The sequence below is a fragment of the Acinetobacter sp. AOR34_HL genome (genome assembly GCF_027854795.1).
GTDB classification, from domain to species: Bacteria; Pseudomonadota; Gammaproteobacteria; order Pseudomonadales; family Moraxellaceae; genus Acinetobacter; species Acinetobacter junii.
Genome location: NZ_JAKTID010000059.1, coordinates 1 through 57671, shown reverse-complemented (window position 1 = coordinate 57671; position 57671 = coordinate 1). Strand labels below are relative to the sequence as shown.

Below are 57671 nucleotides of genomic sequence, written 5' to 3'. Positions count from 1 at the left end.
TCCCGATCAGCTATTCTGCATTAATCAATTTATAAAGTATCTCTGCTATTCTGCCTATCAGGATAGCAGTCTTATTTTCATTAATGATGATTTACGTTAAAGTACCTGCCAATCATTAATTTAGATTTTGGAAAAAAGTCATGGCAATAAAATCTGATCGTTGGATTCGTGAAATGAGCGAAAAACACGGCATGATTGAACCTTATGCAGAGAATCAAGTTCGTTATGGTGAAAATGGCGAAAAGTTGATTTCTTATGGGGTGTCGAGCTATGGCTATGATGTTCGATGCGCACGTGAATTCAAAGTATTTACCAACGTTCATTCAGCGATTGTTGATCCTAAAAACTTTGACGATAAAAGCTTTATTGATATCGAATCAGACGTTTGTATCATCCCACCAAACTCATTTGCCTTAGCGCGTACCATCGAATATTTCCGTATTCCTCGAAATGTACTTACTGTTTGTTTGGGTAAGTCGACTTATGCGCGTTGCGGTATTATTGTAAATGTGACGCCGTTAGAGCCTGAGTGGGAAGGTCACGTTACTTTAGAATTTTCCAATACTACAAACTTACCTGCGCGTATCTATGCGGGTGAGGGTGTCGCACAAATGCTTTTCTTTGAAAGCGATGAAGTATGTGAAACATCATATAAAGATCGTGGTGGTAAATATCAAGGTCAGACAGGTGTGACTTTACCTAAGACCTAATAAAAAGCCCATCTATAACATGATGGGCTTTTTTCTACATATCATTTCTTACAAAATACTTTATCGTTAAAAATAGTTCAGATGAATGAAGCTAGTATTTTGATAAAAATAAGATAGAATGAATATAATTTGGTTTGTTTTTGTACAAAATCACTTTAAGCTCATCTAAAGCGTGAGTTGTGGTTTGGCATAACACCTATAAAAAAAATATGGATGTTTAGAACATGGAGGTCGGTTTCATGCGACGGTTTAAGTCTCTTCATTTGGCATTGTTGGCTTTGGGCGGATTGTGCTTGAATACTGCTAATGCTACTTCTACTTTAACAAGCTTAACTGATACTGAAATGTCCGCTACAACTGGTCAAGCATTAATGAGTTTGTCATATATTGCTCCTACTGATGCTGCGAACTTGGAAAGAGCTAGATCTGGTGGTGATCAAACGGTCGGGTTTTATAAGTTAGGCATGGAAGCTGAGCTAGAACTTAATGTGAATATTAAGAAATTACAATTAGGTTGTGGTGGTCGTAATGGGCCTGGTTGTGATATTGATTTAGATAATGTGAGTTTGAGTGGTAACCCTGGCATTACAGGTAATCCAGCAACAGATGCTGGCAGTGATCAAAACCGTACAAATCGTGTTGGTAGTTCAGCAAAATTAACAAATCCATTCATAGAATTTGCCATTAAAAATCCAGGTTCTGCAGCTACGCGAGAAATGATCGGTTTTCGTGTTAGTTCAGAAAAAGCACAAGGATTATTAACGATTGGAACAGAAAACTCTGCTGTTCCAAATGGTGTTAATGCTTTATCTGGTTATATACCTGTCCGCTCAGATAGTTCTGGTAAAATTAAAGGTGTAGTTGAAACTGCGCCAAGTTATTTTGATGCTTCTGATCCTTATAACAGAATTTCAGGTTCATTAAATGCCCCTTTAGGTACGGTTGCTAAATTCCATTTAGATCAAGGTGGATTTTGGGTACCAGGATTTAAAAATGTTGGTTTTGAAATTCCTGGATTTACGATTAAAGGTAATCGTATGCCTACGGTTCTATCTCTCAATCCTGTGGTGCAACTACCAGATTTAGTTTTGGGACGTGATTTCAATAACAGTAACTGTGGTAGTGGAAGTAGTCAATGTAATAGTTATGGTCTGTCTTCTAATGGTAGTACTTTCCCTGTGAAACCAACATATACGATTGGAAGTACAACAATTTCTGATGGAGCTGGTGGTAATATTGTCTATTTGAATCCAAATAATATCTCTGCAGTAGGTACACAAGGGGGTGTTAATGATCCAAATCAGGCAAATAACAATACAAATGTTTTAGCTTCTATAAGAGCTAAAGTTGATGGTTGTAGTGGTATTGGTTGTATTGTTGCGGGTAGTAGTTATTACGTAAACATGTATACAAAAGTGAAAAATATTACTGCGAGTGTTACTGTTAATCAACCATTAGGCTTGATTCACTCTTTACCTCTTAATTCTGGAGCATCTCTAAGTTTACAGTCACAAAATCTTCTATGGCCAGGCCAACCTTTAGATGATATTACTTCACCAGGTTGGTGGTTGAGTGTTAAAGATGGTGTTGATTTGGGAACTATTGTTCCAACAAATCCAGTTAATTTGTGTGAAGGTACAACTGCGGTACCACAACAATGTGTTCATCCACAAATTGCTCAGCAAGTAAATGCTTACCTAGCAAACAACCGACCATCAACAAGTGATTTAGGCGGATTGATTAGTGGTAATGAGGCATTAGGTATTCAGATTGGACCTACGGGGGCAACAGGTGGCTTTGCATTATCTAATTTGGGTTTGACTGTAAACGGTCTAACTTTAGGTAATCAATATTTTACACCAAACTGTTATGGTAACTTGAAGTTCTGTTGATTTTTAATATTTTAAATTTAAGCAGCTTATGCTGCTTTTTTTATTCTTAGATTTCTGAATGATGTTAGAAAATACTTAATAAGATAGTGGCGATTTATTGTTATCAATGATGACTTTATTTGTTGTTTTGTGTCTCAATTATAAAAATTAATAATAAAATTATGATGGTTTTCCCATCTAAGAATATTAACGATTGATAGGAATGATATTGAGATATTTGTTAAGTATACGATCTAATCAATAGCAGACATGTTTTAACACGATAAGCAGCACTTTTTATGTGAGAATCTGAGACCTGTAGGGAATACTTTTAAAAATTAGTATGTTGATAAGTGAGCTGATTTTAGTTGTATTTTCATCTATCGGAAATATGTAACATTTGACAGCTTTGTTTTGCTTTTGTGTAATTATTCGGCATAATAAAACTGAGATTGCGTGGGTGAAATTTGCCCTTTATCTCGAGTGAAGCTCGAAAGTACTCTTTGTGTAGCAGTTAAATCACTCAAAAAAATTGAGAAAAATAATGATGATGCGGAGCATCGTGGAATAGGAAGGTCAAGATGACTACACTTTATACGGTATCATTCAAACGAACTGTGCTAGCAACGTTGATTGGTCTGTGTTTAAGTAAATATGCTTTTGCACTGGAGGAAATTTCTGACGATGCTTTAAGCCAAACGACTGGTGAAGGTGTTGCAATTTTACCTACAGACTTTTCTTTTGTCTTGCGTGGAGATAAAGCAGGTAATGAAACATCTCTAACTGATAGAAGTAAAGATACCGGCTATATCCATTATGTTCCAGTAGGTGGTTTAACCTCTATGGTTCAAGATACGAACAACGATGGGTCAGTGACTACAGCTGATCACTCTGTTGGTAAAGCAGATCTATACTTGTATGGTTTGGCTTTATCCAAAAATGATAATGACTCAAATAACCGATTTGGTTCCAAGATTGCAAGCTGGGGAACAGCAAATAACCCTTGGGTGCTCAAAGCTGCAACAGCAACAAATGTTCCTGATTTTTCTGGTACAAACGGAACGGTTACATATCTAAACCTTGAAGCACCATTATATGAAACTGGGACAAAAACAGGTGTAGATGCCTATAATTTAAAGCTTTCACTATGGGTTGATGCTTTTGTACGGGATCAAAGTAAACCTGAAGGTGACCCTAATCAATTTAAACTCGGAGAATTATTTAGCTCCACACAAACTGCTGCTGAGGCTTCAGCTGGCGATCGAGCGAATCGTTTACGTTTGCAAGCTATTGCAAATGGTTTTGGAGTAAATGGCAGTAATTTACAAATATTTCAAACCTTAGGTGGCTCGAGCAATAATAATGGTATGAGTGCCTTTTATAATAACACTTTAGGCGTCTCAGGTGTTTTTCGTATAAATAGTGGTGACAGTCAAAACTTCAAGGCTGTCTACAATCCCGGTACAGCATCTCGTACCTATAGTATAGATGGTGGTACAAACTACTCTACAACAGCGGGTTGGAGAACTGCAACGACAGGTTGTGGTGACGCTTCAATAAGTTTTAGTGATGCTAATTGTCAATTCAGATTCAGAGATCGCAAGGTCAATGATACTGTATCAGGTGCATCGTGGAATTTACCTACTGGATTCCAAGCTGGTGACAAAGTATTGCGTATAAGTACAAAAGAAACGACATCTGCTGCTAACCCAACAGTACAATCAAATTTATCAACACCAGCTTTAAATGGAACTGTTGCACCAACATTTGAGGCTAATGAAGGATTGTATCTCTATTATCCGAATATCAACCTTGTATTAGGAAGTCTATATCAACCTGTAATTTTGGGGTCTGATGGTCGCAATTTTAGTTTAGAAATAGCTCGTATTCCAAATAAACCTGAAATTTACAAGAAAATTTACACAGACTATTCTGGCTTAGATAATAGTTATTTAGGTTCGACTTGTAACGTGTATCAATGTGGTGATTCTACTATCTCTGGTTACCAAGGTGGTTCTGCGCGTACAAACTATAATTTGGCAAATGGTACTAAATTAGCAACACACAGTAGTATTAGTATTGGTACAGCTTATAGCCCTGATGGTGGAAAGACGTTGTTGGCTTATGATGGTGTTGAGTCAATGGGAGTATTCTTTGGTCAGCCTGTTTCAAGAACAGGGATATCAGGAACAAAGATTTACAATGAGGTGCAGTACCAACAACGTCGTCAACGTGTTGATACGAATTACCTGGTGACAGATCGTTATCTTTTGAGATCAGAGGGAGGATTGACAGGTGCTAACAGTACAATAACAGACCCTTATGATGGGCATACAATTAAAGCTAGTGGTGTTATATTTTCACCTGATGTAGTTGAATATCGTTGGTTCACAACACAAGGTTACCATGAGGACTGGATATATTTGGATAGTGTTAATGCAGATGGTACAAAAGTTTTTGGTAATACTGATGGAACATATGCAAGGTACTGTACTACAGCATTTGCTTGTTTAGGCGGCACGCCTGTAAATGGTGGCAGTGCTGTGGTTGGTCAAAAAGGTAGCGTCACAAGTGCAGAAAATTTAAATAACTTAACTCTAGGTGGATTTATTGCAGGTCTTGATGAGTGTTGGCCTGGTGAGACAGGAAATGGTATGTGTGCTGGAACAAGCCAATCAGGAGAAGGTGTTAAAGGTTTAAGTCGTTTAACAATATTGGACTCTACAGCGGCGAAAGCAGAAAATAGACAATGGGCATTTGGTACACGTAATAATGAGGCAAGATGGTTTAATGTTAATGGTGGTTTAGAGAAAATTTTATATGGCAGCGCTAATGATCCTGCTCCAGCAGTTCCAACTGGTGGTGTGAACCCTTCGGCAATGAATAACTATGGTTCAGCAGTAATTGATGGGCTTTTAATTCAACATATGAAATTAACCACGAAAGGACTATAGGAGTATTAAGATGAAAAAAATAGCGATTTTACTCCTATTATCCATAACTAATTTATCTCATGCTGAATTACAAGCTTTGGATAATCAAACACTTCAGTCTATACAAGGACAGGGTGGGGCAGATTTATCATTTAAACTCTCCTTAAACCATAATATCTTAAGTGATAGCGATTTATTGGCAGGAATTACACCAACTTTTAACTGCGATCCAGCACGCTTAGAGTATTGTCGTCTAGCAATTTCTGTAAATAAACGCTTTGTACAACAGGGTTCAGCGGATGCAAATGATCCAGTTTGGTCGATGGCAGCTAGTGATCCTAGTATAGATAATAAAGGACGTAAACTTTGGGTGGTCTTCAAAGGATTGCAGGGTACTTTGAATATCCAGAAATTAGGCTTAGATGCAGTTGATTTAGAATACCTTCCAAAAACTGGCACTGGTACGGTAATTAAGCCTGCTATGCAATTTACTTTTGATAGTAGTAAGCCAATTCAAATTCGTAATTTTGGCTTTAATGCATTATCAATTGAGCAAGATACGGGCTCTGTCCTTTCATATTATGATACTAATGGTAATCTGATAGAGGGTACAAGCACTAACCCGCAAGATTATGGATTCTTAAAAACAGGAACATTTAGTGCAGTTCCGCAAAGTACAGGTGTAATTGGGACTTCTTCACCTATTACTGTGACAACAGCAAATAATTATGACACTGGCCGAGAAAAAGGTTTTATCGGTTTACAAATGAATGGCAATCTTGCAATAGATGGTAAGGTACAAATTTTTGCATGTAGTAATCATGCTCGTTGTTAAATTTTATTGAATTCAAAGGATTGAACAATGGAAAAGAAAAATCAGAAGCTACAGACACGATATTTTGTCCTTAATACTCTAGCTGTAAGTATTTTATTAGTTAGCAACTCTACTTATGCTTTACAAGCATTAGATGATACATCTATGCGTGACGTTAACGCACAAGATGGGTTAAATGTTAATTTAGATTTTAAAGAGTTGAATGTAGGGACTTTCTTTTGGCAAGATAATGCAGGACGTGGAAGTGCAGGAAAAGCAACTGACACCACCTTACGAGCTGAAGCTGAGAATTTCAAAATTCAATCGCATAGCTCATCACCAACAGTAAGACCTAATATCAATATCCAAATGAATACTGGTAGTGAATCCAATAAGGCAGGATTAGACTTCAATTTAAAAGTTGCGCCTGTTTTAATCAGTATGAATAAGTTTAAGGTTTGTGACTCAACAGCTTGTGGCAGTCCAGTTGGGGACATCGCGATACAAACTAACTCAGATACAAGTATTAGTTTTAAAACTCGAGATGGTCTATTTAGTAAGACTGGTCAGAGTGAATTAACGTTTGCTTCGAAAAATGCAAGTATTTATCTTGGACAAACAACTGGATTATCACCAAGCCAAACACTCAATCAATTAATCCTGAAAAATTTTAATTTTAATTTTTTTGCTAAAGGCGTAATGTACATTGATGGTACAGAAGGATTTATTGTTCGAACTAATGCAGCTGGAGTACCAGATGCAGTTATTAATTACAATGCAGATGGTACTGTAAATACTTCAACAAGTACCACGCCTAATACAACATACGGTTATGTCGATTTTACTCGTGTAAATGATCCTGCAAATTCTGGAACAATTACAGGAAATACATATTCTTCTACGGCGAGTAATTCGGGTTTAAACTTAGAATTTATGCTGAATAAAAATGTAAATCCAAATAACCGTTATTCTGTAGATGGAACTAAAACCCCTTTAAATGGTCAAGCTACATCAGAAAAAGCTCAAGGACTTATACGATTAGGTGCAAGTGGTCGTATGGTCAATGGTTCTATACAGATACGTGGTACAAATGCTAATAGCAACGATGGATTTACCCGAACAGATCCTGTTTATAATGTAGCGTCTAACCAATTTGGTAATCCTGATAATACTAATATTTTAGGTAAAGCGAATAACGGGGTGAGTTCGTCAGGAACACAAAATATTATTGGTAATACCGGTATAGCTTTCCGTATGAAAGCTGACTTTACTAAAAAGAATGATCCAATGTTGCAAGGCGATAATACAAAAGCGACGACATTGGAGCTAGGGGGCGCAGGGTTTAATACCTACGGATTTGAATTCGGAGAATTAACGGGTTTGAATTTGAGAAACAGAGGTTCGTTCGATACAGGAAATGTTTATCTAAATTTAGTAGATACAAAAACTGTTTTATTACCAGCGAATAAAGTATTGCAAACAAGTCGTTATTGGAATGGTTCTAGTTCTACAACATTAACCACTGATGCTGATTACGTTCAAAATATTCATAATGGAACGACTGATCAAAATCCTTATGCGCTTCTGGCTGCTATTCGAGGTGCAGAGTTTCAGGCATTTTCACGCAGCGGACGTTTTACCAATAGTGCAAGAACGACAGGTACAACGATTCCTAAAATCAATGATACTGCAGGTAATACGTGGGGTTTAGCATTACCTTTCTATGATTTAAATGCAAATTTAGCCATGTATGGTACAACTGCTCCAGCAGATGCTTACTATTATGATTTAGGTGGAACAAGATATACTGTTGTAGCTGGTGCTGAGCGTTTAGGTTTTTCACTTGCCATGAGTACTACGGGTATGAATGGAAGTACAGATACTACTAAGCAAAAGACTACTTCAATCTTGTTATTAGATAACGCAGATACAAACTCAGTACGTTATATTGGTTTGCGTAATATCGATATGTTATTGCGCGGTACGGGAACAGTTGGGCTTGAAAATGGAAGTTTTAATGCTAGCTTAAAAGACATTTTGATTATCTTATCTGCACAAATTGCAGGAGGATATTTACCAGGAGCATTATATAAAGGGACATCTACACCGGCATCAGCTTCATCAGCGGACTTCTCAAATAATAATGATGTTTTGTTGTCTACTAAATTACGTTTAGACGGTAAGAAAATAGATCTTTCTTTAATACCAAATAGTGAATATACCAGTACTGATGGTAGTCGCTTAAGTGTTGTTGGTGAGTTAGAACTTAAGGCTGTAAAAGATGGTGGGAAAAGTGCAATTCAGTTAAGTGATCCATTAGATGGTTCTACTGTAGGTTTCGATAATATCGATGGTAAAGTTGCATTTAATAATGCAATTATTATTTCACCAGATACTCGAGAGACATGTCCTACAGCTGGTTGTGATGGTATGGTCTCCTTTAAAGCAGGTCTAACTTTCAACCCAGCTGGAACAACAGGTATTGGAGCAACTGGTGGAGCAAATAGTGCAACAAATGCTGAAAAGATTGCGGGTGTATTAAGAGTTCGAGATATAAATCTTTATCCTCCAACAGTGGGAGCACAGCCACAACGCTTAGGTGAAATGGTGTTGACGGGTGGACGTATTACTGGCCAATTAGGAATTATTCCTCGAAACTAAGGATAGAATCTGATGAATAAAAATAAGATGCTAGGATGTCTAACTCTATTTTTTAGTCCTCTAGTAATAGCAATGCAACCAATGGATGATCAAAGTCTATCAGTTGCGACTGGTCAAGATGGTTTAAATATTAATGTAACTACCCCAAGCATTGAATTTAAACAAATGGCTGTGATTGATCCTGATGGTTGGGATACAAAGACGGTTGCTGCAACAGAATATCGTGGTAGAGCTGCGTTAGTACTTGCACAAAGTCCTAATTCAACTATGTCGAGTCCAACTATAACCGCAAAAGCTGCTGGTACTTCTACTAACTTAAGTCTAAATGCTGTTATTGATACAGATAAGGGGACTGGTACTAATGGAGCTTTCGCGAATATCGGGATAACTTTTGGAAATTTAGATGAGTTAGTATTTTCTAAATTCTCTATCTATACGGCTGGTGCAAATGCTGTATCAGATATGGGTTTGACAACTCCTGGTACTTATACGCAAAGAACCATTTTTGGTGGAACTACAGCAACATTAAATACAGGTGTTAAAGAGTTACTTAGATTAAATGACGGTTTGAATATAAAGTTTTTAGCTACGAATAAACCGAAAATGAATATTCAGCTCGGAGCAGCGCCACAGGGTTACATGGTGGGTCTAGGTGGGGCGATTGATTCTATTTGTGGAGCTGGGACAGGGTGTAATATGATGCTAGTCTCTAGCTACGCTACTGAAACTGATCCAACAACAACAGCTATTGGTGCAAATTTTAAGTTTCAAATGAAAGCATCAAATCCTTTAACAGGTTTTCGTTTAGATAATTTTCATGCTGGTATTGAATCCGATGGTTTTGTTTTTGGAAATTTTGTAAACACGTGCTCTACAACACCTAGTACTTGTATCACCTCTGATGCAGTTGATTTATCATTAAATGAAATCAAATTAGGTAATGATATGACAACAATTCCTGCGGTTGGAAGTGCTAATTATCGATTTAATGGTCTACAAAATAGTTCAATTGGAAATGTTGGATTTAAAAATGCTTCAGTTACTGACTTAAAAATGAAAATTAGTGGTCTGTAATTAATCAAGAGCATTAGTAAAAAATAGGGAGTATCGCTCCCTATTTTTTATTTAAATATTCAAGAATATTCTCAAGTTGCTTTTCTCGTTTTACTAGGCTCCACAATTCTTGAGCTTCCGGATAGGCTTTAGTCATCATACCTAACCATTGCTTGTAACGACCAATCATTCCAATTTCAGTTTTGAATTGTCCGCTTAAAAAACGTTGTTGTAATACGACCAAATCTTGCCATGTTAAAATCGCTTGGTTGCTATTCTCACGGATACAGAGTGTCAAATCTGGAGTTGTAACAGCGCCACGTCCTATCATCAAATCTTGGCAATTTGATTGTTCTAAACATGCTTTGGCATCAGCATTATTCCAGATTTCACCATTGGCAATTACATTGATTTTCAATGCTTCAGTAATCGGCTGGATTTTTTCCCAATAGGCAGGAGGTGTATAGCCATCGGCTTTTGTTCGAGCATGAACTGTGAGCCAACTAGCACCGGCATCTTCAATAGCATGTGCATTATCGAGTGTATGGTTTTCATCTAAATAACCGAGTCGCATTTTTGCTGAAACTGGAATATGTTTAGGTACAGCATCACGAACAGCTTTGACTAAGAGATGTACCGTTTCAGGTTCATCTAATAAAACTGAACCGCCGCGATGGCGATTGACTGTTTTAGCTGGACATCCAAAATTTAGATCAATTGCAGGAGCACCGAGTTCAACGACTTTAGCAGCATTGGCTGCGAGCATTTCAGGATTATTTCCCAAAAATTGAACATGTACTGGTGTTCCAGCAGCTGTTTTACCATCAGTTTTTAGTTCAGGACAAAAACTGTAATAAATATGGTCAGGTAGAATGCTGTCAGTAATACGAATAAACTCAGTCACACACCAATCAAAACGACCAACATGAGTGAGGACATCACGCATAATTGGATCTGTTAGACCTTCCATAGGGGCGAGTGCGAGTTTCACAATGCATTACCTAGTTAAACAAAAACTGGTTTATACGTATTTTAAGAGAAGCTGTCTAGTTTTTATTGGGGCAGTTAAATTAACGCCCTAATATCATTTCTAAAACAAATTTACTGCCAATAAATCCGATTGCTAGTAATACGAATCCAGTAATTGTAAATCGAATCGCTTTACGACCACGCCAACCAAATTTGTAATGTCCGATTAGTAAAGCTCCATATAAAAACCAAGAAATAATACTAAATGCAGTTTTGTGAGCGAGGTGTTGAGCAAAGAAATTATCAATGGTAAAGAAACCAAAGATTAGTGCAGTGGTGAGTAAACCAAACCCAGTAATAATTAAATCAAAAAGTAAGGATTCCATCACTTGAAAAGGAGGGAGCAGGTTGACCCAAATACGTTTTTTTTGTTTTTTCTTAAGTTCTCTGTCTTGAAACCATAATAGAACTGCTTGAATGGTTGCCATTAACAGAACCGCATAAGCGGACAAAGACAAAATAATATGGGTATCTAAACCGACTCCATGATGTTCAATGGTTTGATTGGATTGGCTTAAAGAAAACCCTAGGATTAGTCCAATCGCAGCAACAGGAATGCCGATTAAATTTAGAGGTAATATTGGGCGAATGAGACTTAAAATTAAACTTAGGCTTAACATCAGTCCAGAGGTAAAGGAAATGAGATTAAATACATCATAATTTACCCCTAACGGAGTAATCATATCCTGTGACAAGACAAGACCATGAAGTATCAATCCTAATACAACAATAAGACCATAACACCAAAGATTTGGAGTACGTTTTGACATTAAATGGATAAACAGATACCAGAATGAACTGGTATATGAGACAAGTGCCAAAATTGTGTAAACCAAGGGGAGACTGATCATGTCAAACCTTTTTTAGGGGGATGAATAATATTCACCATATAAGATATAAATTCGCTTCGAACTACAGTATCCTATAGCATCTTATGCATAAATTTTCTATTTTAAGAAAGATTTTTTTGCAACTAGCCATTTTAAGCGGATTTCGCAATGTTTGATACCTTAACAGAACGACTCACACAGAGTTTAAGAAATGTTACTGGCTCAGGGCAGCTGACCGAAGACAATATTAAAGATACCTTACGTGAAGTACGTATGGCACTTCTTGAAGCCGATGTGGCGTTACCTGTAACTCGTGAATTTATCGCGAAGGTGAAGGAAGAAGCACTTGGTCAAGAAGTAATGACTCAGCTTTCTCCAGGTCAGGCATTTGTAAAAATTGTCTATGATGAACTCACCAAAATGATGGGTGAGGCAAATGAGACTCTTGATTTAAGCGCAAAACCACCGGTTGTGGTCCTTCTTGCTGGTTTGCAAGGTGCTGGTAAAACCACGACAGCTGCAAAATTAGCGCGTTTCCTCAAAGAGCGTCAAAAGAAAAAAGTAATGACTGTTTCTGCCGACGTGTATCGTCCAGCAGCAATTAAGCAGTTAGAAACAGTATCAAATGAAGTTGGTGTTGGTTTTATTCCATCACAAGCGTCAGAAAAACCAATTGATATTGTCAATCGTGCGATTGAGCAAGCAAAAATTCAATTTGCTGACGTTTTGATTGTCGATACGGCAGGTCGTCTACATGTCGATGAAGACATGATGGATGAGATCAAAGAATTACATGCTGCTGTGAAGCCGACCGAGACTTTGTTCGTCGTTGACGCGATGACAGGTCAAGATGCTGCCAATACAGCAAAAGCTTTTAATGATGCTTTGGCTTTAACTGGTGTGATTCTCACTAAAACTGATGGTGATGCACGCGGTGGTGCTGCACTTTCTGTTCGTGCCATCACGGGTAAGCCGATCAAGTTCTTGGGTATTGGTGAGAAACTAGATGCGCTTGAGCCATTCCACCCAGATCGTGTTGCACAACGTATTTTGGGCATGGGTGATGTCCTTTCTTTAGTCGAAGAAGTTGAACGTAAGATCGACAAAGAAAAAGCCGAAAAAATGGCGAAAAAATTGCAAAAAGGCGGTACCTTCAACTTTGAAGATATGCTGATGCAATTTGAGCAAATGAGTAAAATGGGCGGCATGATGGGCTTCTTGGATAAGTTGCCTGGTATGAGTAATGCGGGCATTCAGGATGCAATTGAAAAAGCTAATCCTGAAAAGCAAGTTAAGCGTATGGAAGCGATTATTCAGTCGATGACGATTAAAGAACGTCGTAATCCTGATTTAATTAATCCAAGCCGTAAAAAACGTATTGCTGCTGGTTGTGGTATGGATGTTGCTGAAGTGAATAAATTGATCAAGCAACAAGCACAAATGGCGAAGATGATGAAGAAATTTGCGAATCCATCAGGCATGAGCAAAATGTTGAAATCATTGGGCAATATGCAGAAACAATTCGGTGGTGGCGGCGGTATGGGGCCGTTATTTGGTAACAACGATACCAAAAAATAATAAATAAAAGTCCATACTTTCATTAGAAGGCGCATTAGCGCCTTTTTTATTAACTGATGGTTGGTGTATAAAAAAGTTAGTGTATAAAAATAGTACAAAATTAAACACTAAACGTTTAGTAAAAATTAGATAATAAAAATTAAATATATGATTTTATTGATAAATGTAAACTATGTCACAAGATATGAAAAATAAGGTTTTTATTTTGCATTGTGAAAATGCAAATCCAGAACAGCATTGGTATATCTGGTTAGAGCAACAACTAAAAAGCATTGGTATCTCTGCTGAAAGAGTTGTTCTGGCTGATTCAAGTCATCCTGATGCGGAGGTTTGGCAAACTTGCTTAGAGGCGCAATTAAGTACTATTAATCAACAAAGTATTTTGGTTGCACATGGATTATCTTGTCTAGCGGCAGCGAGATATTTAGCTGATAAGCTCAAAGGGACATCTATTAAGGCAGCATTATTTTTAGCAGGTTTTAACGAAACAATTCCGCAACATCCAGAATGGAGTCAATTTATTCAAGAAAATCGTTTCGATAGCAAATACCTTCGAACGAATATCCTTCGACGTATCGTGTTTTTTTCAAGCAATGATCCTGTCGTGCCTGTGCCATACACATTCAAATTTGCACATTATATTAATGCACAATTGATTGAAGTAAGCCAAGCAGGACATTTTTGTGAGGATGATGGCTATCGTGAATTTGAACATTTATTTAAGGTAATTCAAACATTAGTAGCAGCAGAATTGACCTGAACATAATGTTTTAAGCCTTTTAAAAGTAAATCCGATTCGATTTGCGGTTGATAATGCTTTAAAAATTTTTCAAACAAATTGGCATCACCACCTGTGAGTACGAGTTTTCTTGGCGATTGCTGCATGATTTGATGAATCGTGCTAATCAAGCCTAAAAGAATGCCATGATGGACAGCATCAACGGTGTTATGTCCTGGATCTAGATTATCAAAGGCAGAATCTGGAATTTTGATACCCTTAGTGTTTTGAATCAGAGAGTCACGCTGTAAGTACAGATTAGGTAAAATATATCCACCTAGATGTTGGAAACCATCAATAAGATCAATAGTTAAAGCCGTTCCACATCCAATCACACAATAGCTCTCATTCGGTTTAGCGGTTGCTAATACTTGCAACCATCGGTCTATTCCTAACTGACTTGGAACATCGTAGCCACATCGTAATCCAGCATATTCAGTATGTACTTTGGCAAAAATGACGGGTATTTCTAAAATATCTAGGATTGTTTTAATACGATGATTATTTTCACTATCAAGAACAGAAGATACCCCAACGTGAGTAATGTTCTGATAACGAAAATGTTGAATAAGTCCTAACAACAAGTCGGCAGGCGATTGGAGATGTAATTCAGCAGCATGCTCAATAATTTGATCTTGCTGTGTAATCCAATATTTTAAACGAGTATTACCAATATCAAGCCATAAACTTTTCATCGCATTGTGATCCCTTAGTTAGATGCAAGACGTAAACGACCTTGATAGAACTGTTGTGTTTGATCTGATTTGATTATAACGGCACCATCATTCGAAATGCCTTGGAACTGACCATAGGTTTTACCTAGTGCATGTTCAAACTCTACAAACTCATTGATCCAAATCGCATGATGATTAAATCGTTCAGCTAGATTATAGCTACCATGTTCGAACCATTGAGCTGCTTGTTGAATCGCAACATATAATTCAGCAATAAGCTGAAATCGTTCAAGTTGATATAATCCTAAATGATGTAGCGATGTAATTGATTGATCTGCATCTTCCACATTAGGGGTATTGATATTAATACCTACACCGACAATCGCTTGATTTACAGAAAGCGGTTCAACTAAGATCCCACCCCATTTCCCTTGTGAACTGTATAAATCATTTGGCCATTTGACGTTTAATGATAAGTTACGTAAGCATGGGATCTGTAAAATATTCAATGCAACTTCAAGTGCAAGTCGCCCATCAAGTGCTGTATTGGTTTGAATCAGTGTGCTTAAATAAACATTTCCATCAGGGGAAACCCATTCACGTTGGTGTTGACCACGTCCTTTGGTTTGTTGCGCGCTACACACAAGACCTGTTGTCATGCCTTTTTGAGCAAGCTCACGCATATCATCATTAGTAGATGTCGTTGTGGTTTTGAATAACACCACTTCTGGATATTGATTCTTTGCATTTAAGAGTTGCTGTAACTGGCGTGTTGCGAAATCATCCATCATTTTTTACAAGTAGAGTGGTCATGTATTCATGGAGTTAATCATATATTTGCTCATTGGTGCAATTGCTGGATTCACCGCAGGATTGTTTGGTGTTGGTGGTGGATTAATAATTGTTCCAATTTTATTTATTGTATTCACTCAGCTGAATTATGATCCTAATGTCATTATGCACATAGCTGTAGGTACATCACTTGCAACCATAGTTGTTACCTCAATCAGCTCAGTCATGGCGCATCATAAAAAAGGCGCAGTGCTATGGTCGGTATTTAAGAATCTAGCTCCAGGATTGATATTAGGCTCTTTTTTTGGGGCGGGAATTGCTGATCTGATGTCAGGACAACATTTACAGTTAGTGATTGGCATTTTTGCGGTGTGGATGGCTTATAAAATGTTTAGAGGAGCGCATGCACAGATTGATCCTAATAAGCATTTACCTTCAGCACCACTACAATTTGCAGCAGGGGGCGGAATTGGTATCGCATCCGCGATTTTTGGTATTGGGGGCGGGAGTTTAACGGTTCCTTATCTCAATCGACATGGTGTAGTGATGCAACAAGCTGTAGCAACATCTGCAGCCTGTGGTTTACCAATCGCTTTAGCAGGTGCGATTGGATTTATGTGGTTTGGTGCAAAAGAACAGATTAATGTTCCCAATACGATTGGCTATGTACATGTATATGCTTTTCTGGGGATCAGTGTGATGAGTTTTATTACTGCCAAAGTTGGTGCTAGGGTAGCGCATCGATTATCAGCAGCGATGCTGAAGAAGTGTTTTGCAGGATTATTGGTTTTTGTTGGAAGCTACTTTATTTACAAAGGTTTAATTTAGTTCTTAATTGCATGTAATCATTACTATTACGTTGATTTAATAGGCTGTTTTATTCTAAAAGTGCACGTCATGTTGTTGGCGTGTAACCATTGAAAAGAAAAGACTTTTTAGTCTAAAGATGGTGATCTTCGATTGGAAATTAAGTTATGAACAATAAGTTATGAACAATAAGGTTGTTTGCTTGTAACTACTTTTTTATTGGATAAACGAACTAGGATGCTAGAATTTTAAATGAGACCTATTTTGCATAAATAAAAATTTATGAGAATGATATCAATAAAAAATCAATTAGAAAAAATGTTTCAGATATTCGGTTGATGCTTAGTAGAGTATCTAAATAATTGATCTTTAAATTATAAAAATAGATTATTAAGTCAATTTTAAAGATGAAATAGTGTCTAAAAGTAGTGATTGGCTTAAAAAGCAATGAAATTGTCAGACAATGATATAGAATTTATAAGGTCAGATCAGTTAAAACAAAAAAGCGCAAACAGCATTGGAAAATGCGTATAACAAAGATAGCGAGGGGCTCATGAATCTCGAAGAGGCGGATAGTCTTTCTGAACAGATTGCAAAATATATTAGTGAACAAATAATTAGTGGTGAGCTTGTCGAGGGTGAACGCATTCAAGAATTGCGCATTGCTAAAGAATTAAATGTCAGTCGTGGCTCTGTCCGTGAAGCATTGTTATTACTAGAACGTACATATTTGATCGAAATTTTTCCACGTCGTGGGGCGATTGTTTCTGAAATGTCTGCTCAGCAAGTCAAAGCTTTGTTTGATACCAATGTGATGGTTCTTGGGCATATTGTGCAGCGTATTAGTGAAACTTGGCGAGTAAATGAAGCTGAGCAACTACAAGAGTTATTGGATCAACTTGTCGAGTTTGTTCGTGCTGGTGATATAGAGAAATTCTATGATGCTATTTTTAAATATCTAGCAGAACAACATGAGATGGTGGCTAATCCTTACATGATGCAATTTTATAAGGAATTGTTGCCATCACTACGTCGTAGCTATTTTTTAACCTTAAATACATCGCGCCGAGAACTACAAGAATCATTTACCTTGTTTAAGTTAGTGATTGATGCAATTTTGATCCGAAAATCACAACAAGCTGCTTTATTTATGGAAGATTTTTGTCGACACTTGAGCAACCTTGTGTTGGAATCTCTAACACGAATGAAACAGATTGAATTGGCTTGGGCGAGACGCTCACGCCGTTAGTTAGGGCAGTATGCGTTTAAGCAGTTTAAAACTTTCAGGCTTTAAATCTTTTGCCGATAGTACCACTTTACATTTTAAGGCGAACCGCACTGCGGTAGTTGGGCCGAACGGTTGCGGAAAATCGAATGTGATTGATGCGATCCGTTGGGTTATGGGCGAATCGAATGCACGTCAGTTGCGTGGCGGTAGTATGCAGGATGTTATTTTTACAGGGACATCTAAGCGTAAACCTGTCGGTGTTGCCAGTGTAGAGCTTCGTTTCGATAATACATATGGAAAATTAGGCGGCGCATACAATGCATATAATGAGCTTGCTGTTCGTCGTCAGGTCACACGTGAAGGAAAATCAGAATACTTCTTGAATGGCACACGATGCCGCCGTCGTGATATTACCGATATTTTTTTAGGAACTGGTCTAGGACCACGTTCTTATGCAGTCATTGAACAGGGTATGATCAATCGTTTGGTTGATGCTAAACCTGAAGAAATGCGAGTGTTTATTGAAGAAGCTGCTGGCGTATCTCGCTATCAAGCACGTCGTCGTGAGACTTTGCAGCATTTAGAACATACTGAGCAAAACTTAGCGCGTTTGGAAGATATAGCGGCTGAATTAAAATCACAGCTGAGAACGCTAAAACGCCAGTCCGAAGCCGCCATCCAATATAAAACCTTAGAAAATCAGATTCGTACTTTAAAAATCGAAATACTGTCTTTCCAAGCGAATCAAAGTCAGAAGTTACAACAAGAATATACTGTTGAAATGAACGAGCTTGGCGAACGCTTTAAATTAGTTCGGTCAGAGTCGCATACAATTGAGCATGATTTAGAAGCGACAAGTGCTTTATTTCAACGTTTGATTCAGCAATCGTCACCTTTGCAGCATGAATGGCAACAGGCAGAGAAGAAACTGGCTGAATTGAAAATGACTTTGGAGCAAAAGCAAAGCTTATTTCAACAAAATAGTAGTAGTCTGATTCAGCTTGAACAACAAAAACTTCAAACTAAAGAACGACTACAGCTTTCTGAACTTCAGGTCGAAACTTTAACTGCACAATATGATGAGCAGAGTGAAGCCTTAGTTGAATTGGAGCAGCAAACACAATCGACCGAACATCACTTTAGTGATCTTCAGGCGCAACAAAAACAAGCACAACAACAATTTGAACAAATTAAAACCCAAGTTGATCAGCAGCAACAAAAAAAGTTGCAAATGGCGGCACAAATTGAACAGCTTGCTAAAAATGTGCAACGAATCGAACAACAAAAGCAGACTTTGCAGAACCAAAGTAATCAGATTCGTGCTCAGGTTCAGGATGATGAGCAAGCACAACTAGAACAATTACAGCAGCAATTACAACAAGAAATCATTCTTTTAGAAACCGAAATTGAGCAATTTCAACAAAATGCAAAGATTTTGCAGGATCAACAACAGCAAGATAAAGCCAATTTACAGAGTTTAAAAACAGAAATTCAAGTTCTATTGGCTGAACAGAAAAATTTGAATCAATTGCTGGCGAAGCAGAGTCCAAAACAAAATCAAAATGCTGTTCGATTGATGCAAAGCTTGCGCTTAACAACTCAAGGCAAATCTCATGCTGTGATCATTGAGAAATTTTTAGCTAAATGGTTACAAGCACAGTTGATCGAAAGTGGACAAACATTCCAAGAAGATGTGGCACGTCAGTTAAAATCATCCACGCAGCAAAAGATTCAAATACAACAACTGCGTCGTTTAAATGATTTTATTGAAGCTCCACAATCTTCGCTCTGGGCAAATGTTGCCGTTGCAGATGATTTAACAACAGCATTGAGTCATCAGTCTGATCTTATTCATGCACAATCGATTTTGACGCTTGATGGTTATCATGTCGGGGCTGATTGGGTGATCGCTCTGCACTATGATGAAGATAGCCAAAGTGCACAGGGCATGCTAAGCCATCAAGTGCGTTTAGAGGAAATCGAACAACAACTTGCAGAAATGCAGCCACAATTACTTGAGTTAGAAAACCAATTTTCTATTCAACAACAAACTTTGCAGCAACAGCAACAACATTTACAGCAACAGCAACAAAGCCAAAAACAAAAGCAAAAAGAATTACAACAACTCGATGTGCAAATTGCTAAATTACAAAGTACTGCACAGGCTTATGTATTGCAGCAACAGCAATTGGCAGATCAACTAAAACAATTGGATTTGCAGCTTGAAGAAGATGCGATGCAGAGAGATGATCTAGAAATTGATCTGCATGCACTCGCAATTAAATTAGAAGCGGTATTACCGAACTATAAAACTTTGCAGTTTCAGGTTGAAAGTTTAAATGAGCAATTGGATGAACAACAACAACAGTTGACTCAACAACAACAACAACGTGAAGTATTACGCCAGCAGACTTCACAAGCCAATCAACAGATTGAGTTGTTGGAAAAAGATATTTCTTTTTTAAAGACACAATATCGACAAATTATTGAGCAAATAGAACAGGCAAAGAAATTTGTTGATCCAATTCAACTCGAGTTACCTAATCTCGAGTCACAATTTCAAGAGCAGTTCCAGCAAACTGAAAAATTGCAAAAAAATTGGAATGAATGGCAGCTTGAATTGAATCAAGTACAAGAAAAGCAGCAACAACTGACAGAGCAACGCCATCAAGCCCAACAAAAAGATGAACAGGTGCGTGAACAGTTGGAACAAAAACGCTTGGCATGGCAGGCAGCTAAGTCAGATCGTGAACATTATTTAGAACAACTCAAAGAACTTAATTCCGAACCTGTATCTGATCTGTCGATTGAAATTAAAGAGCATCAGCAAAAACTGGAAAAAGCACAACAACAGTTTGAGAAAATTGGCGCAGTCAATTTAGCAGCTTCTCAAGAATACGAAGAGGTGTCACAGCGTTTTGATGAGCTTAGCCATCAGATGCAAGATTTGCAAAATACTGTTGACCAACTAAAAGATGCAATGAAAAGCATTGATCAAGAAACACGAAAGCTATTTATGACCACCTTTGATCAGGTCAACCAAGAGCTACAAGTATTGTTCCCTAAAGTTTTTAACGGCGGTGAAGCCACTTTGAGTCTTGAGGATGACTGGCAGTCAGGTGTCAAATTAATGGCTCGACCACCAGGCAAACGTAATAGCTCGCTGGCTTTGCTGTCAGGTGGAGAAAAAGCACTCACTGCTCTAGCTTTGGTGTTTGCGATCTTTAGATTGAATCCAGCGCCTTTCTGCGTTCTAGATGAAGTAGATGCGCCGTTGGATGATGCGAATGTACAACGGTATTGTAATTTGGTAAAAGAGCTTTCTGAACAGGTACAATTCATTTACATTACACATAATAAATTGGCGATGACAATGGCAACTGATCTATTGGGAGTGACCATGCCAGAGCCAGGTACATCAAAATTAGTGACTGTCGATTTAGAACAGGCAAAAGAATACGGGTTAGTTGCGGAGTCCTAATATGGAAATGAATACAATAATAGGCATTGTTATTGCCGTTGTGATTATGCTCGTTGGTTTGATAATGATTTTAAGAAAACCAAAACCAGTTGAGCCTTCACTAGAAGCAGATTTGCACATTAATCCTGAAAGTAATCAGCCTGTGATTCCACGTCATGTGAGAGATCAGATTCTGAAGGTGGAAACTCCTGAGCTTGCTGTTGAGCGTGTTGAGCCGAGTTTTAAAACTAATCCAATCGAAGCTGCTCCCGTTATTGCTTCTCAACCAGTCACTGTAGTTGAAAAAGCATCTGAACCTGAAAAAGTTCAAGAGATTGCTGAATCAGTTGAAGTTAAAACATCTGTAGCAACTGAAGCTGAACTTTCCACTCCAACTCAGACAGAAGCGAAGGCTTTAGAGGATCAAGTAAATCCTTCCGATAAACTTGATGAAGCGAAAGTTGAGCCTGAACTCACGTTAAACTCAAGTATTGAGACTGTTGAGATTGCTGAGTTTGATGGTGAAAGTAATATTTTAGATGTCCATTTGCATGAGCAACAACGTTACGATGATGAAAGTGCGTTAGCAACTGCTGAAGAAATTATTGCCTTAAATGTCTATCCAAACCCGCGCCGTGCACTTTCTGGAGACAAAGCATTAAAAGTATTATTGAAATACGGTTTGCGTTTTGGTGAAATGTCATGTTTCCACCGCTATGAAAATACTGATGAACCAAGTGCTTTGATGTTTTCAGTATTGCGCATTACAGATAATGGTCCAGCAGGTTTTGACTTGGAGACGTTATCAGGTGAACAAGTACAGGGCTTGGCTTTCTTCCTTGCTCTACCAAACAGCAAAGCGGTTACTGGCTACGATATGATGACTAGTATTGCAGGATTAATTGCGCGTGAAATTGATGGTAAAGTTTATGATGAGAATAACCTCGAGTTTTCTCCGCAGTTGAAAGAGCATTGGCGTCATCATGTGATTGACTATCGACCAAGTCAAACAACTGTTTAAAATCAAATTTTTGTAATAAATGCAATGAAAGACATAGGGCGGTTTTCCGCCCTTTTATATGGTGAAATTTAAATGGAACAAAACTCAGTTATTGAGCAAATGCGTCAATTGATTCAATTGATCGCTAAACATAATCATGCTTACTACGTGATGGATCAACCTACGATCACCGACAGTGAATATGACCATTTATTTCATCAACTTAAAGCATTAGAACAACAGTATCCAGAGTTTATGCAAGCTGATACACCCACGAATAAAGTCGGTGGACAAGCATTATCAAAATTCGAAAGTGTGACTCATGCAGTGCCGATGCTGTCATTAGGTAATGTTTTCAATCAGGATGATTTATTTGCCTTTGCACGTCGTATTGATGAGCGCCTACCGAATCAAAAGGTTCAATACGAGGTTGAACTTAAACTCGATGGTTTAGCGATTTCACTTTGGTATGAAAATGGTGTGTTGATTCGAGGCGTAACTCGTGGTGATGGAGAAACAGGCGAGGACATTACTCAAAATGTCAAAACCATCCGTAATTTGCCTAAGATATTATCTCCTCAGCACCAAGCTATTCCACAACTCTTAGAGGTGCGTGGAGAAGTATTGATGCCAAAATCAGGTTTTGAAAAGCTCAATGCAGATCAAGAGGCTAAAGGTGAAAAGACCTTTGCTAATCCACGAAATGCTGCTGCGGGGAGTTTAAGACAGCTTGACCCCAATATCGCAGCATCGCGTCCATTGGCTTTTTATGCTTATGGTATTGCTCAATGCGAGCCTCATCATGGCTTAACGACAATGCATGACAGTTTGCACTGGTTGACCAAATTTGGCTTTGAGATCGCAGAGCGTCAATATCTTTGTGAGTCTATTGAAGAAGTTCAACAACGCTATGAGCAAATTCAGCTTGAACGTCCGAATCTCAAAGTTGAAATTGATGGGATGGTGGTCAAAGTCGATGACCTTAAACAGCAGCAACAACTGGGCTTTTTAAGTCGAGAGCCACGTTGGGCGACAGCCTATAAATTCCCAGCGCAAGCGGCTTTGACCAAGGTTGAAAATATTGACTGGCAAGTTGGGCGTACTGGCACGCTAACACCTGTTGCTCGTTTAGCTCCTGTCTTTGTTGGCGGTGTGACTGTCTCGAATGTAACTTTACATAATATTGGTGAAATTCATCGTTTGGATGTACGTGTTGGCGATACCGTCAGCGTGTATCGCACGGGTGATGTGATTCCAAAAGTTGAAAAGGTATGGGCTGAATTTAGACCTGCCGATGCTGAGCTTGTTTATTTACCAACGAATTGTCCAGTATGTGATTCTCCTGTCGTCATGCCAGAAGGTGAGGCCTTAGCTCGTTGTTCTGGTGGTTTATATTGTGCAGCACAGCGTATTGAGGCGATTCGTCACTTTGTTTCACGCAAGGCTATGGATATTGAGGGCTTAGGTGATCGTTGGGTAGAGTCATTATTACATCTAGATCTACTCAGAGATGTAGCCGATATCTATCACTTACATGAACATCGAGAAAAATTACTCAGCATTGAAAAAATGGGTGAAAAGTCAGTTCAAAACCTTATTGATGCAATTGATGCAAGTAAGAAAACCACATTGGCACGCTTCATTTATGCTTTAGGTATTCGTGGTGTAGGTGAAACTACGGCACGTATGCTCGCCAATACTTTCCAGACCTTCGATGCTTTGAAAGCTGCAGATATTGATGCTTTGAAGAAAACACCTGATGTAGGTGATATTACGGCAGAATGGATTGTGGATTTTTTCCAAGCCGAGCATAACTTAAAGGTCTTGGAGCGCTTACTTGCTGCAGGGATTCATTGGGATGCACCAACTGCACCAACTCGCCAACCTTTGAATGGTGAAAGTTGGGTGGTGACTGGCACATTGGAAAGTATGGGGCGTGATGAAGCAACCCAGCGGCTTCAAGCTTTAGGTGCGCGTGTGAGTGGTAGTGTTTCAAGTAAAACCAAATGTGTCGTTGCTGGTGAGAAAGCAGGGAGCAAACTTGATAAGGCACAAAAGTTAGACATTCGTGTAATGAACGAGCAAGAGTTTTTGGATTTCTTGGCGCAGTACGGAGGGGTTGAATGAGTATTAAAGCATTGAAAGCCCATCTTGTCACAAAACCTGAAAAACAATTGCTTCAAGAGATTGTTAAACTATATCAACAGTTTTCAGTGGTTAGAGATTTTTATGATTCACAGATAAGTGCAGAGGGGGCAAATGACGTACTCTCTAAATATAAAAAAATAATTCAGGATGAATTTTTGCCCAAACATGGATTTGGCGATGCAAGGTTATCTGTCGCACGAAAAGCAGTTATGGACTTTAAAAAACTCAATGGATTAAATATACATCTAGTTGATCTTGCAATCTATTATGTTGAAACTGGAGTAAAATTTACCAACATGTATGGTGATATCAATGAGCCATTTTATAATAGCATGGAGTCAATGTTTGCTCAGGCAATGAAATGGATGAAGCAGCTCAATGTAGAAAGTCAATTTCAACAAAGAGCAGCAAAAATTTGTCACGATACAGATAATATTGGCTGGGGGTTTCATGATGGACTATGTGAAATTTATAGTGATTATTTTGATGATTAATACTTGAAATTATAAGAAAAAAGCCTATTCAAACCGATGTGGTTGAATAGGCTTTTTATTGTTAAATATATTTTTTCACAATCCCATCATCAAGCAATTGCTGGAAATGTTCACAAACACTTTCACGAATATTGCGATATTGAATCCCTAAATCTTTCACACTACGTTGAGAATTAAAGTAGATAGGATAACCCATATTCAGTTTTACAAATTGACGGGAATGTCCAAATACTGGTGCGATCAAGGAAAAAGCTGCTTTAGGCACGGTAAAATGTGGGAAAGGGTATCTGTAGCCAAATTTTTGCGTTAATGCCTTACCCATTTCGAGTAAGCTTAAAGTTCCACCACACACGATATAGCGGCCTTTTGCTGCTGGATTGAGTGCCGCAGCAACATGTGCATCTGCAACATCACGAACATCAACAATGCCATTCCACATTTGCGGCACACCAAATAAGGTCGTACCATTCCCGAATTGTTGTAATACTTCGATACTGCCTGATTGACTAGCATCAGTGAGTGATGGTCCCATCACTAACGCTGGGTTAATACAAACTAGACTCCAGCGATTTTGTTGCTCGGCCATTTCCCAAGCTTTACGTTCAGCCGCGACTTTTGAATATGGATAGGGTTGGTGCGTTTCACTACTCGTAGTGTTCCAGTGGCTTTCATCAAACTCATTATTCGCGGTATTTTGAATCTCAATCGCATCGCCATAGGTTGAGGCAATGCTTGAAGTGAGAACCACACGTTTGACTGATTCTGTACGATTTACACTATCTAAGACATTTTCTGTGCCTTTCACTGCAGGTTCAATAATGTCTTTGACGGCATCTTTATAGTTAGTGACTACAAAAGGTGATGCAGTATGAATAACAACTTCACAACCTTGCATAGCTTCATCAAAGGAATTTGGTTCGAGTAAATCTGCTTGGTAAAACTGGATTTGTCCTGATGATTTATCTGCTAGATCATACAGGTGCTGAATTTTATTTTTCTTAGATGGATCTCGAACCGTGGCATGAACGCTATAACCCTGATTCAACAGCCGTTCGATAATCCAGCTCGCAATATAACCCGTTGCACCCGTGACCAGAATTGGCTTACTTTTATCCATTTTATTTCCGCATTGTGTTTTTGTGATTGATGTTATTTACCGAATTTTGTATAAACAAACAACAGTCGAGCAGTCATTTTTTAATCTTTTTTGATCAAAATTGCAGTGGAATAAGAAGCATTGCGAATCGTTACAAAAAATTAAATAAAGGATTTTGATTAAATTCATTGAGTTGTAAAGGTCTGCCCAATGTGCAAAGGCTTATTTTAATTAGATAAATTGGGCGAATTAAAACTGTAAATGCGTATGTTTCTCATTTTAATTTTATAAAAATCATAAACTTACACACTTTTGGTTTTGCAATTATTGTGTAAATTGACCATAATGTTGTTATTCGATAGGAGTAAGTATTATGCGTGGCAATCCAGAAGTCATCGACTATTTAAATATGCTCATTGGCGGTGAATTGGCTGCTCGTGATCAATATTTAATTCATTCAAGAATGTACGAAGATTGGGGCTTAAGTAAAATTTACGAGCGTATTGATCATGAAATGCAAGAAGAAGCTTCACATGCTGATTCAATCATTCGCCGTGTTTTATTTTTGGGTGCTCAACCGAATATGAATCGTGAAGATATTAATGTGGGTACAGATGTCGTAAGTTGTTTAAAAGCTGATTTAGCACTTGAATATCATGTGCGTGAAAAACTAGCGACAGGCATTAAGCTTTGTGAAGATAAAGGTGATTACATTAGTCGTGATATGTTGCGTCAGCAGCTTTCGGACACAGAAGAAGATCATACGTATTGGTTAGAAAAACAATTGCGTTTAATTGAATTAATTGGTTTGCAAAATTATATTCAATCGCAAATTTAAGATTTTCGAATAAGTAAAAAAACTCAGCACCTGCTGAGTTTTTTTATTTATGAATTATCTTTTAGTTTGTGCTTCTTTTAAATCTTTTAATACTTGATCAGCATGTGTCTGTGTATTCACACTCGTGTAATGATACATGACGGCACCTTGAGGATTAATTAAAAAACTCTCTCGCTTGGCAATTTTGGTAATACCTAGGTTTCGAACAATGCCAAATTTTCCAGCAAGGTCGCCTTTATCATCAGCCAAGATTGGGAAAGGAAGTCCGAGTTTTTTTGAGAATTTCTGATGTGACGCGACATCGTCTAAGCTCACACCGAGTACCACAGCATTAGATTTTAAAAACTGAGGATAGAGCGATTTAAATTGATTGGCTTCTTGGGTACAACCAGCTGTATCGTCTTTTGGATAGAAATAAAGCACAATCCATTTGCCTTTGTATTGGCTTAACGTATGCCATTTTCCACTTTGATCTTGCAGTTTGAAATCTGGTGCAGACTGTCCAACCCATTCTTTTTGAGCGGTATTTTGTTTAGAGAAAATAGAGGTTTGAGCAAAGCTTGAACTCGCTGATCCGAGCAACATAAGTGTGCTACAAACGATAAGAACTTTGGACTTTATCGTATTCATCATTTTGATCTCAAAGTGTGATAGGTCATATTTTAGCAAATCGAGTTGACCTCGCTAGGAAAAATAACCAATTTATGCGATGTTTTATACAAAATGATTATGCAATCGACAGGTATCTCATTGTCTAAAAAAATTTTACTCATCACTGGCTGGGGTGGTGGTGCCAAATTATTAAAACCTTTACATGATGCTTTAGAACAAAAGGGGTATCTCGTTGAGCGGATTAATATTTTTAATGCTCTCGATAATGAAGTTTTGCAGCAGCACGTCGAACTTGCAGTGAAATTCGATGTCATCGTGGGATGGTCACTGGGAGGTCAACTAGCAACACTATTAGTCAACCAAATTCAACAGCAATATGCTGAACAGAAGCTGTTAATCACTCTAGCATCGAATCCATGTTTTGTTGCTCAAACTAATTGGACGACAGCCATGCCAGTCGAAACTTTTATGCAGTTTAAGCAATCATTTGAACAGGATGCGATTACTACGCTAAAACGGTTTGGTTTATTGGTGTGCCAAGGTGCAAATTCAGCAAAAAAAGACTTTTTGGCTATGCAGAAATTGATTCGTCCACAAGCGATTGCATTGCTTAGGGATGGGTTGCAGTTGTTGGAGCAATTAAATTTGGTAGGTTTGTATGAAAATTATCAAGGCAGACAGTTGCATGTATTTGCTGAGCATGATGCTTTGGTTCCTTACCAAGTTGTTCAAAATATCCAGAATTTAGCTGCAAAAAATCTAACTGTTGTTTCTATTGATGATGCTTCTCATGGTTTTCCATGTTTTATGGTGGAGCAGACTGTGCAAGTAATTGAAGATTTTATTTACTCAACGTTCAATCTTGCTTGAAATGAAAGTTCTCGCAATATATTTTAGATTTTGACAAGTTTAAGATGTTTGCAAATTCTTTTATAAGAGTTTTCCCACAAATTGATACTCGATAGCGTCATCCACAACCTGCGTGGTGATAGTAAAAGTGATGAATATGGATGAGTTGATACTCTTGGATGGGCACCAGAAGTGAACAGGTTTTGTGGATGACAAATGGTTTTGCCTACTTTTCCCGAAAGAAAAGTAGGTCCAGCCGAAGGCTAATACCAGAATAAATGAGCACAAGGCAGCTCTCCCCTAAAAGCAATATTTATCTAACCAATGAGGAAGTATGGATGGCCGATTTATTTGATTTAGAACATATATGGCATCCATATACCTCGATGTTAAATCCACTGCCAACTTTTAAAGTGAAACGTGCTTATAGTGCAACCATCGAACTAGAGGATGGTCGAACTCTGGTTGATGGCATGTCGTCATGGTGGTGTGCGATTCACGGTTATAACCACCCTGAACTCAATAAAGCCATTACTGATCAATTGCAAAACATGGCGCATATCATGTTTGGTGGTTTGACGCATGAACCTGCAATTGAATTGGGTAAACTCTTATTAAAAATTACGCCTCCGAGTTTAGATAAAATTTTCTATGCTGACTCAGGTTCAGTTTCAGTTGAAGTGGCTTTAAAAATGGCAGTGCAATATTGGGCTGCGTTGAATCAACCTGAGAAAACCAATTTTATTACTACACGTTCTGGCTATCATGGTGATACTTGGAATGCGATGTCGGTGTGTGATCCTGTTACGGGAATGCATCAGATTTTTGGCTCAAGTTTACCGAATCGAATCTTTGTACCCGCGCCTCAAAGTCGCTTTGATGGTGAGTGGAATCCACGAGATATTCAAGAGCTCAAACACCAGATCGAACAGCATCATCACAGTATTGCTGCACTAATTATTGAGCCAATTGTGCAAGGTGCGGGAGGGATGCGTTTTTATCATCCTGAGTATTTGCGCCAAGCCAAAGAATTATGTCAGCAATACAATTTGTTGTTGATCTTTGATGAGATCGCAACAGGTTTTGGGCGTACAGGCAAAATGTTTGCTTGGGAGCATGCACAAGTTGAACCCGATATCATGTGTATCGGTAAAGGTTTGACTGGAGGCTATATGACATTATCTGCAACATTAACGACTAAACAAGTGGCTGAAACCATTAGTCGTGGCGAAGCGGGCGTGTTCATGCATGGTCCAACCTTTATGGCGAATCCTCTGGCTTGTGCTGTTGCTCTAAGAAGTACTCAATTATTAATTGAACAAGATTGGCAGAGCAATATTCAACGTATTGAAAAGATCCTTGTTCAGCAATTAAGTGATTTAGCAGAACTTGATCATGTTGCAGATGTACGTGTATTAGGTGCGATTGGAGTGGTTGAATTAACCTCTAGTGTTGACATGAAAAGCTTACAGCAGCAGTTTGTTGAACATGGTATTTGGGTGCGACCATTTGGAAAATTGGTCTATGTGATGCCGCCGTATGTGATCACAGATGAGGAACTCCATTATTTATTAGCACAGATGAGTGAAGTGGTAAAAAATATGCAAGGAGCACATGCTAATGTCCTTGCTTGATCATTATGCTGAGCAGCTTGACCAGCTCAAACAGCAAGGTAATTTTCGCCAATTTACTGCAAATCAACAGCAGGGAAAATGGATCACGATTCAAGATCGAACCATGTTGAATCTGGCATCCAATGATTATTTAGGCTTGGCCGCTGACTTAAATTTAAGAGAAGAATTTCTTGATACGCTGAAAATTGAACGAGCGCTCTTTAGTTCATCTTCTTCACGCTTACTGACGGGTAATTTTGCAGAATATGAACAATTTGAAAATAGCCTAAGCATAGCTTTTGGTCGAGCTGCCTTACTCTTTAATAGTGGCTACCACATGAATATCGGTATTTTGCCGGCCTTGTGTGATAGCAAAACCGTGATTCTAGCCGATAAACTGGTACATGCCAGTATGATTGATGGTATTCGTCTAACGAATGCTCAATATGTACGTTATCGTCATAATGATTTGCAGCATTTGGAACAGTTATTGCAAAAGTATCATCAAGATGAACAAGTTGAACGTATTATTGTGGTGACTGAAAGTATTTTTAGTATGGATGGTGATGAAACGGATTTAGCGGCACTGACGCAGTTAAAGCAACGTTTTGTCAAAACCATGTTGTATGTTGATGAAGCTCATGCCATAGGTGTGAGAGGTGAGCAAGGACTAGGTTGTGCTGAGCAATATGGTGTATTGCATCAGATTGATTTCTTGGTGGGAACCTTTGGCAAAGCAATTGCCTCAGTGGGCGGTTATATCATTTGTGATTCGATTATCCGTGATTATCTGATCAATAAAATGCGTCCATTGATTTTTAGTACCGCATTGCCACCGATCTCAATGGCATGGTCAGATTTTATTTTTAATAAAGTATTGAGCATGCAGCAACAGCGTCAGCACTTGGCCGAGATCAGTCATTTTTTACGGAAAGCGTTGATTGCAAAAGGTTTTTTAAGTCCATCGAGTAGCCATATTATTCCAATCATTGTCGGCGAAAGTAATGCAGCGATTGAAAAAGCACGTTATGTTCAGCAACAAGGTTTTTACGCCATGCCTGTGCGACCGCCAACAGTACCGCAAAATAGTTCACGTTTACGTATCTCATTAACGTCTATGGTTCAAAAAGCTGAATTAGAAAAATTGGTGGAATGTTTGTGAGTGTTGATAAAGCTTTAGTCGCTCAACGTTTTGCTAAAGCAGGGCAAAGTTACGTTGAGCATGCTGTAGTGCAAAAGCAGATCAGTGCACAGTTATTTGAATATCTGAAATCATATTGTCCAAAGACTTTTGATTCTGTACTTGAGATCGGTTGTGGGTCGGGTAATTTAACGCATTTATTTCGGACTCATTTTCAGTTTGATCAATTATTTTTAAATGATCTTTATGAGGATGTAGATCAGCATTTTTCAACGATTCAAAATATAGCTTGGTTGATCGGAGATATTGAGCAGCTTGAATTACCATCAGAATTGGATGCGGTAATTTCGAGTTCAGCTTTGCAATGGATGACTGATCTACCTGCATTATTACAGCGAATTCATAATGCTTTAAAACCGAAAAGCTATTTTGGTTTCTCAACATTTGGTGAAAATAATTTAATCGAAATCAAAAAGCTGACTGGGCAAGGTTTAAATTATTATTCTATTGACGTATTGAAACAGAAACTTGAAGAAAATGGCTTTGAGATTGTGTTTATACAAGAAGAACAAAAACATCTAAATTTTGATGATCCTAAATTAGTGCTGCATCATCTAAAAGCGACGGGGGTGACTGCAACAGCAAAGTCACATCGTTGGACCAAGCAATCTTTACAGCAGTTTTATTCTGATTATCAACAGTTTCATGATGAGCAAGGTTTTCGCCTAACTTATCATCCGATTTACGTGATTGCGCGGAGAAAAGCATGAGTGCAGCAATTTATTTTGTCAGTGGTATTGATACAGAAATTGGGAAAACTTATGCCACAGGTTATCTTGCCAAACTTTGGACCGAACAAGGGCAGCGTGTTATCACCCAGAAGTTGGTGCAAACTGGCAATGTCGATGTGTCTGAAGACATCGAAAAACATCGTGAAATTATGGGAAGTGGTTGGTTTCAGGAAGATCATGAAAAATTGACTATGCCTGAAATTTTTACTTATCCAGCTTCGCCACATTTAGCCACGCGTTTGGATGGGCGTGATCTAGATTTTGCCAAGATCGAAGTTGCAACTAAAGAGCTTGCTCAGCGTTTTGATGTGGTGTTATTAGAAGGTGCGGGCGGTTTAATGGTGCCTTTAACCACAGAGTTGTTGACCATTGATTATATTGCTCAACATCAATTTCCTGTGATTTTGGTGACTTCTGGACGTTTGGGAAGCATTAACCACACATTGTTGAGTTTAGAAGCTTTAAAACATCGTGGTTTGAGTTTGCATGCTTTGGTATATAACTTAAAAGATGAATCGAAAGATCCACTTATTTCTAAAGATACAGCGGATTATTTAAAGGCTTATTTGGCAAAGCATTTTCCTGATGCTCAATGGATTGATTTGGAAAAGTTTAATTAACTTAAATTTTAATGAGAATCAAAATAGTTGCTCTTAACGGAGTCTCGCCGAGTTCAATCTAAAGTTAGGGATAAACTTGCAGTTCGCCCTACTTTGGTTTCGCCCAAAGTAGGCAAAGGCATTGTCATCCACAAAACCTGTTCTCTTTCTGTTCTTGTTTTTATTATTTCGCAGAAACAATATATTGCAAAATTCACGCAGGTTGTGGATGACATTTCCGAGTATCATATTTCATGTGAGATTTTTGATTGTAAAAAGTAAGGTTTAAAATGAACAAGAAAAATAAATTAGTTCTATCCATTTTATTTGGATTTTTGATTCCAGTCTCAGCATCCTATGCTGCTGTACCAACAGATAAAACCATCATTAATTGGATTACTAATTTACAAGATTCAAATGCGAATCCTCAGCAAGCCATTCAGATTGATCACACGGAAAAAGTAAAATTAATTTCTGGCGAAGAAGCTTATTTGTCTGGTGTTAGTTTTGAAAATGCTGGGCGTAACTTTTGGGCGGGTTATGTATTGACTCGACCAAAGCTCAAACAAGCAAAAATTTTAAAAGAGTTTGGTGGTCAATCGAATACATTTAAAGTTCATCCAACGATGTATAAAGGTAAATCGATCGAACTGGTTGAAATCGAAAGTGCTGGTTCGGGACAAGGAACTGTTGAAGCTACTAAAAGTTTAGTTTATTTGAGCCAATGGAATGCCAAGTTGATTACTGAAGTGCAAGAGTCCTCTAATGCTGGTCGCTATGACGAAAAACTTGATGCAGAAGATTGTCGTACAGGATCAGATAACACGGGTTATTTAAACGTGATGCCGTATTCGCCTTATGTTATAAAAACAACGGTGACAGGAAATGCCTGCAATGACAAACCAAAAGGATATAAAGTAAATAGTTTGGTTCTCCCAATCGTCATAAGTGAAATTAAATAAAAAAAGCTAACAAGCGGACTTGTTAGCACAGGAGGAACTTAGAATTGTGAAGCTTAATAGTTAGTGTTTATTTTTCTAGTTATTACTCACGATGCCTATTTTAGTGACTTTGCTTTGCTGAGCTAATGCCATCACCATTGCAATATTTTTATATTCTGCTTGTGGATCGGGTTTAAATTTAATCTGATCCTGATCAGCTTTTTGTGCAACAGATTCAAACAAAACCTTCAATGCTTGGCGATCAGCAACAGCTTGATCGTTCCAGAAAATACGACCTTGTGCATCGACTCTTAAGTTGATGGTTTCAGGTGGTTTCTGATCGGTTAGTGGCGGTGGTGCGCCATTAGGTAAATTGATATTAATGGCATTGTTTGGGATTGGAATTGTGATGATGAACATAATCAATAACACCAGCATGACATCAATTAAAGGTGTCATGTTGACATCGAGCATCACATCATCTTCGCCACTTTTTGGTCCGACATTCATACCCATGACTAACTCCTTATCGTCTGATTAAGGTGAACTAGGCGGAGTAGTGACAAATGCGATTTTGCCAATACCCGCTTGTTGGGTGGTGCTAATTACCTGATCAATTGCAGCGTAGTGCGTCAATTGATCACCACGAATATGAACTTCAGGTTGCGGGCGCTTTTGCGCCTCAACTTGTAAACGAGCAAGTAAAGTTTCTTTATTTGCAACGTATTGTTCATTCCAAAAAATATCGCCAGTTTTGTTGACTGAAAGTTGAATATTTTGAGGGGTGGTGGCGTAAGGCGTATTCTTTTCTTCAGGTAACTTTACAGGAACTGTATGTGTGACCACTGGAACAGTGATTAAAAAGATAATCAAAAGCACCAGCATGATGTCCACAAGCGGAGTGGTGTTGATGGTGCCGATCACATCATCATCACTTTGATCTGAATTTATCATCATGCCCATAATCGTATTCCTTATTTAGAATCACGATTGACAGGATTGCTGCGCAATTCGCCACTGAGTAAAACTGCATGTAAGTCAGAGCCAAATGAACGGATATTGTCCATGACAGCTTTATTGCGACGAGTCAGCCAGTTATAACCAAGTACTGCAGGTACAGCGACAGCTAAGCCAATTGCGGTCATGATTAATGCTTCACCCACAGGCCCAGCAACTTTATCAATAGATGCTTGTCCTGAAATGCCGATCGCAGTCAATGCGTGATAAATTCCCCAAACTGTTCCAAATAAGCCAACGAAAGGTGCAGTTGAACCCACTGTTGCAAGGAATGCCAAGCCGTTACCTAAATGGCTTTGTACTTTATCAATCGCACGTTGAATCGAAATCGTTACCCATGTGTTGAAATCAATGCGTTCTAATAAGGTGCCATCATGATGTTTGGTTGAGTGAATACCTTTTTCAGCGATATAGCGGTACGTGCTGCTAGGATCTAAGCTTTCTTTTGCGCTATTTAACGTATCTGCTTCCCAAAAGTTACGTTCAGCTTCAGTACCATGGCGTTTGATTTTGCTTTGTTGAAATAGTTTTGAAAGGATGATGTACCACGTACCAATTGACATTAAAACAAGGATGAATAAGGTTGTTTTTGCAACGAGATCCCCCTCACGCCATAAAGCTTCTAAGCCATAAGGGTTATGCACTTTTTCTTCAGTCGCAGGAAGAGGTGGTGGTGTTGGTGATGATTGTGTTGTTGGATCAGTCGCGACTGTAGTAATAGCTGTGGGTTGCGTGGTTTCTTCAGCCCAAACAGAACTAATTGGAAGCAAGGTGCTGGTTGAGATAAGACCAATCGCAGCAAATCGAGAGATTGTTTTTACAGTTGTATTCATTTTAAATTCTCCAAAAAATTGTTTAATTCACTTCTATATTTATTAAGAAATCTTGAATGTGTATTCGATTTCATACCAATCTTGTTGAGGTACACCGTCTTTCATCGCTGGTGTGAAGCTACATAAGCTATAAGCTTTGGTCGCGGCTTTATCTAACTCACGTACACCACTCGATTTTTTGACTTTTGCATCGATTACTTTGCCCGAGCTATCCACAAGTAAGCGCATACGCACAGTACCTTCTTCACCAGCCATTTCCTGTTCACGTGGATAACCAGGCTCTTTACAACCAGCTTCACCTTCTGAAACGCCTCGTGAAATTCCAGCTGGTTTTGCAGGTGCTGGGGGAGCAGCAGCTGCAATTGGAGCAGCAACAGGGCTAGGACTTGGAGAAGCCGCTGTGACAGGTGCAGGTGTTGCCACTGAAGTTTTGGTTGGTTGTGTAGGTGTTGGTTTTGCAACAGGCGTTACTTTCTCCACCTGCTTAGGCGGATCAGGCATTTTTGCCACTTTCTCAACCATTTTAGGTAGTTCAGGTGGTTTTTCCTCAGGTTTGGGTGGAGGAGGTGGTGGTGGCGGTTCAATATCTTGAATAATCTGAAGTTCTACAGGCTTCTCGACTGGTTTAGTAAAATCAGTGGTTAAACTTGTTACTAAAATATAGGCGATCACAAGATGTAAAAATAAAACTAGACCAAGTCCGACGAGACGTTTGGCAGATTGATTTTCACTTTCAGCAAAGGGTATGCCCATAATTGCTCCTGAAAATGTAATTGTTCACCCATTCATAACTCTAGAGAGTTAAATGCCTTATTTATAAGCAGCCAATTGAGCGGTTTTGGATGAACTGATTACGGTAATTCACTACAGCATTTGGAAATCATGCTGTAGTGATTGGTATTTAAAATTTGAACGTGCTTCGAACAAAATAGGTACGACCAAGTACGTCTGCATAACGTGGGTCATATCCCATTTGAAAGTTATCTAATACATTTGAAGCAGGTGGTTCCTCATCAAACATATTTTTAACTCCAAGCGTTAGTTCTAGATTTTTAAACCCTTTGTATGTTCCTGAAAGGTTGTAAGTTGTGTAGTCACTGACTTTATGGTTTTGACCACCAGAATTTTGATCTTTGTACCCTTTAGAGAAGTTTTGTTGTAAGTTCAATGCCCAATTTTCATAACGCCAGTCTAAATTCGCTGTATGTTTCCAACGTAGAACAATTGCTTGATAATCTAATCCAGCATAGCTTCCAGCAACTCCAACCCAAGGTGTGCCTTTATCTTCTTGATACTTATAATCAGTGACATAAGTACCATCGATATTAAATCCAACTTGACCAGTGCTGGTCATTGGTGAGCGCCATGCCATGCCAACATCAAAGCCAGATGTTTTGATTCCACCTAAGTTTTGATTAGTTGTGTTGATATAGTTCAGTGAGCCATCCGCATTACGAACAAATTTATCGGCATATTGATTTGGATTAGCAAAAATGGCGGTTTCTGAAATAGTAGTGATTTGATTATCAACACTAATATCAAAATAATCTAAAGTGAAAACAAGATTCTTCATAGGTTGGAATACCAAACCTGCAGTGAATGAGTCAGATTTTTCAGGTTCTAAAGACTTATTCCCACCATTTTGTCGATCAAACTGCATTCCGCAATCCCTTGCTGGCAGAGCACCTGTAGCAGGTACACCATTCGGGCATAAAATAGGATCGTTGTAGGTTGCTGCTGTATTGGTCACAGACGTTGGTGAATACATTTCTTGTAAAGTTGGTGCTCTGAAGCCTTTGGTATAGCTTGATCTGAACATTAGTTGTTCGATTGGCTCCCAGCGTAACGAGAATTTAGGATTAAAAGTGTCCCCAAAATCACTGTAATCATCGTATCGAGCAGCAAGCTGTGCTTCTAGCGTCTTATGAATAGGGATATGAAATTCGGTAAAGACAGCTTTGATATTTCGAGAACCTTCATTCACAGGTTCATTAGGATCTATACCTGTACTTGGTGCAATACTAGCGATTTCTGAGATAGTTTTTGATTGCCAATCATCTTTACGATAGCTTGCACCAATAGCAAAACCAACATCTCCAGCAGGTAGTGTGTAGATTGGTCGACTAGCGGTAAAATCGACAATTGTTGAATCTAGTTTTGCGTCTAAATATTTCCCCCGAACACTTAAATTACTCCAAACGTTTCCATCATCAGCTGATTGAGTGCCAAATGGATTAAGTGTGCCATTTAATAAAGCTTCTGCAGTCTTATCGTAATTTAGATATCCACTTAAAACGTTATCGGCTGCATTGCTTCGTGCATAAGTGATGCCTGTATTGATATCCCAACCGTAAGCCTCACCTTCGATTCCAGCAAAGATACGATGTGAATCATTAACACTGTTACTTACGCGATTACCAGCTTGTGAACGAAGATATAATTCTAAAGGTCCACTGACCCCATCCATTGCAGGTGTGATTCCTTGACCTGGATAGTATTTACTATCTGGATTCATAGGTAAATCAAAGAAAACATCTGGGGCTACTGATGTTGTAACTTCGCTTCTAGCATATAAATATTCACCAATTGCATTGAAGTTATCGTTAAGTTTCGCAGTTATTCTTCCCATAACTGAAACATCTTCAGTTTTCGGAACAATACCAATCACTGCTTGACTGTTATAACGGCAAGTTTCTCCACTTGCAGTCACTAGAGGATTATCTCCACAACCTGTCGCTGCGTATGGATTACCAAATACACCTGTTTCAGTGTCATACAAGTTTGCTGGAAAAGAACCGCTACTGGTTCTATTCACACCAAGCTCGGGTAAAATACCTCCTCGTCGACTAGCTTTCCGATCTTGAGCCATGACGTCTTCGCCACGTCGGTAATCAAGGACCCCAAAAGCATTAAAGCCATTTTCATCAAGATCACCAAACCCGCCAAAAATTGAATAGTTTTGCTGTTCACCACCTTTTTGTTCAGGCTGTTGATAGCCAGCACTAAAATTTAGACCCGTGAATTGTTTTTTGGTAATAAAGTTAATTACCCCTCCAATTGCATCTGTGCCATACACTGCGGATGCACCATCACGTAAAACTTCAATGCGATCAAGCATGGCTAATGGAATCACATTTAAATTTGTTACCCCAGTATCGTAAGCATTAGCAGCCAAGCGTCTGCCATTTAACAAAATTAAAGTTTTATTAGCCCCCAAACCTCGTAAGTTTGCTGCTGACCCTGCTGTACGACTTGTACCGACATTTGAAGCAGTAACAAAGTTGGATTGATTGGCGGTGATCTTGGATAAAGCCTCCTCGGTAGAGGTAATCCCCTGTTTTAAAATATCATCGACTTTTACGATTGTAATCGGAGATGCACTCTGTGCAGCAACGCCTTTAATCGATGATCCTGTAACGGCAACTTTGACGACTTTGGCTGGTTTATCCTCCGTGGTCGACTCATTTTCAGCTGCATGGGTCATGGTTAAACACAACATACTGAGACTCAGGGTACTGAGTTTGAGTACGGTTTTGCTCGCTTTTGGCATAGCATTTGATTGAACGAAATTGGTTTTTTTCATTAAATTTATAACCCCTAGTGGATTGTCACTCTTAAAGACTGAACAAGAGCGTTTTAGCAAGACATGTGCCAAATACATTTTTTGGATCAGGTTTAATCTAGAATAAATTGTGTAAAAGCGTTCTAGTTTTATTGAATAAGCTTTTCATATTTTTACTATTTATTAAAAAATTATGAATTTATAAAAATATTTTTTATTGGCATTTTTTTACAGTTTTCTAGGTTTTAGACATGGTATTAAAATGAAACATGCTAATTTTTATGTGCATTTATTTGGTGCATTTTAATTTTATGTATTTTAAAACATGTATTTATAGCCTCTTATTTTGATTGTTAAGAATATTATGAAAAAATGAGATTTTGCATAAAGTTACTTTTAATTAGGATGAATAAATATTGATTGGAGGGGTGAATAGACGGGAGTCTAATTTTTCTATTTTTAAATTTGTTTGAAAAGTGGCATGAAATTAGCAATGTAATTTTGGGTCTTGATGTCGGTTTTACATCTGAATTATTTTTATGATTGGTAAAAATATCACAAACCATTCATTTTTGTGAACAAGATCATTGGATTAAGTCAGGCAGGTAAGATCGATGTGTGGTTGAATGCTATTCGAAAGTCTAGTATTTATTAAAAAACGATAATGTGAGCATTGAATTGAAGTCTAAATTTTTTACGGTCGCTTTGTTCTCAACCGTTATTGTATTTGCTCCTTTGGGAAACGCTAAAACTCCAGCGCAAGCGGATAAGGTGCTTCGAATCGCATTTGAAGCACCTGACGATGGTTTTGATATGGTCAAAACTTTTAATTTTTATAGCGGTAATGTAGCCGATGTTATTTTTGAGAGATTGCTGCAATACGATTATCTAGCTAATCCTGTCAAGTTGGTTCCAGCTACGGCACAAAGTATGCCTGTGATCAAAGAAAATGGGAAAGTTTATATATTTAAAATAAAGCCAGGTATTTATTTTACTGCTGATCCAGCATTTAAAGGTCAGCGTAGAGAGTTAATTGCAGAAGACTATGTGTATTCGGTCAAACGTATTTTAGATCCTAAAAATCATTCTTCTTCATATGCATTTATCGACCAGAAAATTGTGGGTGCAAATGCTTTAGTTGAGCAAGCGAAACAAACAGGTCGCTTCAATTATGATGCCAAGATTGAGGGGGTAAAAGCCTTAAATCGATACACACTTCAATTTACCTTGACTCAACCTGATTATAACTTCCCCTATATTCTAGCTTATAGTACGTTTGGTGCTACTGCTCGTGAAGTAGTTGATTATTATAAAGATCGATTGGGAATGCATCCCGTAGGTACAGGACCTTACATGCTGAGTAAGTATGTGCCCCGTAGTAAAATAGAACTAGTAGCTAACCCAGATTATCGAGGTTTTGTTTGGAATTTTAAATCGACAGGAACTGCTTGGGATAACCAGTTGGTTAAAGAAATGACAGGCAAAAAAATGCCTCAAATTGGTAAAGTAAATATCAGTATTATTGAAGAAGAGCAGTCACGTTGGCTGGCATTTCAATCAAAACAACTCGATTTCGATAAACTCACCTCGAGTTCCATTCCTAAAGTTTTAGACCAAAATAATCAACTTAAGCCTGCGATGCGACAAAAGGGGATTCGACTTTATCCGAACAAGGAGGCAGAGATCACCTATACCATGCTGAATATGCGTGATCCAATCATAGGTGGGAACAATTTGGACAAAATTGCATTAAGACGCGCAATTGCGATGTCATTTAATGTTGATGAATATATTCGGATATTAAGAAAAGGACAGGCTGTTAAAGCTGAAATGTTGGTACCCGCGGGGGTAAATGGGCACAATCCAAAATATCGAAGTAGTATTGGCTATAACCCGAGTTTGGCTAATAAATTGTTAGATCATTTTGGTTATAAAAAAGGTGCTGATGGTTATCGAAATCTGCCAAATGGCAAAGCACTTGTTCTAAAAATAAATACTGAAAGTGGCTCATCCTCAGTGATGTATTCGGAGTTGTGGAAAAAGAATTTAGATGCGATCGGCATTCGCGCAGATTTCAGAGTAAGTAACTTCGCCGATAACTTAAAAGCAGCGACGCAATGTCAATATATGATTTGGGGTGGAGCTTGGCATGCAGACTATCCTGAAGGAGAAAATTTCACGCAACTATTATATGGACCGAATGTGGGTAGAGGTAATCAGTCGTGCTATAGCTCATCCGCTTATGATGGTTTGTATAAACAAGCGATGCAACAGCCTCCAGAAAAGCGCATGCCATATTACGAAAAAATGAGTCGTCAAATTGAAGCTGACAATCCTCTAATTTTACAAGATACCCGTATTCGAAATTGGGTGATCCAATCCCACGTTCAAGGTTTTAAAGCCCATCCAATTATGAACAGTAACTGGCAATATTTAGATATTGCTTCACCACGACAAAAATAAGTGTTGAGTTCAAGATGAAGCAAAATTATAAACTTCCATTGAAATCCTACAGTTTGGCGCTTTGTGTTGGGCTTATAGCGAGTTCTACAACAACTTTGACATTTGCTAAAAGTCCAGCTGATCCAAATAAAGTATTGCGTTATGTCTTTCCAGTCGCTGAAACAGGTTTTGATCCTGCAGGTGTACATGATTTGTATTCTGCACACGTGAATGGTTCGATTTTCGAGACTTTATATACATATGATTATTTAGCATCGCCAGCAAAGTTAGTCCCTCGCACGGCAGTCGCATTACCTGAGATTAGTGCAGATGGTTTGACGTATACCATCCGTTTGCAAAAAGGGATTTATTTTGCCAATGATCCTGCTTTTAAAGGAAAAAAACGTGAACTCACGTCTTTTGACTATGCGTATACCTTTAAACGACTCTTGGACCCGAATCTACATTCACCGAACAGTTGGTTACTGGATGGACGTATTGTTGGAATGGATGCGTTACAGAAGCAAGCGCAAAAGAATGGAAAATTCAATTACGACCAACCGATTGTGGGATTACAAACGCCAGACCGATACACATTGGTTATCCGTCTAACTCGACCAGACCAAAACTTTCCAATGTTACTTGCACATCAACCAGCAGGTGCTGTGGCAAGAGAAGTGATCGAAAAATATAGAAACAAAGCTGGGTTTGCGATGGGTCATCCTGTGGGTACAGGACCTTATATGCTATCTCGCTGGACACCAGGTTCAAGAATTATTTTAAAAGCCAATCCTGATTTTCGTAGTTTTGTATGGAATTTTAAAGCGAGTTCCCCTGAAGACCAAAAAATTGTAAAAGCGATGCAAGGCAAAAAAATGCCTCAGATTGGTGTGATTGACATACAAGTGATGGAAGAAGGGCAATCCCGCTGGTTGTCATTCAGTAAAGATGAGGTTGACTTATTTCAACTTGATGGTGAATTGACTGTACAAGCTTTACAAAATGGAAAGTTAAAACCTGAATTGGTGAAAAGAGGTGTGCAATTATCTCGCATAGTTGATCCATCACTTGACTATCATTATTGGAACATGCAAAACCCTGTTGTTGGGGGATTAAGCAAAGAAAAAATAGCCTTACGCCGTGCGATTGCGATGGCATTTTCTGCAGATAACTACATCAATATCTTGCAAAAAGGTGATGCTAAAAAATTACAAGCACCAATCCCAGAAGGTGTTGTTGGTTATGACCCAAATTACAGATCAAGTATTCCTTATTCAGTCAAAGCAGCCAATCTATTATTAGATCGTTATCAGTACAAAGTTGGTACAAATGGTTGGAGAACCTTGCCAAATGGTAAGCCTTTGGTCATAGAGATGACTGTTAGTGGTAGTAGTTTACGTAGTCAACAACAAGCTGAATTCTGGAAGAAAATCCTTGATGGTCTCAAGATACAGATGACCACACAATCTCTCCCATTTTCAGAAGCCTTGAAGTTGGAAAAGCAATGTAAAACCATGTTCAAAGCTTCAGCTTGGATCGCAGATTATCCTGATGCCGATAATTTTATGCAGTTGTTTTATGGCAAAAATATCAATGTAACGAACAATGCTTGTATCAAAATTCCTGAATTTGATCGTCTTTATGAACAAACTCAAAACATGGTGCCAGGTCCAGAGCGCGATGCCATATACAGAAAAATGTCACGTATTTTAGAGGTTTATATGCCTGTACAAGTGATCGGTGCTCGTTACCGAAATATTCTGGCGCAGCCTCGAGTGATTGGTTTTAAAAAGCATCCAATACTTCCTGCGGAGTGGATGTACATCGATATTGATATGAAGAAATAAAATTTAAAGAACTGGAGTAACAATGAAACATTACAATTTAAAACTCACCACCTTCTGCCTACTCACGATGGGAGTTAATCAATTTTCATCGGCAGATAACTTGACTCGACAAACCTTACCGTTATTTCAGTCAAAAGATATACCAGCATTATGTGACGCCAAAATTAACGATGTTAAAAAGCAGCTTACGTCCTTAGAAGCTCTTCAACTCGCTCAAGATACGCCAGCCGCTCCAATATTGGCAAAATGGGATGCGATTCTTGCTTCTTTTGAGGATTTTTACGGTCCAATCGGTTTATATAGCAACGTAGATCCTGATGAAGCAGTTCGCAAAGCTGCAGAAGATTGTGAGGTTAAAATTAGTCAGTTTCAAACTGAAATTTTGCAAAACTCAAAGCTTTATCAACAATTTAAAAAAATTAAATCTACTGATCCTATCGATCAAAAGTTTCAAGCTGATATCTTGAAAGATTTTGAAGAAAAAGGGATACAACTCCCTGTTGATAAACAGCAGCGTTTAAAAGAAATATTGGATCAACTCACTAAAATAGAGCAGGAATATAGTCGGAACGTTCGTGATAATAAGCAGAAGCTAGAATTTACTGCTGCTGAGTTAAAAGGTTTACCACAAAGCTATATTGATGCTTTAAAGAAAAATGAAAAAGGAAGTTATTTACTAGGATTTGAATATCCAGAATATCGTCCATTTATGGAGCTTGCAGAAAATGACGAGGCACGAAAGCGTTATCAAGTCGCATTTACACGCCGTGGTGGTGAAAAGAATCTGAATTTATTAAAACAAGCTGTCGATTTGAGATATGAACTTGCAAAACTGTTTGGAAAATCAAGTTATGCTGAATGGGTTTTACAAAAACGCATGGCAAAAACACCTGAGGCAGTGAATACCTTTCTGGCAGATATTCATGCAACAGTTTCGCCTTTAGAACAAAAAGAAGTACAAACCTTACAAGCATTTAAAGCTCAAACATTAAATATTCCACTTGAGCAAGCCAAAATCGAACGTTGGAGTGAAGCATACTGGAGTGAAAAGTTACGCAAAGCTAAATATCAAGTAGATCAAGAAAAACTGCGTGAATATTTTCCAACTCAAGCAGCACAAGATTGGTTATTTGCGATTTCATCTAATTTATATGGTATCGAGTTTAAACCTGTAAAAGTGCCTGCTTGGCAAGATGAAGTTGAATATTACGATGTAACGGATACCAAAACTGGAAAATTGCTGGGCGGACTATACATGGACAAATTCCCACGTGAAGGGAAATATGGTCATGCTGCTGTGTGGAGTGTTTATGGGCGAAGTACATTAACTGATCGTAAACCTATTTCAGCTTTAGTGACTAACTTTAACCGTCAAGGATTGACCAGTGATGAGTTAGAAACTTTTGTACATGAGTTTGGACATGCTTTACATGGCATCCTTTCCAACACTCGATATTCATCACAAACGGGCACTACCGTTGAGCGAGATTTTGTAGAAGCACCTTCTCAGATGTATGAAGAATGGGCAAGACGAAAAGAGACACTTTCTAAACTTGCAGATTATTGTCAACCTGCCTGCCCACGAGTTGATGATGCATTAATTAAAAAGCTAGCTGCTGTACATAGTTACGGTCGTGGTTTGCATTATGCACGTCAAACTTTATACGCCCAGTATGATATGGCATTGCATGGAACGGATGCTTTGAAGGTACAGCCATTGGATGTGTGGAAGAAAATGGAAAATGCTACAGCACTTGGGTACGTACCAACAACTGAGTTCCCTGGACAGTTCAATCACATCATGAATGGTTATCAAGTAGGTTATTACGGATATATGTGGTCTGAGGTTATGGCTTTGGATATGTTGTCGGCATTTGGCGATAACTTAAATAATCCAAAAGTTGGTCAGCATTATCGACAAACAATTTTATCTCAAGGTAGCCAAAAACCAGCAGAAAAGTTAGTCGAAGATTTCCTCGGACGTAAACCGAACAACAAAGCATTTTTTGATGAAATTACAGGTCAACGAGTGAAATAAGGGAGCATCTTTATGCTGGCATATATCATACGCCGTATATGGCAGATGATCCCAACGATGCTCGGGGTCGTGCTGCTGATTTTTTTCTTATTCAATTGGGTGGGGGGAGATCCTGCATATATCTTGGCAGGAAAAATGTCGAATCCTGAGCAAATAGAAAATATCCGACAACAGTTAGGCGTCGATCAGCCTTATTACGTTCAACTTTGGATCTTTATCAAGCAGATTCTAAGCTTCGATTATGGTGTGAGTTGGAGTACAGGTGAATCGGTCTCGCAAATTATAAGTACGCGTTTAGGACCATCTTTAACGATTTTGATTCCATTGACGATTTTACAAACCGTTATTTCGATCATTTTGGCGTTGGCTGTTGCCTCAGTGCGAGGAAGTTTGACTGATCGTATGGTAATGATGCTTTGCACGATTGGAATGTCGATTAGTATTTTGGTTTATATCATTATTTTTCAATACTTCTTTGCTTATCAGCTTGGTTGGTTTCCAGTTCAAGGCTGGAGCGATAGCTTCAGTGAAAATCTATTCAAATATGCATTATTACCTGTTCTTATCATGTTGGTGGTAAGTATCGCCCCAACGTTAAGACTGTATCGTAGCTTTATTTTGGATGAGGTGAATCAGGACTATGTGCGCACGGCACGCGCTAAAGGGGTGAGTGAACGACGTGTCTATGGCGTGCATGTTTTACGCAATGCTTCGATTCCGATTGTGACGGATGTGATGGCAACTTTACCCGCTTTGTTAATTGGTGCCTTTTTGATCGAACGCTTTTTTGGTATTCCGGGGATCGGTCGAGAAGTCATTATTGCCGTTGAGCGAAGTGATTTTCCTGTGATTAAAGCGATTACGGTATACGTCGCCGCTGCAACCATGTTTTTTAACTTAATTGCTGATCTGATTTATAAATTAATCGATCCGCGTGTAGAGTTGAAGTAGGTGAACTATGCTGAGTGTATTATCAAAACGAAAAGAGCAAGTTCAGACTAACACCGCATCTTCAGGATTATGGCGTTTGGCAGTACAACGATTAAAAGCAGATCGTATTGCTATGGCATCCTTATTCATCGTATTCGCCTATTTCATTGTGTTGCTATTATCTGTTACAGGCGTAATCGCCTCGGATTGGAACAAAGAGGTCGCAGTCAGTTACGCGCCGCCAACCTTTATGGGCGCTGATACTGAAGATTCGCCTCTGAGTCCAGTCGCCAAGCAAGTGGAAGTTCTACCTGAAAATCCAGTCGATCCTTTAAAAGATATTTTACGGGAATTAAATACTCAAACAGCACAACAAACCTCAGGCTATGGAGCCATTGATTACTACGGTGTAACCGATCCATTGGCATCGGATATGCAAGCAATCAATCAGCAACTTGGAGGCGAGTTACTTGATCAAAAGCAAGAGCTGAAATCAACTTTGGCATTCGGTGCAGATAAATGGGGGCAAGATGTTCTCCTTAAAACGATTAAAGGCGCAGAAACTTCGATTCTTGTAGGATTACTATCAGCACTTTTAGCTGTTGTAATTGGGACATTTCTTGGTGCAATCGCGGGATATTTTGGTGGTTGGGTAGATGATGTGCTCAATTGGTTCTATAACATCTTTACTTCAATACCTTATCTATTATTGGTTTTGGCTGTTGCAGCAGTTTTGCAGCAGAAAGGTATTCTTTCGATTGTATTAATTCTAGGTTTAACAGGCTGGACAGGAGTGTTCCGTTTGATTCGTGCTGAATATATGAAGCATAAATCTCGTGAATATGTACTTGCTGCCAAAGCAATTGGGGTCAGCCATTTCCGCCGTATGTTTGTGCATATTTTCCCGAACGTGAGTCATATCGCGTTGGTTCAGATTTCAATTCTAGTGGTAGCGTTTATCAAGTCAGAAGTGATCTTAAGCTTCCTCGGCTTTGGCGTTCCTGTCGGTGTTGTGTCATGGGGCAGTATGTTGAATGAGGCGCAAACCGAATTGATTTTAGGTAAATGGTGGCAATTGGCTGCCGCATCGATTGCGATGGCGGTGTTAGTGACAGCATTTTCTATGTTTACTGATGCATTACGTGATGCACTAGATCCAAAACTGAAATAGCGGAGTGAGATGCGATGACAACAATAAATGAATCACCGTTATTAAAAGTTGAAAATCTTGAGGTGAGTTTTAAATCCGAGAGTAAGCAATGGATTAAAACTGTTAAAGGGATTTCGTTTAATATCCCAAAGAATAAAACAGTTGCCTTAGTTGGAGAGTCGGGAAGTGGTAAATCAGTCACTTCATTGGCAGTTATGGGATTGTTACCGAAAGGACAAAGTCAAATTTCAGAACAGAGCCAAATCCGTTTTGAAGATAAAGACTTACTTAATCTATCTGTTGCAGAGCTACGTAATATTTGTGGAAAAGATATTGCGATGATTTTCCAAGAACCAATGTCGTCATTAAATCCTGTATTTACCGTTGGTGATCAAATTGCAGAGGTTTTGCGTATCCACTTGGGTATGGGGCGTAAACAAGCTCGTGCACGTGTTTTAGAATTATTGAAAGAAGTCGGTATTCCATCCCCCGATACCAAGATCGATGCTTATCCAAGTCAATTATCTGGTGGTCAACAACAACGTGTGATGATTGCGATGGCGATCGCTTGTGAACCGAAACTACTGATTGCGGATGAGCCGACTACTGCACTAGATGTCACTATTCAAAAACAAATTATTGATTTGTTGGAGTCTTTGCGTCAGCGTCGTGAAATGTCAATGTTGTTTATTACCCATGATTTGGCATTGGTCGGTGAAATTGCCGATGAAGTGATTGTAATGCGTCATGGTGAAATTCGTGAAAGTGGAGATGCTCAACAAGTTTTAGAACAACCGAATGATGTCTATACGCGAGCATTGTTGCATTGTCGTCCACAACTATCTTCACGTCCATATCGTTTACCTGTGACCAGTGACTTTATGAAACAAGAAAATGGTCAGCTTATCGAAGCCATTAATCTGTCAACGTCTCATCTGCAAGAACGTAGTCGTGGCTTAACAGGTGATGAGCCGATTATCTTGGATGTACAAAATCTCAAAAAATCATTTTATAGTCGTAAAGGATTATGGGGACGTGATGAGTTTCAGGCGGTGAAAGACGTTTCTTTTAAACTGGCTAAGGGCAAAACATTGGGTTTGGTGGGTGAGTCTGGATCTGGGAAAACGACAATTGGTTTGTTACTTATGCGATTGCATGAAGCAACTGGTGGTCAGGCCTTTATAGATGGTAAAGATATTCTTGCGATGTCAGAGAAGGAATTTGCCCTCTATCAACGTAAAATTCAGATCATTTTCCAAAATCCTTACGCATCATTAAATCCTCGGTTTACCATTGGGCAGATTTTACTTGAACCGATGCGTATTCATGCAATCGGTCAAAATGATCAAGAGCGTAAAAAAATTGCACTAGAGCTTTTGGAGCGTGTTAGCCTACCTGTTGAAGCATATGATCGTTATCCACATGAGTTTTCAGGGGGGCAGCGTCAACGGATTGCGATTGCACGTTGCTTAACTTTAAAACCTGAGATTTTGATCTGTGATGAGTCAGTTTCAGCGCTTGATGTGTCTGTACAGGCTCAGGTATTAAACTTGCTTCAGGATTTACAGGATGAGTTTGGTTTGAGTTATATTTTTATTTCTCATGATTTATCTGTGGTGAAATATATTTCAGATCAAGTAATGGTCATGAATCATGGGGAAGTGGTTGAAATTGCAAATTCAGATGAGCTCTATTTGAATCCTCAACATGAATATACCCAAAAATTATTAAAAGCAATTCCACAAGGTATTGCCTAGCTAGTTTTTGATTTTCATATCTAAGTCCAATAAAAAACGCTCAAATTTGAGCGTTTTTTATTTCCATTGCTGAGCAATTAGAACTTTTTAAAACCTTTATTCAGGCCAATGGTTTTACGTCCACTGTTGCCGTTATTATTGGTATTTGGGCGTTGTTGTTCTGGTTGTTCATCATCACGACGTTGTTGACGTAAATAACCTCCACGACGCGCCGCCATTGGTTTTTCACTCATACGTTCAGTACGACGTTTTGCCATACCGAATAAGCCTGTACCTTGACGAGGTTTTAATTCAACTGATTTCGCTAAGTTATCGATATCAGCTTTATCGAGTTCCATCCAGCGACCTGTGCGTAATTCACGTGGCAAAATAACTGTACCGTAACGAGTACGGAGTAGACGACTTACTTTTAAACCTTGTGATTCAAAGATACGACGTACTTCACGATTACGACCTTCTTTCACAACGACTTGATACCAACGGTTAATCCCATCGCCACCAATTTCAGAGAAAGATTCAAACTTAGCAGGACCATCTTCAAGTTCAACGCCCTTGAGCATATTGTTACGGATTTGCGGAGTGACTTCACCCATAACACGAACAGCATATTCACGTTCTACTTCATTTGAAGGGTGCATTAAGCGGTTAGCAAGCTCGCCATCATTTGTAAAAATCAATAAACCAGTACTGTTGATATCAAGACGACCCACCATTACCCAACGATCATTGGCGATTTGGGGTAAGTGATCAAATACAGTAGGGCGTTTCTCAGGATCATTGCGTGAGCAAATCTCACCTTCAGGCTTGTAGTAGATCAATACACGACGACGTATTTCGTCTTCAATCTGGAATTGTACTTTACGACCATCGATACGGAGTTCATCAGTCGGTTCAATACGTTCACCCACTTGGGCGATTTTACCATTGATGCTGACACGACCAGCAGCAATAACTTCTTCCATATAACGACGTGAGCCTAACCCCACTCTCGCCAGTACCTTTTGTAATTTTTCACTCATGACAGCACAACCTTAGACATAATGATCAACAGTTCACCTTCTCAAGACTTCGGCGCATGTGCATCGAGAGCCATGAATGCTTCCTTGGCGTTCTGTAGGGGAGGCAATTGACCTAGCGAAGCTAGACCAAAAGCATTTAAAAATTGAGGCGTTGTAACTAACAACGCGGGTCTTCCAGGTAAATCTCTAAAACCAGATTCTTTAATCCAGTTCCAGTCAAAAAGCGTTCTCAAGTTTTGGTTATTGTTTGAAACACCACGAATTTGTTCAATATCAGCACGTGTTACAGGTTGATGATAAGCAATCACTGCAACCGTTTCGAGTAAAGAAGGAGAAAGTTTCGTCGGACGCTCAGGCCAAACTTGCGCGATAATATTTCGATATTTTGCACGGACTTGAAAACGAAAGCCCTGTGCCGTTTCAATTAATTCAATAGATCGACCATGCTGCAACATTGCAAGCTGTTGCAGAAAAGTACGTAATTGTTGCTTATTATATTGGTTTTGAAATGCTTCTTTTAGTCGTGCTAGTGAAACTGGGGAGTCACTGGCAAATAAAATAGCCTCAATTTGCAACAAAACATCATGATGGATATCTTCAAGAGACATGCCTTCATGCGAATCGAATTGTTCTAAACTCATGCTGATACTCCTTGAATAGTTAATGGAGCCTCGATACCAGAATGAATAATTTGAATTTTTTGTTGTCTCGTGAGTTCTAGAACAGCCATAAATGTTACAACCATTCCCATACGACCTTGTTTGGGATTTAACAGCTCAATAAAACTCAAGCTCAAACCAGTTGCAAGTTGACTTTCGATGAAGGCGATTCGCTCTTCTAACAATATAGGTTCTTGTGCAACAACATGTTTAACGGGTTCAGGACGATTGAATACGCAAAACAAAGCATCACGTAATGCATCTACATCATAACCTTCATAAATCGGGGCAATATGACCTATGCTTACGTTTGTACTAAAAGTATCTCGCTCAAAAATTGGCATTTGCCCTAATTTTTCAGCCGCTTGTTTGATTCTTAAATACGTTTCAAGTCGATCAATAAGTTCTTGTTTTGGATCTTTTTCAAATTGATCTACAGCAACAGGTTTTGGAAGTAACAAACGAGATTTCAAATCGGCGAGTAATGCAGCCATCACCATATAGTCTGCGGTGAGTTCGATATTGAGCGATTTCATGCTATCCATATAAGACAGATATTGGGTAGCGATTGGGGAAATATCCAATTGTAAAAGATCAAATCCATTTTTCTGGATTAAATAGATGAGGAAATCTAGAGGACCCTCAAATTGCTCAAGTAAAATTTCAAATGCAGCAGGGGGAATATACAAATCTTCAGGTATAGCTTCTTGCCATTCGTCAAGCACACGAATGGAAGGAGAAGTCTCCAATGTAGAAGAAAGGATTTGATTCATTACCGTTATAAGCCACGCGAATTTTCAAAAGCATGAAAGAGAAAGTGCGGACACATGCAAATTCACATGTCACAACAAGTTCAGCTATTCTAATCGAATTACCTAATTTAATAAATTGCTCACTTACAAAAACCTTAAGTTTCTCAGGGTATTTTCTATGCTTATGGCATCGTATGCAGTCCATAGATGAATTTTATGGTTAAATTGTCTTCGCATTATAAAAAATTGGCATTTTTTTATGTACAGATATCAAGAAACACAAGAAAACAAATTTGGACAGCTCACCAGTTTTTCAGTTGAGCACTTTAAGCCTTGTGAACTAGTGCGTGGAAATATTGAGGGGAATTATGTCAATTTAATTGATATCAATTCTGAAGTTTCAAATCGAGCTTTTTCCCAAATTTGGAATTGTGTCGCAACAGAACCAGATGAAAGTTGTTGGACCTATTTGCCGTATGCCGCACCATTGAATTTAACTGTACTTACGGAATCACTAAAAAATTCATTTAATTTTAAAGGCTCAACACATTTTCTAATTGAAATTGAGGGTGAAATTTGTGGATGGATTGCTCTGCTTAATCCTAGACTCGACAACGGTGCGATAGAAATCGGCAATGTTTATTTCTCTCATAAAATGAAAAAGTCGAGGGCTGCTACAGAAGCTATTTTTCTATTATTACAACAATGTTTTAAGCAAAGATTTCGACGCATTGAGTGGAAATGTGATGATTGTAATCAACCTTCTAAAGCAGCTGCATTGCGTTTCGGGTTTCAATATGAAGGTTTATTTAGACAAGATCGAATTGTGAAAGGAAGAAATCGCAATACGGCGTGGTTTTCAATTATTGATGAAGAGTGGTCAGATTTAGAGCCAGCTTATCAACAATGGTTAAGTCCAGAAAATTTTGATGCAAAAGGTATTCAGAAAAAGCGGTTATCAGATTTTATATGATTCAATTTAGACATTAAGCATCAAAAATTGCGTATTCGATAATTGATTGACATTGAGATCGAATACACAAGTTTAGATTCTCTAAATCTTCAAATATGTCTTTTACAATCTTAACTTCTAAAAAATATTCAAAACCTTATTGTCATGTTTAATTTGTATAAGCCCTTCTTTGGGTTCTTTGAGTTCAAGGGTGATAGATAGGTTCTAAAAGCCAAGGTTCAATGACATAGATTGTCTGGTCATCAGCATAATCATAAATGTTCACTAACATTTGAAATAGATGCATTTGCTATATCTTTATTATTCAAACGCACTTACATTTCCAACCCCACGACGTACGATCTCTGGGTTTTCTCCAGATAAATCCACGATACTAGTGGTAGATAAAGTACCGAAACCACCATCAATAAATACATCTATGCGTTTACCGAGTTGATTTTCAATATCATAAGGATCATCTAGTGGTTCTGTTTGATCAGGAAGAATCAGGGTGCTTGTGAGTAGTGGTTCGCCGAGCTCTTTTAGCAACGCTTGTGCGATAGGATTGCTAGGAATACGCAAACCAATGGTTTTTTTCTTAGGATGCATCAAACGTTTTGGAACTTCGCTGGTTGCAGGCAAAATAAAGGTGGTTACAGCAGGCGTATTATTTTTAAGCAGTCGATACATTGCATTATCAACTTTTGCATAGGTTGCAATATCTGATAGATCACAACACATAATCGCATATTGATGTTTTGGACCTAGACCGCGAATCTGTGCAATTCGCTCCATGGCATTTTTATTTCCAATTTGGCAACCAATTGCATAAGCAGCATCAGTTGGATAAACAACCACATCACCTGCCCGTATGCGATCTACAGCTTGAGTGATTAAGCGTGCCTGTGGATTTTCAGGATGAATATGTAAGTGCAACATTATTATAACTCCCTGATCTTTATGGCTGAATTAAGTATGAAACGTGTTAAGGGGCGGATGCAAGTCTCAGATGTGAGAATTTTGTCAATCAATCAAGCGATTCACGTTTAAATTCATCAAGTTGTAATGCTCGTCCATTACGCGTACACAAGCAGATATAATAAATGAAGTGTGCAGCATCACGAGGTAATTTAGACTCACCTGAAAAAAAGCGTTTTACTTGATTAAAAACATTGTCTTTAAACAAAGCACCATCACCACCTTCGCCAGTTAAGTTATCTAAAGAGACACGAAACTTTCGACCAAATGCAGTTGCAAATAACCATTCAATCGCTTGGGGTTTGATTTCTACTTGTTCAAAAAGCGCTTGCTGTTCCGCAGTTCGACCATCAGGTGCATACCAATAACCTAGATCAGGTAACTTTCTACGTTGTTCCCCTGAAATCGTCCAATGACTAATTTCATGTAAGGCACTATTAAAAAAACCATGAGCAAATTGGATTCGTGCAGGTAGCTGATCTGTCGCTGGGAAATATTCTGGTTCAAAATCACCTTTAACAAGCGTGACATTATGGTGGGAAAACCAGTGATTAAAGTGTAAAATAAGCCAATCAACCTGTTCTGGTTCTGTTGTTAACGTTTGCCAAGATGAGCGTTGCACTTGATCTGGTGTTAACATAGGAGCAGTGATTGAATGGGGGCTAACAAGTGATGAAGTTGTTACTTCAAGTTGCGGCTGCAACAGATACATTGCTGTGTTACCACGAGTTCTGTCTAAAGAAGTGCAAAATTGTATCTTAATCTTTGACAGAGTACCGATGAATTTGTAGAATTGCCGCCTTAATTATGTCAGCAAATACTTTTCCAAGCCAAATCGAGCCATTTAAATGGGCTGAACAGGGCTATACATGGTCAGGAATACTGCCATTGTCTCGCTTTGCTCGTATTGCTCGAGAAGCTGTTGGTTCAATTGGTGATCAATTGATCAACATAGACTGTAAGCTATCAATGGATGCCTATCATCGTATTGTATGGTTAGATGGACATATTGATACTAAAGTTCCAATGGAATGCCAACGTTGTTTGGGATCTGTTGAAATTGAATTAGTCTCAGAATTTCATTTAGCTTTAATTGATGATGAGTTACTGATAGAGCGATTGGATGAGGATGCTGATTTCATCGTTTTAGGTGAAAGTGAATCGTCGAAAAAAGGGAGTATTGATACACCTGCTTCGATTGATTTATTCGCATTGCTAGAAGATGAATTGTTATTGTTGATGCCTTTGTCTCCCAAACATGGTGTTTGTGAGCATAAACATCAACCTGCCCTTCAGGACGTTGTCGAAGAAAAGCGGGATAATCCGTTTGATGTTTTGGCAAGTTTGAAAGGCAAACTTAACTCATAACACAATTTGTGTTATCATGTTGAGTTAAGACAACTGAATTTGTTCTGATCCATTTTTCGATCTTTGTAAGGAGCCATCATGGCCGTTCAGCAAAACCGTAAAAGTCGCTCTCGCCGTGACATGCGCCGTTCACATGACGCTTTAACCGAGAATGCATTATCTGTAGACCAAACTACTGGTGAAACTCATCGTCGTCACCACGTGACTAAAGACGGTATTTACCGTGGTCGTCAATTATTCGCTAAAGCAGCTGATGCTGAATAATTGAATCATATGCATTAAGCGTTAGCTTAAAGTATAGAAAAAATGGGAGCGAAAGCTCCCTTTTTTGTTGTTTTTCGCAATTATAAAACGATTTAATCAATGTTAAATTTCCGCATCGAGAAAAAGTCTGCTGCTATTCTCATGTAGAATCATGAGAAATGATGAAACTGGCAATAGACCATTTTAAGGATTTTTATATGTCGACTAAACGACTTGAGCAGGCAGCTCAAGCAACAAAAACCGCATTTGTATTCCCAGGTCAAGGCTCGCAAAAAGTAGGTATGCTGGCTGAACTTGCTGAGCAGTTTGGTGTGATCAAAGAAACCTTTGATGAAGCATCAAATGCATTAGGTTTTGATTTATGGCATATCGCGCAAAGCGGAGAAGGTTTAGATCAAACTGAAAATACACAACCTGTTTTATTAACCGCTAGTATCGCGTTATGGCGCGTATGGTTGGAGTTAGGTGGTGTAGTACCAAAATACTTGGCAGGACACTCTCTAGGTGAATACAGTGCTTTAGTTGCTGCGGAAGCGATGACATTGGGAGATGCTGTAAAACTAGTGAATTTGCGTGGGAAACTCATGCAAAATGCAGTTCCTCAAGGAGCAGGTGCTATGGCTGCAATTCTAGGTCTTGATGATCAGAAAGTGGTTGAGCTTTGCCAAGCTGCGACAGCAAATGGCGAGGGTTCGGTTGAAGCTGCCAATTACAATGCGCAAGGTCAAGTTGTGATTGCAGGAACTGCGACTTTAGTCCAACAGGTTATCGCTGCTGCAAAGGAGCAATCAGGCAAAGCCATTGCGCTACCAGTATCTGTGCCTTCACATTGCTCATTAATGAAGCCAGCAGCAGAACAGTTTGCTGAAGCTTTGGAACAAACTGCCATTGAGCTACCACGCCTTCCTGTAATACAAAATGTCAACGCGGAAATTGCGACAGATGTTGCTCAATTGCGTCAGGCATTAACGGCTCAGTTGTATGAGTCAGTGCAATGGACTCGTACCATGAAATATCTGCAAGATCAAGGTATTCAGTATGTGGTCGAATGTGGACCTGGGACTGTACTGAGTAATCTTGCGAAGCGATTACCGAACATAGAAAAAGCATTTGCGATTGATAGCAAAGCACGTATGGAAGATGCCCTAAACGCAGTATTAGTGGCAGAAGGAAAAATTGCATGACACAACAACGAAAAGTTGCGTTAGTGACAGGAGCTAGCCGAGGCATTGGCGCAGCAATTGCACAGCAGCTCATTCAAGACGGTTTTTTTGTAGTTGGCACCGCGACTTCTGAATCAGGCGCGCAAAAACTGACAGAAAGCTTTGCTGAGAACGGTGCGGGTGCTGTACTTGACGTTCGAAATGGTGAAGCGATTGATGCACTGGTAACAGATATCGAGCAAAAATACGGTTCTGTCTTAGTTCTAGTGAACAATGCTGGGATTACGAAAGATAATTTGTTACTTCGTATGTCTGAAGATGATTGGGACGATATTCTCAATATTCATCTCAAAGCTGTTTACCGTCTCTCGAAGCGTGTTTTGAAAGGTATGACTAAAGCACGTTTTGGTCGAATTATTAACATTAGTTCAGTGGTTGCACATTTTGCAAATCCAGGCCAAGCCAACTACTCAGCAGCAAAAGCAGGGATTGAAGCATTCAGTCGTAGTTTAGCTAAAGAGATGGGCAGCCGTCAGATTACTGTAAATAGTGTTGCACCTGGATTCATCGCGACTGAAATGACTGATCAGTTAAGCGAAGATGTTCGTAAAAAAATGACTGATCAAGTAGCTTTAAATCGTCTAGGTGAGCCTCAAGATATTGCGCATGCAGTGAGTTTCCTTGCAAGCGATAAAGCTAGTTACATTACTGGTACAGTTTTACACGTAAATGGTGGTTTATACATGGCCTAACTGGCGATGTATAAACTTTTAAAAAATTTTATATTCAATTAAACTAGTGGCAAATTAAAACGCCACAAGCAATGAGGAGAATTCCTGTGAGCGATATCGAACAACGCATCAAACAAGCAGTAGCTGAACAATTAGGTATGCGTGCTGAAGAGATTAAAAACGAAGCATCTTTCATGGATGACTTAGGTGCTGACTCTTTAGATTTGGTTGAACTTGTAATGTCTTTTGAAAATGATTTTGACATCACGATTCCAGATGAAGATTCAAATGAAATCACTACAGTTCAATCTGCAATTGATTATGTAACTAAGAAACTTGGTTAATCATATCACATGATTAAAAGCCACCTTTTTCGGTGGCTTTTTTATATGTTCAACTTTTCATATGAATAGATGTAAAAATATCTTACAAAAAAATAAACTATAAATATGAAAATAATTTATTTGAGTGTATAAATTTTATGCTATTTAAAATAATGTAGGACTTACGCATTGACGGATTCAAAAAAGTACTAAAATACTTTATAAAGTATCTGTGATCAGACGAATTAAACATGCTTCTACAGCAACTTGTACTCTACCCATTTATATGGGCTTTCTCATGACAGAACCGAACTCTATTAGCTGCACACAACTTGCCGAGACTTATAATATCTCGCATGATAGTGTAAATCGCTTTCTAGAGCGTGAAGATTACACACCTCACGACCTATATCAAGAATCAATTCAACATATTGATAATAACAAACTTATAGTCAGTATTGATGATACTGTTTTAGATAAACCATATAGTCAACATATGGACTTAGTTAGCTATTTTTGGTCAGGCAAACACCACCGATCCGTCAA

At 38.7% G+C, this 57671-nt stretch carries 50 protein-coding genes and 1 pseudogene (1 of these 51 running past the window's edge); 35 read left to right on the top strand and 16 right to left on the bottom strand.

Annotation, left to right across the window (positions count from 1 at the left end):
- The 7 genes from MKL32_RS10545 to MKL32_RS10515 form a co-directional block, all read left to right on the top strand.
- Positions 1-35 carry the end of a LysE family translocator gene (locus MKL32_RS10545; RefSeq protein WP_004960244.1) on the top strand. 559 nt of this gene lie to the left of the window's left edge, so the window shows 35 of its 594 coding nt (coding positions 560-594); its start codon lies beyond the left edge, outside the window; the stop codon is at positions 33-35.
- 105 nt (positions 36-140) lie between these two features.
- Positions 141-710 (top strand): dCTP deaminase, encoded by a 570-nt coding sequence (gene dcd, locus MKL32_RS10540; protein WP_004914176.1) that lies wholly within the window; start codon positions 141-143, stop codon positions 708-710.
- A gap of 239 nt (positions 711-949) precedes the next feature.
- Positions 950-2602 (top strand): hypothetical protein, encoded by a 1653-nt coding sequence (locus MKL32_RS10535; RefSeq protein ID WP_125271958.1) that lies wholly within the window; start codon positions 950-952, stop codon positions 2600-2602.
- Between the two features lie 560 nt (positions 2603-3162).
- The gene (locus MKL32_RS10530) at positions 3163-5535 is read left to right on the top strand and encodes a hypothetical protein (protein WP_270900517.1); all 2373 of its coding nucleotides are present in this window, start codon (positions 3163-3165) and stop codon (positions 5533-5535) included.
- A gap of 10 nt (positions 5536-5545) precedes the next feature.
- The gene (locus MKL32_RS10525; protein WP_204379197.1) at positions 5546-6349 is read left to right on the top strand and encodes a hypothetical protein; all 804 of its coding nucleotides are present in this window, start codon (positions 5546-5548) and stop codon (positions 6347-6349) included.
- 27 nt (positions 6350-6376) lie between these two features.
- Positions 6377-8989 (top strand): DUF6160 family protein, encoded by a 2613-nt coding sequence (locus tag MKL32_RS10520; RefSeq protein WP_125271955.1) that lies wholly within the window; start codon positions 6377-6379, stop codon positions 8987-8989.
- A gap of 12 nt (positions 8990-9001) precedes the next feature.
- Positions 9002-10063 carry a pilus assembly protein FilA gene (locus MKL32_RS10515; protein WP_125271954.1) on the top strand — a complete coding sequence of 354 codons (1062 nt, stop codon included), beginning with the start codon at positions 9002-9004 and terminating at the stop codon, positions 10061-10063.
- Positions 10064-10103: 40 nt separating this feature from the next.
- Here the strand turns inward: MKL32_RS10515 and MKL32_RS10510 are convergent, their stop codons facing one another.
- Together MKL32_RS10510 and MKL32_RS10505 are read right to left on the bottom strand one after the other, a co-directional pair.
- Positions 10104-11033, bottom strand: a complete 930-nt coding sequence (locus tag MKL32_RS10510) for a tRNA dihydrouridine synthase (RefSeq protein WP_125271953.1) — start codon at positions 11031-11033, stop codon at positions 10104-10106.
- A gap of 79 nt (positions 11034-11112) precedes the next feature.
- Positions 11113-11922 (bottom strand): cytochrome C assembly family protein, encoded by an 810-nt coding sequence (locus tag MKL32_RS10505; protein ID WP_039047436.1) that lies wholly within the window; start codon positions 11920-11922, stop codon positions 11113-11115.
- A gap of 147 nt (positions 11923-12069) precedes the next feature.
- On the opposite strand from MKL32_RS10505, the gene ffh reads away from it, so the two are divergent.
- Positions 12070-13479 carry a signal recognition particle protein gene (ffh, locus tag MKL32_RS10500; protein ID WP_004914148.1) on the top strand — a complete coding sequence of 470 codons (1410 nt, stop codon included), beginning with the start codon at positions 12070-12072 and terminating at the stop codon, positions 13477-13479.
- A gap of 172 nt (positions 13480-13651) precedes the next feature.
- The gene (locus MKL32_RS10495; RefSeq protein ID WP_039047437.1) at positions 13652-14239 is read left to right on the top strand and encodes an RBBP9/YdeN family alpha/beta hydrolase; all 588 of its coding nucleotides are present in this window, start codon (positions 13652-13654) and stop codon (positions 14237-14239) included.
- On the opposite strand, the gene MKL32_RS10490 is transcribed toward MKL32_RS10495, so the two are convergent.
- Together MKL32_RS10490 and MKL32_RS10485 are read right to left on the bottom strand one after the other, a co-directional pair.
- A complete protein-coding gene (locus MKL32_RS10490) occupies positions 14209-14952 on the bottom strand; it encodes a pantothenate kinase (protein ID WP_004960213.1) in 744 nt (247 codons plus the stop codon). The genes MKL32_RS10495 and MKL32_RS10490 overlap by 31 nt on opposite strands.
- 14 nt (positions 14953-14966) lie before the next feature.
- Positions 14967-15719, bottom strand: coding sequence for a biotin--[acetyl-CoA-carboxylase] ligase (locus MKL32_RS10485; RefSeq protein ID WP_017397494.1), 753 nt, complete (start codon positions 15717-15719; stop codon positions 14967-14969).
- 31 nt (positions 15720-15750) lie between these two features.
- On the opposite strand from MKL32_RS10485, the gene MKL32_RS10480 reads away from it, so the two are divergent.
- From MKL32_RS10480 to MKL32_RS10455, 6 genes are all read left to right on the top strand, one after another.
- Entirely contained in the window at positions 15751-16551 is an 801-nt protein-coding gene (locus MKL32_RS10480; RefSeq protein WP_004960207.1) for a sulfite exporter TauE/SafE family protein, read from the top strand.
- A gap of 532 nt (positions 16552-17083) precedes the next feature.
- Positions 17084-17779, top strand: a complete 696-nt coding sequence (locus MKL32_RS10475) for a GntR family transcriptional regulator (RefSeq protein WP_039047438.1) — start codon at positions 17084-17086, stop codon at positions 17777-17779.
- A gap of 10 nt (positions 17780-17789) precedes the next feature.
- Entirely contained in the window at positions 17790-21239 is a 3450-nt protein-coding gene (gene smc / locus MKL32_RS10470) for a chromosome segregation protein SMC (RefSeq protein ID WP_039047439.1), read from the top strand.
- 1 nt (position 21240) lies between these two features.
- Positions 21241-22239: a cell division protein ZipA C-terminal FtsZ-binding domain-containing protein gene (locus MKL32_RS10465; protein ID WP_270900516.1), complete on the top strand. Its 999-nt coding sequence runs from the start codon at positions 21241-21243 to the stop codon at positions 22237-22239.
- 72 nt (positions 22240-22311) lie between these two features.
- Complete coding sequence (gene ligA / locus MKL32_RS10460) at positions 22312-24345, top strand: NAD-dependent DNA ligase LigA (RefSeq protein ID WP_270900515.1); 2034 nt, start codon at positions 22312-22314, stop codon at positions 24343-24345.
- Positions 24342-24860, top strand: a complete 519-nt coding sequence (locus tag MKL32_RS10455; protein ID WP_039047441.1) for a DUF6155 family protein — start codon at positions 24342-24344, stop codon at positions 24858-24860. Before ligA ends, MKL32_RS10455 begins: the two co-directional genes overlap by 4 nt.
- 61 nt (positions 24861-24921) lie before the next feature.
- On the opposite strand, the gene MKL32_RS10450 is transcribed toward MKL32_RS10455, so the two are convergent.
- On the bottom strand, positions 24922-25977 hold the full coding sequence (locus MKL32_RS10450) for an SDR family oxidoreductase (RefSeq protein WP_270900514.1): 1056 nt from the start codon (positions 25975-25977) through the stop codon (positions 24922-24924).
- Between the two features lie 352 nt (positions 25978-26329).
- On the opposite strand from MKL32_RS10450, the gene ftn reads away from it, so the two are divergent.
- Positions 26330-26794 carry a heteropolymeric bacterioferritin subunit Ftn gene (gene ftn / locus MKL32_RS10445; RefSeq protein WP_004663600.1) on the top strand — a complete coding sequence of 155 codons (465 nt, stop codon included), beginning with the start codon at positions 26330-26332 and terminating at the stop codon, positions 26792-26794.
- Between the two features lie 54 nt (positions 26795-26848).
- Here the strand turns inward: ftn and MKL32_RS10440 are convergent, their stop codons facing one another.
- Entirely contained in the window at positions 26849-27427 is a 579-nt protein-coding gene (locus tag MKL32_RS10440) for a peroxiredoxin (protein ID WP_270900513.1), read from the bottom strand.
- Positions 27428-27517: 90 nt separating this feature from the next.
- Between MKL32_RS10440 and MKL32_RS10435 the strand changes: the two genes are divergently transcribed.
- From MKL32_RS10435 to MKL32_RS10410, 6 genes are all read left to right on the top strand, one after another.
- Positions 27518-28276 carry a hydrolase gene (locus MKL32_RS10435; RefSeq protein ID WP_052242927.1) on the top strand — a complete coding sequence of 253 codons (759 nt, stop codon included), beginning with the start codon at positions 27518-27520 and terminating at the stop codon, positions 28274-28276.
- A 317-nt stretch (positions 28277-28593) separates the two neighbouring features.
- Entirely contained in the window at positions 28594-29889 is a 1296-nt protein-coding gene (gene bioA, locus MKL32_RS10430) for an adenosylmethionine--8-amino-7-oxononanoate transaminase (RefSeq protein WP_270900512.1), read from the top strand.
- Complete coding sequence (locus MKL32_RS10425; RefSeq protein ID WP_270900511.1) at positions 29876-31030, top strand: 8-amino-7-oxononanoate synthase; 1155 nt, start codon at positions 29876-29878, stop codon at positions 31028-31030. Before bioA ends, MKL32_RS10425 begins: the two co-directional genes overlap by 14 nt.
- Positions 31021-31779, top strand: a complete 759-nt coding sequence (gene bioC, locus MKL32_RS10420; protein WP_126132433.1) for a malonyl-ACP O-methyltransferase BioC — start codon at positions 31021-31023, stop codon at positions 31777-31779. Before MKL32_RS10425 ends, bioC begins: the two co-directional genes overlap by 10 nt.
- Positions 31776-32420, top strand: coding sequence for a dethiobiotin synthase (gene bioD, locus MKL32_RS10415; protein ID WP_262578908.1), 645 nt, complete (start codon positions 31776-31778; stop codon positions 32418-32420). The genes bioC and bioD overlap by 4 nt, the downstream gene beginning before the upstream one ends.
- 269 nt (positions 32421-32689) lie before the next feature.
- Positions 32690-33361 (top strand): hypothetical protein, encoded by a 672-nt coding sequence (locus MKL32_RS10410; RefSeq protein WP_112987366.1) that lies wholly within the window; start codon positions 32690-32692, stop codon positions 33359-33361.
- A 75-nt stretch (positions 33362-33436) separates the two neighbouring features.
- On the opposite strand, the gene MKL32_RS10405 is transcribed toward MKL32_RS10410, so the two are convergent.
- From MKL32_RS10405 to MKL32_RS10385, 5 genes are all read right to left on the bottom strand, one after another.
- Complete coding sequence (locus MKL32_RS10405; protein WP_125318510.1) at positions 33437-33856, bottom strand: ExbD/TolR family protein; 420 nt, start codon at positions 33854-33856, stop codon at positions 33437-33439.
- Between the two features lie 21 nt (positions 33857-33877).
- Entirely contained in the window at positions 33878-34303 is a 426-nt protein-coding gene (locus MKL32_RS10400) for an ExbD/TolR family protein (protein WP_004914066.1), read from the bottom strand.
- Between the two features lie 11 nt (positions 34304-34314).
- Positions 34315-35190, bottom strand: coding sequence for a MotA/TolQ/ExbB proton channel family protein (locus MKL32_RS10395; protein WP_125271945.1), 876 nt, complete (start codon positions 35188-35190; stop codon positions 34315-34317).
- A 42-nt stretch (positions 35191-35232) separates the two neighbouring features.
- Positions 35233-35943, bottom strand: coding sequence for an energy transducer TonB (locus MKL32_RS10390; RefSeq protein ID WP_126132429.1), 711 nt, complete (start codon positions 35941-35943; stop codon positions 35233-35235).
- Positions 35944-36091: 148 nt separating this feature from the next.
- Entirely contained in the window at positions 36092-38773 is a 2682-nt protein-coding gene (locus tag MKL32_RS10385; protein WP_171498575.1) for a TonB-dependent receptor, read from the bottom strand.
- A 657-nt stretch (positions 38774-39430) separates the two neighbouring features.
- Here MKL32_RS10385 and MKL32_RS10380 point away from each other — a divergent pair.
- Genes MKL32_RS10380 through MKL32_RS10355 form a run of 6 tightly spaced genes read left to right on the top strand, consistent with a single transcriptional unit; the run spans position 39431 to position 48916 of the window.
- A complete protein-coding gene (locus MKL32_RS10380) occupies positions 39431-41215 on the top strand; it encodes an ABC transporter substrate-binding protein (RefSeq protein WP_270900510.1) in 1785 nt (594 codons plus the stop codon).
- Positions 41216-41229: 14 nt separating this feature from the next.
- On the top strand, positions 41230-43041 hold the full coding sequence (locus MKL32_RS10375; RefSeq protein WP_270900509.1) for an ABC transporter substrate-binding protein: 1812 nt from the start codon (positions 41230-41232) through the stop codon (positions 43039-43041).
- A gap of 22 nt (positions 43042-43063) precedes the next feature.
- Positions 43064-45079 carry a M3 family metallopeptidase gene (locus MKL32_RS10370; protein ID WP_270900508.1) on the top strand — a complete coding sequence of 672 codons (2016 nt, stop codon included), beginning with the start codon at positions 43064-43066 and terminating at the stop codon, positions 45077-45079.
- 12 nt (positions 45080-45091) lie between these two features.
- On the top strand, positions 45092-46030 hold the full coding sequence (locus MKL32_RS10365) for an ABC transporter permease (protein WP_004914054.1): 939 nt from the start codon (positions 45092-45094) through the stop codon (positions 46028-46030).
- A 7-nt stretch (positions 46031-46037) separates the two neighbouring features.
- Positions 46038-47180: an ABC transporter permease gene (locus MKL32_RS10360; protein WP_270900507.1), complete on the top strand. Its 1143-nt coding sequence runs from the start codon at positions 46038-46040 to the stop codon at positions 47178-47180.
- A gap of 14 nt (positions 47181-47194) precedes the next feature.
- Positions 47195-48916: an ABC transporter ATP-binding protein gene (locus MKL32_RS10355; protein WP_125271939.1), complete on the top strand. Its 1722-nt coding sequence runs from the start codon at positions 47195-47197 to the stop codon at positions 48914-48916.
- Positions 48917-48993: 77 nt separating this feature from the next.
- Here the strand turns inward: MKL32_RS10355 and rluB are convergent, their stop codons facing one another.
- From rluB to MKL32_RS10340, 3 genes are read right to left on the bottom strand one after another with little or no spacing between them, the layout of a single operon-like run.
- A complete protein-coding gene (rluB, locus tag MKL32_RS10350; RefSeq protein ID WP_004914044.1) occupies positions 48994-49935 on the bottom strand; it encodes a 23S rRNA pseudouridine(2605) synthase RluB in 942 nt (313 codons plus the stop codon).
- Between the two features lie 41 nt (positions 49936-49976).
- Positions 49977-50576 (bottom strand): SMC-Scp complex subunit ScpB, encoded by a 600-nt coding sequence (scpB, locus tag MKL32_RS10345; protein ID WP_125271938.1) that lies wholly within the window; start codon positions 50574-50576, stop codon positions 49977-49979.
- Entirely contained in the window at positions 50573-51367 is a 795-nt protein-coding gene (locus tag MKL32_RS10340; protein WP_270900506.1) for a segregation and condensation protein A, read from the bottom strand. The genes scpB and MKL32_RS10340 overlap by 4 nt, the downstream gene beginning before the upstream one ends.
- A gap of 238 nt (positions 51368-51605) precedes the next feature.
- Here MKL32_RS10340 and MKL32_RS10335 point away from each other — a divergent pair, with 238 nt between their 5' ends.
- Positions 51606-52319, top strand: a complete 714-nt coding sequence (locus MKL32_RS10335; RefSeq protein ID WP_270900505.1) for a GNAT family N-acetyltransferase — start codon at positions 51606-51608, stop codon at positions 52317-52319.
- Positions 52320-52619: 300 nt separating this feature from the next.
- Here the strand turns inward: MKL32_RS10335 and MKL32_RS10330 are convergent, their stop codons facing one another.
- Together MKL32_RS10330 and MKL32_RS10325 are read right to left on the bottom strand one after the other, a co-directional pair.
- On the bottom strand, positions 52620-53237 hold the full coding sequence (locus MKL32_RS10330) for an L-threonylcarbamoyladenylate synthase (RefSeq protein ID WP_204379203.1): 618 nt from the start codon (positions 53235-53237) through the stop codon (positions 52620-52622).
- A gap of 88 nt (positions 53238-53325) precedes the next feature.
- On the bottom strand, positions 53326-53988 hold the full coding sequence (locus MKL32_RS10325) for an elongation factor P hydroxylase (protein ID WP_270900504.1): 663 nt from the start codon (positions 53986-53988) through the stop codon (positions 53326-53328).
- Positions 53989-54083: 95 nt separating this feature from the next.
- On the opposite strand from MKL32_RS10325, the gene MKL32_RS10320 reads away from it, so the two are divergent.
- The 6 genes and pseudogenes from MKL32_RS10320 to MKL32_RS10295 form a co-directional block, all read left to right on the top strand.
- Positions 54084-54644 (top strand): YceD family protein, encoded by a 561-nt coding sequence (locus MKL32_RS10320; RefSeq protein ID WP_004960137.1) that lies wholly within the window; start codon positions 54084-54086, stop codon positions 54642-54644.
- Positions 54645-54722: 78 nt separating this feature from the next.
- A complete protein-coding gene (gene rpmF / locus MKL32_RS10315) occupies positions 54723-54908 on the top strand; it encodes a 50S ribosomal protein L32 (protein ID WP_004638135.1) in 186 nt (61 codons plus the stop codon).
- A 197-nt stretch (positions 54909-55105) separates the two neighbouring features.
- Complete coding sequence (gene fabD / locus MKL32_RS10310; protein ID WP_125271935.1) at positions 55106-56092, top strand: ACP S-malonyltransferase; 987 nt, start codon at positions 55106-55108, stop codon at positions 56090-56092.
- Positions 56089-56823: a 3-oxoacyl-ACP reductase FabG gene (gene fabG, locus MKL32_RS10305; RefSeq protein ID WP_125271934.1), complete on the top strand. Its 735-nt coding sequence runs from the start codon at positions 56089-56091 to the stop codon at positions 56821-56823. Before fabD ends, fabG begins: the two co-directional genes overlap by 4 nt.
- Before the next feature lie 86 nt (positions 56824-56909).
- Positions 56910-57146, top strand: coding sequence for an acyl carrier protein (gene acpP, locus MKL32_RS10300; RefSeq protein WP_004655272.1), 237 nt, complete (start codon positions 56910-56912; stop codon positions 57144-57146).
- 211 nt (positions 57147-57357) lie between these two features.
- Positions 57358-57671, top strand: a pseudogene (locus MKL32_RS10295) (IS701 family transposase); the annotation flags it as partial.

Excerpts from the sequence above, each read along its gene's own strand:
- dcd (WP_004914176.1), top strand. The coding sequence starts at position 141 with ATGGCAATAAAATCTGATCGTTGGATTCGTGAAATGAGCGAAAAACAC.
- MKL32_RS10535 (WP_125271958.1), top strand. The coding sequence starts at position 950 with ATGCGACGGTTTAAGTCTCTTCATTTGGCATTGTTGGCTTTGGGCGGA.
- MKL32_RS10530 (WP_270900517.1), top strand. The coding sequence starts at position 3,163 with ATGACTACACTTTATACGGTATCATTCAAACGAACTGTGCTAGCAACG.
- MKL32_RS10525 (WP_204379197.1), top strand. The coding sequence starts at position 5,546 with ATGAAAAAAATAGCGATTTTACTCCTATTATCCATAACTAATTTATCT.
- MKL32_RS10520 (WP_125271955.1), top strand. The coding sequence starts at position 6,377 with ATGGAAAAGAAAAATCAGAAGCTACAGACACGATATTTTGTCCTTAAT.
- MKL32_RS10515 (WP_125271954.1), top strand. The coding sequence starts at position 9,002 with ATGAATAAAAATAAGATGCTAGGATGTCTAACTCTATTTTTTAGTCCT.
- MKL32_RS10505 (WP_039047436.1), bottom strand. The coding sequence starts at position 11,922 with ATGATCAGTCTCCCCTTGGTTTACACAATTTTGGCACTTGTCTCATAT.
- ffh (WP_004914148.1), top strand. The coding sequence starts at position 12,070 with ATGTTTGATACCTTAACAGAACGACTCACACAGAGTTTAAGAAATGTT.
- MKL32_RS10495 (WP_039047437.1), top strand. The coding sequence starts at position 13,652 with ATGTCACAAGATATGAAAAATAAGGTTTTTATTTTGCATTGTGAAAAT.
- MKL32_RS10490 (WP_004960213.1), bottom strand. The coding sequence starts at position 14,952 with ATGAAAAGTTTATGGCTTGATATTGGTAATACTCGTTTAAAATATTGG.
- MKL32_RS10485 (WP_017397494.1), bottom strand. The coding sequence starts at position 15,719 with ATGGATGATTTCGCAACACGCCAGTTACAGCAACTCTTAAATGCAAAG.
- MKL32_RS10480 (WP_004960207.1), top strand. The coding sequence starts at position 15,751 with ATGGAGTTAATCATATATTTGCTCATTGGTGCAATTGCTGGATTCACC.
- MKL32_RS10475 (WP_039047438.1), top strand. The coding sequence starts at position 17,084 with ATGAATCTCGAAGAGGCGGATAGTCTTTCTGAACAGATTGCAAAATAT.
- smc (WP_039047439.1), top strand. The coding sequence starts at position 17,790 with ATGCGTTTAAGCAGTTTAAAACTTTCAGGCTTTAAATCTTTTGCCGAT.
- MKL32_RS10465 (WP_270900516.1), top strand. The coding sequence starts at position 21,241 with ATGGAAATGAATACAATAATAGGCATTGTTATTGCCGTTGTGATTATG.
- ligA (WP_270900515.1), top strand. The coding sequence starts at position 22,312 with ATGGAACAAAACTCAGTTATTGAGCAAATGCGTCAATTGATTCAATTG.
- MKL32_RS10455 (WP_039047441.1), top strand. The coding sequence starts at position 24,342 with ATGAGTATTAAAGCATTGAAAGCCCATCTTGTCACAAAACCTGAAAAA.
- MKL32_RS10450 (WP_270900514.1), bottom strand. The coding sequence starts at position 25,977 with ATGGATAAAAGTAAGCCAATTCTGGTCACGGGTGCAACGGGTTATATT.
- ftn (WP_004663600.1), top strand. The coding sequence starts at position 26,330 with ATGCGTGGCAATCCAGAAGTCATCGACTATTTAAATATGCTCATTGGC.
- MKL32_RS10440 (WP_270900513.1), bottom strand. The coding sequence starts at position 27,427 with ATGATGAATACGATAAAGTCCAAAGTTCTTATCGTTTGTAGCACACTT.
- MKL32_RS10435 (WP_052242927.1), top strand. The coding sequence starts at position 27,518 with ATGATTATGCAATCGACAGGTATCTCATTGTCTAAAAAAATTTTACTC.
- bioA (WP_270900512.1), top strand. The coding sequence starts at position 28,594 with ATGGCCGATTTATTTGATTTAGAACATATATGGCATCCATATACCTCG.
- MKL32_RS10425 (WP_270900511.1), top strand. The coding sequence starts at position 29,876 with ATGTCCTTGCTTGATCATTATGCTGAGCAGCTTGACCAGCTCAAACAG.
- bioC (WP_126132433.1), top strand. The coding sequence starts at position 31,021 with ATGTTTGTGAGTGTTGATAAAGCTTTAGTCGCTCAACGTTTTGCTAAA.
- bioD (WP_262578908.1), top strand. The coding sequence starts at position 31,776 with ATGAGTGCAGCAATTTATTTTGTCAGTGGTATTGATACAGAAATTGGG.
- MKL32_RS10410 (WP_112987366.1), top strand. The coding sequence starts at position 32,690 with ATGAACAAGAAAAATAAATTAGTTCTATCCATTTTATTTGGATTTTTG.
- MKL32_RS10405 (WP_125318510.1), bottom strand. The coding sequence starts at position 33,856 with ATGGGTATGAATGTCGGACCAAAAAGTGGCGAAGATGATGTGATGCTC.
- MKL32_RS10400 (WP_004914066.1), bottom strand. The coding sequence starts at position 34,303 with ATGGGCATGATGATAAATTCAGATCAAAGTGATGATGATGTGATCGGC.
- MKL32_RS10395 (WP_125271945.1), bottom strand. The coding sequence starts at position 35,190 with ATGAATACAACTGTAAAAACAATCTCTCGATTTGCTGCGATTGGTCTT.
- MKL32_RS10390 (WP_126132429.1), bottom strand. The coding sequence starts at position 35,943 with ATGGGCATACCCTTTGCTGAAAGTGAAAATCAATCTGCCAAACGTCTC.
- MKL32_RS10385 (WP_171498575.1), bottom strand. The coding sequence starts at position 38,773 with ATGAAAAAAACCAATTTCGTTCAATCAAATGCTATGCCAAAAGCGAGC.
- MKL32_RS10375 (WP_270900509.1), top strand. The coding sequence starts at position 41,230 with ATGAAGCAAAATTATAAACTTCCATTGAAATCCTACAGTTTGGCGCTT.
- MKL32_RS10370 (WP_270900508.1), top strand. The coding sequence starts at position 43,064 with ATGAAACATTACAATTTAAAACTCACCACCTTCTGCCTACTCACGATG.
- MKL32_RS10365 (WP_004914054.1), top strand. The coding sequence starts at position 45,092 with ATGCTGGCATATATCATACGCCGTATATGGCAGATGATCCCAACGATG.
- MKL32_RS10360 (WP_270900507.1), top strand. The coding sequence starts at position 46,038 with ATGCTGAGTGTATTATCAAAACGAAAAGAGCAAGTTCAGACTAACACC.
- MKL32_RS10355 (WP_125271939.1), top strand. The coding sequence starts at position 47,195 with ATGACAACAATAAATGAATCACCGTTATTAAAAGTTGAAAATCTTGAG.
- rluB (WP_004914044.1), bottom strand. The coding sequence starts at position 49,935 with ATGAGTGAAAAATTACAAAAGGTACTGGCGAGAGTGGGGTTAGGCTCA.
- scpB (WP_125271938.1), bottom strand. The coding sequence starts at position 50,576 with ATGAGTTTAGAACAATTCGATTCGCATGAAGGCATGTCTCTTGAAGAT.
- MKL32_RS10340 (WP_270900506.1), bottom strand. The coding sequence starts at position 51,367 with ATGAATCAAATCCTTTCTTCTACATTGGAGACTTCTCCTTCCATTCGT.
- MKL32_RS10335 (WP_270900505.1), top strand. The coding sequence starts at position 51,606 with ATGTACAGATATCAAGAAACACAAGAAAACAAATTTGGACAGCTCACC.
- MKL32_RS10330 (WP_204379203.1), bottom strand. The coding sequence starts at position 53,237 with ATGTTGCACTTACATATTCATCCTGAAAATCCACAGGCACGCTTAATC.
- MKL32_RS10325 (WP_270900504.1), bottom strand. The coding sequence starts at position 53,988 with ATGTATCTGTTGCAGCCGCAACTTGAAGTAACAACTTCATCACTTGTT.
- MKL32_RS10320 (WP_004960137.1), top strand. The coding sequence starts at position 54,084 with ATGTCAGCAAATACTTTTCCAAGCCAAATCGAGCCATTTAAATGGGCT.
- rpmF (WP_004638135.1), top strand. The coding sequence starts at position 54,723 with ATGGCCGTTCAGCAAAACCGTAAAAGTCGCTCTCGCCGTGACATGCGC.
- fabD (WP_125271935.1), top strand. The coding sequence starts at position 55,106 with ATGTCGACTAAACGACTTGAGCAGGCAGCTCAAGCAACAAAAACCGCA.
- fabG (WP_125271934.1), top strand. The coding sequence starts at position 56,089 with ATGACACAACAACGAAAAGTTGCGTTAGTGACAGGAGCTAGCCGAGGC.